This is a genomic window from Streptomyces sp. NPDC000983, assembly GCF_040299205.1.
Classification (GTDB): Bacteria; Actinomycetota; Actinomycetes; order Streptomycetales; family Streptomycetaceae; genus Streptomyces.
Genome location: NZ_JBEPBM010000015.1, coordinates 1 through 55,509, shown reverse-complemented (window position 1 = coordinate 55,509; position 55,509 = coordinate 1). Strand labels below are relative to the sequence as shown.

General features: G+C 74.0%; 52 protein-coding genes (1 of these 52 only partly in view). 20 read left to right on the top strand and 32 right to left on the bottom strand.

Features of this window, described 5'->3' with window-relative positions; all coding sequences use genetic code 11:
* Nucleotides 1-618, bottom strand: partial view of a hypothetical protein gene (locus ABT296_RS18960; protein ID WP_351928674.1) — the 5' portion only. 414 nt of this gene lie to the left of the window's left edge; the window shows 618 of its 1,032 coding nt (coding positions 1-618); it begins with the start codon at nt 616-618; the stop codon falls past the left edge of the window.
* A 167-nt stretch (nt 619-785) separates the two neighbouring features.
* Between ABT296_RS18960 and ABT296_RS18955 the strand changes: the two genes are divergently transcribed.
* The gene (locus ABT296_RS18955) at nt 786-2,171 is read left to right on the top strand and encodes a serine hydrolase domain-containing protein (RefSeq protein ID WP_351928672.1); all 1,386 of its coding nucleotides are present in this window, start codon (nt 786-788) and stop codon (nt 2,169-2,171) included.
* A gap of 6 nt (nt 2,172-2,177) precedes the next feature.
* Here the strand turns inward: ABT296_RS18955 and ABT296_RS18950 are convergent, their stop codons facing one another.
* The 10 genes from ABT296_RS18950 to ABT296_RS18905 form a co-directional block, all read right to left on the bottom strand.
* Nucleotides 2,178-3,695, bottom strand: a complete 1,518-nt coding sequence (locus tag ABT296_RS18950; protein ID WP_351928670.1) for a serine/threonine protein kinase — start codon at nt 3,693-3,695, stop codon at nt 2,178-2,180.
* Between the two features lie 130 nt (nt 3,696-3,825).
* Nucleotides 3,826-4,851, bottom strand: a complete 1,026-nt coding sequence (locus ABT296_RS18945; protein ID WP_351928668.1) for a polyprenyl synthetase family protein — start codon at nt 4,849-4,851, stop codon at nt 3,826-3,828.
* Nucleotides 4,848-5,882: a tetratricopeptide repeat protein gene (locus ABT296_RS18940; protein WP_351928666.1), complete on the bottom strand. Its 1,035-nt coding sequence runs from the start codon at nt 5,880-5,882 to the stop codon at nt 4,848-4,850. Before ABT296_RS18940 ends, ABT296_RS18945 begins: the two co-directional genes overlap by 4 nt.
* Before the next feature lie 183 nt (nt 5,883-6,065).
* Nucleotides 6,066-6,743: an AIM24 family protein gene (locus tag ABT296_RS18935; RefSeq protein ID WP_351928664.1), complete on the bottom strand. Its 678-nt coding sequence runs from the start codon at nt 6,741-6,743 to the stop codon at nt 6,066-6,068.
* Nucleotides 6,744-6,809: 66 nt separating this feature from the next.
* Complete coding sequence (locus ABT296_RS18930; protein WP_351928662.1) at nt 6,810-8,102, bottom strand: CAP domain-containing protein; 1,293 nt, start codon at nt 8,100-8,102, stop codon at nt 6,810-6,812.
* A 157-nt stretch (nt 8,103-8,259) separates the two neighbouring features.
* Nucleotides 8,260-9,450 (bottom strand): serine hydrolase domain-containing protein, encoded by a 1,191-nt coding sequence (locus ABT296_RS18925; RefSeq protein ID WP_351928660.1) that lies wholly within the window; start codon nt 9,448-9,450, stop codon nt 8,260-8,262.
* Between the two features lie 136 nt (nt 9,451-9,586).
* Nucleotides 9,587-12,514: a helix-turn-helix transcriptional regulator gene (locus ABT296_RS18920; RefSeq protein WP_351928658.1), complete on the bottom strand. Its 2,928-nt coding sequence runs from the start codon at nt 12,512-12,514 to the stop codon at nt 9,587-9,589.
* A gap of 78 nt (nt 12,515-12,592) precedes the next feature.
* A complete protein-coding gene (locus ABT296_RS18915) occupies nt 12,593-12,949 on the bottom strand; it encodes a UBP-type zinc finger domain-containing protein (protein WP_351928656.1) in 357 nt (118 codons plus the stop codon).
* Nucleotides 12,946-14,403, bottom strand: coding sequence for an ATP-binding protein (locus ABT296_RS18910; protein ID WP_351928654.1), 1,458 nt, complete (start codon nt 14,401-14,403; stop codon nt 12,946-12,948). The genes ABT296_RS18915 and ABT296_RS18910 overlap by 4 nt, the downstream gene beginning before the upstream one ends.
* Nucleotides 14,400-16,076: an NAD(P)/FAD-dependent oxidoreductase gene (locus ABT296_RS18905; RefSeq protein WP_351928652.1), complete on the bottom strand. Its 1,677-nt coding sequence runs from the start codon at nt 16,074-16,076 to the stop codon at nt 14,400-14,402. The genes ABT296_RS18910 and ABT296_RS18905 overlap by 4 nt, the downstream gene beginning before the upstream one ends.
* 276 nt (nt 16,077-16,352) lie before the next feature.
* Here ABT296_RS18905 and ABT296_RS18900 point away from each other — a divergent pair, with 276 nt between their 5' ends.
* Genes ABT296_RS18900 through ABT296_RS18890 form a run of 3 tightly spaced genes read left to right on the top strand, consistent with a single transcriptional unit; the run spans nt 16,353 to nt 18,858 of the window.
* Entirely contained in the window at nt 16,353-17,741 is a 1,389-nt protein-coding gene (locus ABT296_RS18900) for a rhodanese-like domain-containing protein (protein ID WP_351928650.1), read from the top strand.
* Nucleotides 17,738-18,115 carry a rhodanese-like domain-containing protein gene (locus tag ABT296_RS18895; protein ID WP_351928648.1) on the top strand — a complete coding sequence of 126 codons (378 nt, stop codon included), beginning with the start codon at nt 17,738-17,740 and terminating at the stop codon, nt 18,113-18,115. The genes ABT296_RS18900 and ABT296_RS18895 overlap by 4 nt, the downstream gene beginning before the upstream one ends.
* Nucleotides 18,112-18,858 (top strand): sulfite exporter TauE/SafE family protein, encoded by a 747-nt coding sequence (locus ABT296_RS18890; RefSeq protein WP_351928646.1) that lies wholly within the window; start codon nt 18,112-18,114, stop codon nt 18,856-18,858. Before ABT296_RS18895 ends, ABT296_RS18890 begins: the two co-directional genes overlap by 4 nt.
* A gap of 355 nt (nt 18,859-19,213) precedes the next feature.
* Here the strand turns inward: ABT296_RS18890 and ABT296_RS18885 are convergent, their stop codons facing one another.
* The gene (locus ABT296_RS18885) at nt 19,214-19,501 is read right to left on the bottom strand and encodes a metal-sensitive transcriptional regulator (protein WP_351928644.1); all 288 of its coding nucleotides are present in this window, start codon (nt 19,499-19,501) and stop codon (nt 19,214-19,216) included.
* Between the two features lie 80 nt (nt 19,502-19,581).
* Between ABT296_RS18885 and ABT296_RS18880 the strand changes: the two genes are divergently transcribed.
* Nucleotides 19,582-20,169, top strand: coding sequence for a rhodanese-like domain-containing protein (locus ABT296_RS18880; protein ID WP_351928642.1), 588 nt, complete (start codon nt 19,582-19,584; stop codon nt 20,167-20,169).
* Nucleotides 20,170-20,210: 41 nt separating this feature from the next.
* Here ABT296_RS18880 and ABT296_RS18875 read toward each other — a convergent pair whose 3' ends face one another.
* The 3 genes from ABT296_RS18875 to ABT296_RS18865 form a co-directional block, all read right to left on the bottom strand.
* Nucleotides 20,211-20,450, bottom strand: a complete 240-nt coding sequence (locus tag ABT296_RS18875) for a hypothetical protein (protein ID WP_351928640.1) — start codon at nt 20,448-20,450, stop codon at nt 20,211-20,213.
* Between the two features lie 67 nt (nt 20,451-20,517).
* Complete coding sequence (locus tag ABT296_RS18870; RefSeq protein ID WP_351928638.1) at nt 20,518-21,921, bottom strand: sensor histidine kinase; 1,404 nt, start codon at nt 21,919-21,921, stop codon at nt 20,518-20,520.
* A complete protein-coding gene (locus tag ABT296_RS18865; RefSeq protein WP_351928636.1) occupies nt 21,918-22,604 on the bottom strand; it encodes a response regulator transcription factor in 687 nt (228 codons plus the stop codon). Before ABT296_RS18865 ends, ABT296_RS18870 begins: the two co-directional genes overlap by 4 nt.
* A 174-nt stretch (nt 22,605-22,778) precedes the next feature.
* On the opposite strand from ABT296_RS18865, the gene ABT296_RS18860 reads away from it, so the two are divergent.
* From ABT296_RS18860 to ABT296_RS18850, 3 genes are all read left to right on the top strand, one after another.
* The gene (locus tag ABT296_RS18860) at nt 22,779-23,150 is read left to right on the top strand and encodes a hypothetical protein (RefSeq protein ID WP_351928634.1); all 372 of its coding nucleotides are present in this window, start codon (nt 22,779-22,781) and stop codon (nt 23,148-23,150) included.
* A 513-nt stretch (nt 23,151-23,663) separates the two neighbouring features.
* Nucleotides 23,664-24,365: an LmeA family phospholipid-binding protein gene (locus tag ABT296_RS18855; protein ID WP_351928632.1), complete on the top strand. Its 702-nt coding sequence runs from the start codon at nt 23,664-23,666 to the stop codon at nt 24,363-24,365.
* A gap of 49 nt (nt 24,366-24,414) precedes the next feature.
* Nucleotides 24,415-25,290, top strand: a complete 876-nt coding sequence (locus ABT296_RS18850) for a universal stress protein (RefSeq protein ID WP_351928630.1) — start codon at nt 24,415-24,417, stop codon at nt 25,288-25,290.
* Between the two features lie 51 nt (nt 25,291-25,341).
* Here ABT296_RS18850 and ABT296_RS18845 read toward each other — a convergent pair whose 3' ends face one another.
* The 3 genes from ABT296_RS18845 to ABT296_RS18835 all read right to left on the bottom strand — a co-directional run bounded on the left by ABT296_RS18845 (nt 25,342) and on the right by ABT296_RS18835 (nt 28,079).
* On the bottom strand, nt 25,342-26,583 hold the full coding sequence (locus ABT296_RS18845; RefSeq protein ID WP_351928628.1) for a DUF4032 domain-containing protein: 1,242 nt from the start codon (nt 26,581-26,583) through the stop codon (nt 25,342-25,344).
* Nucleotides 26,584-26,624: 41 nt separating this feature from the next.
* Nucleotides 26,625-27,371, bottom strand: coding sequence for an MBL fold metallo-hydrolase (locus ABT296_RS18840; protein WP_351928626.1), 747 nt, complete (start codon nt 27,369-27,371; stop codon nt 26,625-26,627).
* A gap of 81 nt (nt 27,372-27,452) precedes the next feature.
* Complete coding sequence (locus tag ABT296_RS18835; protein WP_351928624.1) at nt 27,453-28,079, bottom strand: alpha-ketoglutarate-dependent dioxygenase AlkB; 627 nt, start codon at nt 28,077-28,079, stop codon at nt 27,453-27,455.
* Nucleotides 28,080-28,205: 126 nt separating this feature from the next.
* Here ABT296_RS18835 and ABT296_RS18830 point away from each other — a divergent pair, with 126 nt between their 5' ends.
* Both ABT296_RS18830 and ABT296_RS18825 read left to right on the top strand, forming a co-directional pair.
* Nucleotides 28,206-28,832: a TetR/AcrR family transcriptional regulator gene (locus ABT296_RS18830; RefSeq protein ID WP_351928622.1), complete on the top strand. Its 627-nt coding sequence runs from the start codon at nt 28,206-28,208 to the stop codon at nt 28,830-28,832.
* Between the two features lie 16 nt (nt 28,833-28,848).
* Nucleotides 28,849-30,522 carry an FAD-binding dehydrogenase gene (locus ABT296_RS18825; RefSeq protein ID WP_351928621.1) on the top strand — a complete coding sequence of 558 codons (1,674 nt, stop codon included), beginning with the start codon at nt 28,849-28,851 and terminating at the stop codon, nt 30,520-30,522.
* 157 nt (nt 30,523-30,679) lie between these two features.
* On the opposite strand, the gene ABT296_RS18820 is transcribed toward ABT296_RS18825, so the two are convergent.
* A complete protein-coding gene (locus tag ABT296_RS18820; protein WP_351928619.1) occupies nt 30,680-31,030 on the bottom strand; it encodes a DUF488 domain-containing protein in 351 nt (116 codons plus the stop codon).
* Between the two features lie 60 nt (nt 31,031-31,090).
* On the opposite strand from ABT296_RS18820, the gene ABT296_RS18815 reads away from it, so the two are divergent.
* From ABT296_RS18815 to ABT296_RS18805, 3 genes are read left to right on the top strand one after another with little or no spacing between them, the layout of a single operon-like run.
* Complete coding sequence (locus ABT296_RS18815; protein WP_351928617.1) at nt 31,091-31,819, top strand: L,D-transpeptidase family protein; 729 nt, start codon at nt 31,091-31,093, stop codon at nt 31,817-31,819.
* Between the two features lie 17 nt (nt 31,820-31,836).
* Complete coding sequence (locus ABT296_RS18810; protein WP_351928615.1) at nt 31,837-32,532, top strand: response regulator; 696 nt, start codon at nt 31,837-31,839, stop codon at nt 32,530-32,532.
* Nucleotides 32,529-34,358: a sensor histidine kinase gene (locus ABT296_RS18805; protein ID WP_351928613.1), complete on the top strand. Its 1,830-nt coding sequence runs from the start codon at nt 32,529-32,531 to the stop codon at nt 34,356-34,358. The genes ABT296_RS18810 and ABT296_RS18805 overlap by 4 nt, the downstream gene beginning before the upstream one ends.
* Nucleotides 34,359-34,364: 6 nt before the next feature.
* On the opposite strand, the gene ABT296_RS18800 is transcribed toward ABT296_RS18805, so the two are convergent.
* Both ABT296_RS18800 and ABT296_RS18795 read right to left on the bottom strand, forming a co-directional pair.
* Entirely contained in the window at nt 34,365-34,616 is a 252-nt protein-coding gene (locus tag ABT296_RS18800; protein ID WP_351928611.1) for a WhiB family transcriptional regulator, read from the bottom strand.
* Nucleotides 34,617-34,724: 108 nt separating this feature from the next.
* Nucleotides 34,725-35,939, bottom strand: coding sequence for a saccharopine dehydrogenase family protein (locus ABT296_RS18795; RefSeq protein ID WP_351928609.1), 1,215 nt, complete (start codon nt 35,937-35,939; stop codon nt 34,725-34,727).
* 106 nt (nt 35,940-36,045) lie between these two features.
* On the opposite strand from ABT296_RS18795, the gene ABT296_RS18790 reads away from it, so the two are divergent.
* Entirely contained in the window at nt 36,046-36,753 is a 708-nt protein-coding gene (locus ABT296_RS18790) for a TetR/AcrR family transcriptional regulator (protein WP_351928607.1), read from the top strand.
* On the opposite strand, the gene ABT296_RS18785 is transcribed toward ABT296_RS18790, so the two are convergent.
* The gene (locus tag ABT296_RS18785; protein WP_351928911.1) at nt 36,750-37,670 is read right to left on the bottom strand and encodes a LysR family transcriptional regulator ArgP; all 921 of its coding nucleotides are present in this window, start codon (nt 37,668-37,670) and stop codon (nt 36,750-36,752) included. The two genes, ABT296_RS18790 and ABT296_RS18785, sit on opposite strands and share 4 nt — an antisense overlap.
* Nucleotides 37,671-37,740: 70 nt before the next feature.
* Between ABT296_RS18785 and ABT296_RS18780 the strand changes: the two genes are divergently transcribed.
* Together ABT296_RS18780 and ABT296_RS18775 are read left to right on the top strand one after the other, a co-directional pair.
* Nucleotides 37,741-38,355: a LysE/ArgO family amino acid transporter gene (locus ABT296_RS18780; protein WP_351928605.1), complete on the top strand. Its 615-nt coding sequence runs from the start codon at nt 37,741-37,743 to the stop codon at nt 38,353-38,355.
* Between the two features lie 72 nt (nt 38,356-38,427).
* The gene (locus ABT296_RS18775) at nt 38,428-39,738 is read left to right on the top strand and encodes an MFS transporter (protein WP_351928603.1); all 1,311 of its coding nucleotides are present in this window, start codon (nt 38,428-38,430) and stop codon (nt 39,736-39,738) included.
* A 34-nt stretch (nt 39,739-39,772) separates the two neighbouring features.
* Here ABT296_RS18775 and ABT296_RS18770 read toward each other — a convergent pair whose 3' ends face one another.
* Together ABT296_RS18770 and ABT296_RS18765 are read right to left on the bottom strand one after the other, a co-directional pair.
* A complete protein-coding gene (locus tag ABT296_RS18770; protein ID WP_351928601.1) occupies nt 39,773-40,228 on the bottom strand; it encodes a cyclic nucleotide-binding domain-containing protein in 456 nt (151 codons plus the stop codon).
* Between the two features lie 253 nt (nt 40,229-40,481).
* Nucleotides 40,482-40,733 (bottom strand): hypothetical protein, encoded by a 252-nt coding sequence (locus ABT296_RS18765; protein WP_351928599.1) that lies wholly within the window; start codon nt 40,731-40,733, stop codon nt 40,482-40,484.
* A gap of 149 nt (nt 40,734-40,882) precedes the next feature.
* On the opposite strand from ABT296_RS18765, the gene ABT296_RS18760 reads away from it, so the two are divergent.
* The 4 genes from ABT296_RS18760 (at nt 40,883) to ABT296_RS18745 (ending at nt 43,706) form a co-directional block, all read left to right on the top strand.
* Nucleotides 40,883-41,299: an ATP-binding protein gene (locus ABT296_RS18760; RefSeq protein WP_351928597.1), complete on the top strand. Its 417-nt coding sequence runs from the start codon at nt 40,883-40,885 to the stop codon at nt 41,297-41,299.
* A 211-nt stretch (nt 41,300-41,510) separates the two neighbouring features.
* Nucleotides 41,511-42,344: an ANTAR domain-containing protein gene (locus ABT296_RS18755; protein WP_351928595.1), complete on the top strand. Its 834-nt coding sequence runs from the start codon at nt 41,511-41,513 to the stop codon at nt 42,342-42,344.
* Nucleotides 42,345-42,400: 56 nt separating this feature from the next.
* Complete coding sequence (locus tag ABT296_RS18750; protein ID WP_351928593.1) at nt 42,401-43,249, top strand: DUF1206 domain-containing protein; 849 nt, start codon at nt 42,401-42,403, stop codon at nt 43,247-43,249.
* Nucleotides 43,250-43,277: 28 nt separating this feature from the next.
* On the top strand, nt 43,278-43,706 hold the full coding sequence (locus tag ABT296_RS18745; protein WP_351928591.1) for a hypothetical protein: 429 nt from the start codon (nt 43,278-43,280) through the stop codon (nt 43,704-43,706).
* 85 nt (nt 43,707-43,791) lie between these two features.
* On the opposite strand, the gene ABT296_RS18740 is transcribed toward ABT296_RS18745, so the two are convergent.
* The 8 genes from ABT296_RS18740 to ABT296_RS18705 form a co-directional block, all read right to left on the bottom strand.
* Complete coding sequence (locus ABT296_RS18740; RefSeq protein WP_502977286.1) at nt 43,792-46,011, bottom strand: FUSC family protein; 2,220 nt, start codon at nt 46,009-46,011, stop codon at nt 43,792-43,794.
* A 23-nt stretch (nt 46,012-46,034) separates the two neighbouring features.
* The gene (locus tag ABT296_RS18735) at nt 46,035-47,432 is read right to left on the bottom strand and encodes an NAD(P)/FAD-dependent oxidoreductase (protein ID WP_453173752.1); all 1,398 of its coding nucleotides are present in this window, start codon (nt 47,430-47,432) and stop codon (nt 46,035-46,037) included.
* 177 nt (nt 47,433-47,609) lie between these two features.
* On the bottom strand, nt 47,610-48,014 hold the full coding sequence (locus ABT296_RS18730; protein ID WP_351928588.1) for an ATP-binding protein: 405 nt from the start codon (nt 48,012-48,014) through the stop codon (nt 47,610-47,612).
* Between the two features lie 75 nt (nt 48,015-48,089).
* Nucleotides 48,090-50,009 (bottom strand): AMP-dependent synthetase/ligase, encoded by a 1,920-nt coding sequence (locus ABT296_RS18725; protein ID WP_351928586.1) that lies wholly within the window; start codon nt 50,007-50,009, stop codon nt 48,090-48,092.
* Nucleotides 50,010-50,150: 141 nt separating this feature from the next.
* Nucleotides 50,151-51,233 (bottom strand): glutamate--cysteine ligase 2, encoded by a 1,083-nt coding sequence (locus ABT296_RS18720; RefSeq protein WP_351928584.1) that lies wholly within the window; start codon nt 51,231-51,233, stop codon nt 50,151-50,153.
* Nucleotides 51,234-51,338: 105 nt separating this feature from the next.
* Complete coding sequence (gene glgB / locus ABT296_RS18715) at nt 51,339-53,546, bottom strand: 1,4-alpha-glucan branching enzyme (RefSeq protein WP_351928582.1); 2,208 nt, start codon at nt 53,544-53,546, stop codon at nt 51,339-51,341.
* Between the two features lie 4 nt (nt 53,547-53,550).
* Entirely contained in the window at nt 53,551-54,918 is a 1,368-nt protein-coding gene (locus tag ABT296_RS18710) for a maltokinase N-terminal cap-like domain-containing protein (RefSeq protein WP_351928580.1), read from the bottom strand.
* Nucleotides 54,919-54,960: 42 nt separating this feature from the next.
* Nucleotides 54,961-55,509, bottom strand: a 549-nt coding sequence (locus ABT296_RS18705; RefSeq protein ID WP_351928578.1) for an alpha-glucosidase C-terminal domain-containing protein, incomplete at its 5' end; no start/stop codon positions are given.

The window sequence follows — 55,509 nt, the reverse complement described above, 5'->3', positions numbered from 1 at the left end:
GTCGGCGGCGCGGCTCTCGCTGGCGACGGCCTTCTTCAGGTCGTCCGTGCGCACCACGTCGCGGGCCAGCTCCGCCTGGAGGTCCGGGTCCTCCTTGAGGCGGTCCAGGAGCGCGCTGCGGGCCGCGCGGGCGGTGGAGGGGTCGGCGAGGATGGCGGCGCGCAGCGCGGTGGGGTTCTCCGCGACCTCCAGCGCCTTCGTCGGCCGGATGCCCTCGGCCTCGGCGGCCTCGGCGATGGCGGTGCCGCGCTCGGAGGTCGCGCTGTTGCGGGAGACGTAGTAGCTCAACCACAGCTCGGCGTCCGGGAGTTCCACCTCGGCGCCGGGCTGGAGCGCCTCGAAGTGCGGGACGACACCGTCGTCGGCGGCCCGGTCCCAGGCCTTGTAGTAGCGCATCACCCGATCCGGGGAGCACCCGGCGAGCTCGGCGAACTCCTTCGCCGACACCTTCGGGGTCTCCTCGGCGCCCTGGCCGCCGGGCCGCACACTGCGCGCGACCATCAGGCCGAAGGCCCAGCCGCCGGTACGGGCGTACACACCGAACTCGCGCGCGTCACGGGCGACGAGGTCGGACAGCGGCGCGGGGGACGTCTCGGACGGGGCGAGCGCTAGGGTCACGGAGGACTCTCCTGAGAGGCTGGGCCGGGCTGGGGGACGCACGGGTGCAGACCGGAAGCCTATATGCGCCTGCATGCGACGGTTTGCCGAGCAGCCGGTGTGTCCGGCCCACGGCATCCGGCCGCACAGGGGTACGAGCCGTCGCCCCGCTGGGTAGGGAAGCCCCCATGACGACTCGCTCACTGCCCACGGCCACGCCCGCCTCCCAGGGCGTCGACGCCGCCGGACCGCTGGCCTTCCTCGACGCGCTGGAGGCCGATCCGGACATCGAGCCGCACAGCCTCATGATCATGCGGCACGGCCGGCTGGTGGCGTCCGGCTGGTGGGCGCCGTACACGGCCGAGCGCCTGCACCTGGTGTACTCGCTCAGCAAGAGCTTCACCTCCACCGCCGCCGGGTTCGCCGTCGACGAGGGGCTGCTGGACCTGGACGACCCGGTGCTCTCCTACTTCCCGGAGCTCGACGCCGAGGTCACCGACCCGCGCAGCCGCGCGATGCTCGTACGGCATGTGGCGTCGATGGCCAGCGGGCACGAGGCGGACACCGTCGACCGGGCGCACGCCCTGGACCCCGAGGACCTGGTGCGCGGGTTCCTGCTGCTGCCGCCCGAGCGGGACCCGGGGAGCGTGTTCGCCTACAACCAGTGCGCCACCTTCACGCTGGGGGCGATCGTCCAGCGGGTCACCGGGCAGTCCCTGACCGGCTATCTCCGGCCCCGGCTGTTCGACCCGATCGGCATCGGGGAGGCGGCGTGGCTGCGGGACCGGTCCGGCCGGGAGCTGGGCTTCAGCGGACTGCACGTCACCACCGACGCGATCGCCCGGCTGGGCCAGCTCTACCTGGACCGCGGGATGTGGCAGGGCCGGCGGGTGCTGCCGGAGTCGTGGGTGGCCCGGGCGAGCCGCCCGTGGGTCGCGACCGAGGGGGCGGCCGTGAACGCGGACTGGCGCCAGGGCTACGGCCTGCAGTTCTGGGCCTCCCGCCACGGCTACCGGGGCGACGGCGCGTACGGCCAGTTCTGCGTGGTGCTGCCCGAGCACGACGCCGTGATCGCCACGACCGCGGCGACCGTGGAGATGCAGCGGATGCTGGAGCTGGCGTGGACCCATCTGCTGCCCGCGTTCGGCCCGGAGCCGCTGTCCGGCCGGGAGGCGGCCGACGCTGCCCTGGCCGAGCGGCTGGCGGGGCTCGCGCTGCCCCCGGCCCCCGGCAAGACCACCACCGGGGACCGGCCCCCCGTGGTGCTCGGCTCCGGGGCGACCACCCTGGAGGTGGACGGCGACCGGATGACCCTCGTACGGGACGGCCACCGGCTGGAGCTGGCGGCGGCGCAGGGCGGCTGGAGCGTCGCCGAGGGGCCGGTCCCCACCGCGGTGAGCGGCGGCTGGACCGACGCCGACACCCTGGAGGTGGAGGTGCTCTTCCTGGAGACCCCCCACCGGCTCGCCCTGACCGGCTCCCTGCGCGCGGGCACCCTGGAGGCGCGCTGGCGCACCGAGCCGCTGCACGGACGGCCGCTGCACGCGATGGGCGCGCCCCGCCGGTCAGTCTGAGGCTTCTCAGTCCGAGGGTTCGTCGAAGGTGCGCAGCGCGGTGGCCAGCGCCGCGCCGTTGGCGGTGTCGTTCCAGTCGGCCGCGGGCGCCGTCCAGCGCAGCGAGAAGCCGCGGCCGCCGCCGAGCAGATAGCCCCGGCCGAAGGTGCGGACCTGGGTGCCGTCGGCGTCGGCGAGCCACTCCATCTCGGCGGCCTCCCGGCCCCGGTACGTCGTCGCCGTGATCTCGCCGATCCTGCGGTAGCCGCCGGACTGCTCCAGGGCGGGCTCCACATCACGCCAGACGGCCACCGGATCGGCGCCCACCCGCTCGCTGTAGGTGACGGTGAGCGTGCGCGGGTCGCCCTCGGCCCCGAGGACCACCCGGTACGCCAGGTCCGAGACCCGGTCGGTGCTCAGCGGCCGCCAGCCCGCGGGGACCGTGACGGCGAAGCCCTCCGGGGACTCGTAGCGGGTGAAGGGGGACTCGGTGGGGGAGGGGGCCGGTCTCGCGCCGGGTCCGGTGGTGGCGGAGGCGGACGGGGCGGGACGCGCCGCCGTCCCGTCGGCGGGGGAGTCGGAGCCGCCCGGCAGCCGGTCCGTCACCGCGAGGACGGCCACCGCGACCGTGACGACCGCCAGCGCCGTCCCGCCGATCAGGGTGCGGTTGCTCCAGCCCGGGTGGGGCAGACCCCGGCCGCGCAGCCGGGGCGGCGGCATCGTCGCTGCGGCCTCGTCGTCGAGGACGCGGGCGAGGGCCTCCCGGACGACCGTACGGGGCAGCCGCTCCACCGAGTCCTTGCGCAGCAGGCCGGTCACGGCCCGGGTGAGCGGACCGGTCCGTACCGGGGCGCGCAGCGGCAGCCGGTCCACGCCCTTCAGCGTGGCCTCCGGGCGTCCCCGGTCCCGGAACGGGGGGCGCCCCTCGATCATCGTGTAGAGCAGCGCGCCCAGCGCCCACAGGTCCGCGGCGGGGCCGAGGCGCTCGTCGCGCGCCTGCTCGGGGGCGGCGTAGGCGGGCGCGGCCAGCCGGGGCGCGAGGGTGGCGCCGGCCAGCCCGAAGCCGGTGACCACGACCGGCCCCCGCTCCGGTACGAAGACCTGGCCGGGGCTGAGTTCGCCGTGGGTGATGCCCTGCCCGTGCGCCGCCTCCAGCACGTCGAGCAGTTCGAGACCGATGCGCGCGGCCCGGGCGTAGTTCAACGTGCCCTGCTGGGCCAGGAGTTCGCCCAGCGGCCGGCCCTCGATCCACTCGGTGACCACCCACAGGGTGCCCGACTCCTCGACGGCGTCGAGGACTTCGGCGACCCGGTCGGGCAGCATCAGCCCCATCCGTTCCGACGTGCGGATCACGCGTTCGGTGACCCGGCGGCCCTCCTCGCCGTCGGTGCCTTCCGGCAGCCCGATCTGCGTGATCATGCAGGGCCGTTCCACGCCGATGTCCTCGCCGTACCAGCAGACGCGGTTGGTCTCCCGGTGGACGGCCTCGACCAGCCGGTACCGCCCGGCGACCGAAACGGGTGTGGAGACGTGCGCCTTGACCATGGTCATCCCTCGCTGAACCGCTGGCTCTCACCTTTCCCAGAGGTACGGCGGGTGTGACGGGGTGTGTTCAAGCAACAGCCCGCAGAGATGCGCGGATCTTCGATTGTTCATCCGGCACGTCGAACACCGTTCACAGATCCCGCCCGACCAGGAAGTCCAGCAGGGCCTTCAACTCCCCGGCCGGGCCCGCCCGCAGGGGCAGGGCGCCCAGGGCGGCCTCGGCGCGGGCGATCCGGCGCCGGGCCTCGTCGAGCGCGCCCGAGCGGCCGCCCGCGGCCTCGATCCAGGCGGCCGCCGCGTCGGGCCGCCGCCCCGATTCCAGCAGCGCGGCGAGGTGGTGGGCGCCGGGTGCTTCGAGGGCGACCAGCACGGGGAGGGTCTTCTTGCGCTCGCGCAGGTCCCCGTGGACGGGCTTGCCGGTGACCGCCGGGTCGCCCCAGACGCCGAGCACGTCGTCGACGATCTGGAAGGCGATGCCCAGGTCCCGTCCGGCCCGGTCGAGGGCGGCGACCGTCGCGGGCGGCGCCCCGCCGAGCCGGGCGCCGAGCGCGGCCGCGCAGCCGAGCAGCGCCCCCGTCTTGCGCTCGGCCATCGCCCGGTACTCGGCGGGCCGCACCCGCTCCGGCCCCGTCCAGGGCCGCCCGGCGAACAGCAGGTCGTCCGCCTGGCCGCGCACCAGGTCCCCGAGCGCCGCGGACAGCAGCCGTACGGCGCCGCCGCCGTCCGGGACGGCGGCGAGGGTCTCGACGGCCAGGGCGAACAGGGCGTCGCCCGCGAGGACCGCCGGGCCGGTGCCGTACGCGGCCCACACCGTGGGGCGGCCGCGCCGGGACGCGTCGCCGTCCATGATGTCGTCGTGCAACAGGGAGAAGACGTGCACCAGTTCCACCGCGACCGCCGCCGTGCTCCCCGCGCGGGCGTGGCCGCCCACCGCCTCGGCGCCGAGCACGGCCAGCGCCTGCCGCACCCCCTTGCCTCCGGACCCGGCGGCCGGGCCGCCGCCCACCTCGCACCAGCCGAAGGCGTACCCGGCCATCTCGCCCAGCCGCGGGTGCAGCCGCCCCACCGCCTCGGCGAGGGCGGGCCGCACCAGCGCACGGCAGCGGTCCAGTACGTCGACGCCGGTCCGCGGCGCCGTCGAGTGCAGGGCCGTCACCGGGCCACCGCCAGGCCGAGCTCTTCCTCGGCCCGGGCCACCATCTCCCGGGCGTGCCGCAGGCCGATCCGCTCCAACGTCCGTGCGAGATCGGCTAGTTCGGCGGCGGTCTCGGTGCGGTCCCGGCCGAGCCGGGCCCTCGCCTTGGCCAGGCCGAGGCGGGACAGCGCCTCCCCGCGGGGCTCGCGCATGGCGCGGAACTCGGCGAGGGCCTCCCGGTACAGCTCCTCCGCCTCGGTGTAACGCCCCGCGCGGTACAGGACGTTGCCGCGCATCTTGTGGTTGTAGGCGAGCGCGCTGGACAGCTTCATCGCACGGCAGGACGACTCCGCCTCGACGAGCAGGGCGAGGGCCCGCTCGGTGTCGCCGTCGCGCACCGAGACGATGTCGGCCAGCCCGCGCAGCGCCCAGGCGTGCCCGCGCCGGTCCTCGGCGCCCGCGGCGATCTCGGCCGCCTCCTCGAACAGGGCGAACGCGGTGTCGTAGGAGCCGGTGTTGCGGTGGATCTGCGCGATGCCCTCCAGCGCCCACACCGTGTGCCGGGCCTCGCCGCGCCGCCGGGCCTCGGCCAGCAGCTGCTCGTGCAGCCGGGTGACGGCCGCGTAGTCGCCCTGGATCCGCCCGGTCTCGGCGAGCCCGGCGAGCGAGTAGCCGCGCACGACGACGTCCCCGCCCTGCTCGCCGAGGTCGGCGGCGAGCTGGAGCAGCCGCCTGGCCAGCGGGAACTCGCCGCGCTGGCGGGCCAGGGTGCCGCCGCTCCACAGCGCCCAGGCCATCGCCCCGAGGTCCCCGGCGGCCCGGGCCGCGCGGTAGCTGGCCTTCCAGGCCCGGTCCGCCTCGCCGATCTGCCCGAGCCTGCGGTGCGCCTCGGCGACCGCGAGCCCGGAGCGGGCCGCCTCGCCGTGCCGTCCGGTCCGTTCGGCGGCCCGCAACTCCTCGGTACCGGCGGCCAGTACGTCCGTCAGGGACGAGTTCACGGAGAGGGTGGTCAGTGCGCCCTGGTACTCCGGGGCGAATGCCTTGCCGTACATGGATACCTCTCGATCGGTATACACGCCATCTATACATTGAGCGTATACATGGCGTGTATAGAGCCTCGGAAACCGGCCCCGGCCCCCGAGGGGCCGAGGCGGTGTCAGCTGTTGCCGATCAAGACGTGCCCGGAGCCGGCCGGGTTGCCCGTGAGGCGCAGATCACCCTCGCGGAACCGGCGGTCAGTGCTGCTGGGCCTTCTGCGGGGTCGCCTCGCTCGGGCGGACCACGACCTGGCCCTCCCCGCTGAGCATCAGCTGCACGGCCTCGCCGGAACCGCCGCGCAGCATCGAGCCTATGGACTGCGAGCGGTGCAGCGAGGTGGCGAGTCCCGCGCTCCACCCGACGACCGCGTCGGTGTCGACGTACACCGGGTACTGGGCCGAGACCGGGATCACCAGCGGACTGCCCTCGCAGACCAGCCCCAGCCGGCCCTGCCCGGTGAACACGCTGTTGAACAGGCCGCCGCCGGACATCCCCGCGCCCTTCACGGTCGCGATCCGGTACGACAGCGAGGCGTCGAAGCACAGCACGTTGCGGCCGTTGACGGTGAACTCGTCCCCGGGGTCGAGGTCGACGACGAAGCAGTTCTGCGCCTCGTGCGCGAACCACGCCTCGCCCTGCCCGCGCACCGCCATCAGCGGCAGCCCCTCCCCGGTGACCGCGCGCTTGAGCATGCCGCCCACACCCTGGCCCTTGCGCTCGAACTGCAGACTGCCCCGGTAGGCGATCATCGCGCCCTGCCGGGCCAGCATCTCGCCGTTCACCGCGTATCTGATGCACTTGGCGTTCTCTACCGTCATGCCCGGCACCGCGGCCGGGCGGACCATGTGCTCGCTGGAAAACAGGTCACCCTTCATGGGGGCATGGTGTCGCGGACCGCTCCCGCCGCCCAGACCGCGCGCCGAACCACCGCGCAAGTGGCTTCAGGCGCCGAAGAGTTGGGTCCAGTAGGTGCCCGCCTCGCCGCCGCCCGCGAAGCCGACGCCGATGTGCGTGAAGTCGCCCTTGAGGATGTTGGCGCGATGGCCCGGGCTGTCCATCCACCCCCGCACCACCTCGGCGGGGGAGCGCTGGCCGCAGGCGATGTTCTCGCCGATCGAGCGGCGCCGGGCGCCCGCCGCGGCCGCCCGGTCCCAGGGCTGTCCGCCCTCGGGAGAGGTGTGGGAGTAGAACGCCCGGGCGACCATGTCGGCGCTGTGCGCCTGCGCGGCCGCGGTCAGCGCCGGGTCGACCGAGAGCGGGCGCAGACGGGCGCCGGCGCGCTCACGGTTGGTCAGGTCCACCACCTCGGCCGTGAACCGGGCCAGCTCCGCCGGGGCGAACGGGCGCGCCCACAGTGCCGTCCAGTAGACGTCGCCGGTCCGGGCGGACGGGACGTGCGCCACTCCGGCCTGGGTGAACGCCGGGTCGCGCAGGGTGCGCCCCGCCCGGTCGGTGCGCAGGCAGTACGCGACGAACTCGGCGGTGGAGCGCGGGCCGGACACCAGGTGCTCGCCGATGGTCACATAGGCGTACCCGGTGGCCGTGACGCGCTGGTGGACCGAGAGGCCGTCCCCGCCCGTCGTGTCCAGCCGGCCCGCCGCCGCCATCGCGCCGGCGTGCTCGCGGGCGGCCGCGCACAGCCGGGCGTCCAGCGTGACCGGCGGTGAACCGGCCGCCGCCCGCGCCGCGTTGACCAGCCCCGCGAACCCGTCGGGGTCGGCGGGAAGGGGGACCGCCGCCCGGGAGCCGGCCGGCTCCTCGGTGACCTCCACCCCGAAGTCCCGGGCGAGGCCCGCCAGCCCGTCGGCGTACCCCTGGCCCAGGGCGCGCAGCTTCCAGCCGCCGCCGCGCCGGTACAGCTCGGCGAGGAGCAGCACGGTCTCCTGCCGGGGGCGCGGCGGGGTGAAGCGGGCCAGGGTGCGGCCGCCCGGCCCGGTGACCTGGAGCGCCGGTGAGGGCAGGCCGCCCAGGGCGCCCCCGGGATCGGCGGGACTGACGACGACCGTCACCCGGGTCGCCCCCGCGCGCAGCCGCGCCGGATCGACGGTGAGGGAGTCCCCGCTCAGCCGCGCGCCGGGGACGGACGGCTGGTTGTAGAAGACGAAGTCCGCGTCGCCGCGGACCCTGCCGCCGTCGTCCGTGATCAGCGCGGACACGTCGAAGGGGCCGGGCACCCGGACGGTCACGGCGCCGTCCGGCAGGGGCACGTTGCCCCCGGGGACCAACTCGCTCATGAGGCCGTCCAGATGTCGTCGTACACGGAGTGCCGCGGTGCGCCGCGCGGTGTCAGGTCAACGGGCGGCGCACCACGACGGTTCCCGGGCCCCGGCGCGCCTACGGCGTCGGCCCCGGTCCGGTGTGCGGACACCGGTGCCGGGATCGGTCCCCGGCTCAGCGCCCGGTCAGGGCTTCCGTCTCCGGCCGCTCGCCCGCCGTGAACCCGCGCCGCACCTTCGCGGACTTGCCGCAGAACGCCGACTCCAGCGCCCCCAGCATCGTGCCGTGCACCTTGCCGTTGTTGGAGGTGTTCACGAACGCCGCCAGGCTCCGTCCGCCGTCCTCGGAGGTGAACGCGTAGGTGTAGAAGCCCTGCACGGCCCCCGTGTGCCCGAACACCGACGCTCCGCACGACAGGTCCCGGCGCCGCAGCCCGAGCCCGTACGCCTGACCGGAGCCCGCGGCCACCCACCGCCGCATCTGCGTCAGCTGCGCGGCCGAGGTCAGCTCACCGCGCAGCAGCGCCGACAGGAAGGTGTTCAGATCCCGCGCGGTGGAGATCACCGCGCCCGCGCTCTGCGCCCAGGACGCCGTCTGCTCGGTGGCGTCGACCAGCGCCGCCCCCGCGGTGTCCGGGGTGAGATAGCCGCGCGCGTGCCGGCCCGGGATCTTCGTGCCGGGGTGGACGTAGAAGGTGTCGCCCAGCTCCAGCGGCGCGATGATCCGGTTCTGGTACTCGGTGCCCACCGGGTTCCCGGTCAGCTTCTCGATGAGCAGGCCCGCGATCACGAAGTTGGTGTTGGAGTACGCGTACGGGCCGCCCGGCGCGGTCGTGCGCGGCTTGCGCAGGGAGCGGTCCACCAGCTGGCGGTAGGTGAACACCTTGGTGCGCACCGCCTCGAAGCCGGGAACCGTCCGGGCGAACATGTCGTTGGTGTAGTCGTACAGCCCACTGCGGTGGCTCAGCACATGGCGCACGGTGATCCGGTCGTCGGGGAGCAGCCCGGGCAGATAGCGGTTGACCGGGGTGTCGAGCTTCAGCTTCTTCTCGTCGGCCAGTTGCAGCAGCACCACCGCGGAGAAGGTCTTGGTGACACTGCCGATGCGGAACCGGTCCGTGGTCGCCAGGGTCCGCCGGGTCGACCGGTCGGCGATGCCGGTGACCGCCTTGGAGACGGTGCCGTGGTCGTCGATACGGGCCGCCGCGCCCGGGGCGCCCTGCTGGACCGCCGTGCGCAGCACCCCGCGCAGGCCCGCCAGATCGGGCGCGGGGTCCTGGGGCGCCGCGTGCGCCGGGACCGCCAGAAGGGCGAGGAGGACCGCCGTCCCCAACGCCGTAGCCCTGCCCACCGTTGCCGAGTCCATGGGAGCCCTCTCGCCTTGCTGACACACCGTCACGGCGACGCACAGTAGTGCCAGGGAGAGAGGGAAAGCGGGTCATTCGGGGCACGGCCGGCGCCGGGTCGCCCGCACGGGGGACCCGGCCGGGGCGCGGAAACGATCAGCCGGACGCGGTCGGCTCCGCGGTGATCAGCCCTTCGCGGTAGGCGATGGCGACCGCCTCGCCGCGGCTCGCGGCACCCAGCTTGGCGAGGATGTTGGAGACATGGACGCTCGCCGTCTTGCCGCTGATGAACAGCTCCTCACCGATCTGCCGGTTGCTGCGGCCCCGGGCCAGCAGCCCCAGCACGTCCTGCTCCCGGGCGGTGAGCGGCGAGGTGCGCTCCGCGCCCGGCGACCGGTCGGCGAGCCGACCCCGCCGGATCAGCGCGTCCACCCGCTCCAGCAGGGGCGATGTGCCGAGCAGGACGGCCGTCTCCCGGACCGCCGCCGCCTCGACCGCGGCCTCCGCGCGCCGCTCGGCCGTCAGCAGGGCCTCCGCGAGCCGGAACCGGCAGCGCGCCAGCTCGTAGCGGTCGCCGTAGTCGAACGCGGCCACCGCCCTGCGCCAGGCCTCCGGGTCGGGCCCCGTCGTGGCCCGCAGCCACTCCGCCTCGGCCCGCGCCAGCCACGCCCTGCCCTCCGGCCCCTGCGGCGTACGGTCCGTGCCGCGCGCCGCCGAGTCCCGTGCCGCGCCGACCAGTTCCGCCGCCACCTCGGCCCAGGCGCGCGCGCCGTCCTCGTCGCCGCCCACTCTCAGCGCTGCGGCCCGGTCCGCGACGGCGGACAGGGCGAGCGCGGCCAGCCGCACCGTCACGTCCGGACGCTCACCCGTGTCGTCGGTGAGCGCCTCCACCGTGGCCCGCATCCGTTCGACCGCCGTCTCGGGATCGCCGGCCAGTGCGGCCGCGTCGGTCCGGACGATGCCCGCCACCAGCGTGCGCATCCAGTCGAAGGGCCCCTCCGGCAGCGCGCCCGGGCCCTGGTCGTCGGCGAGTTCGCCGCGGGCCAGCGACACGTACCAGGCGGGCGCCGACGTGTAGAGGCCCGCCGCGGGAAGGACGTCGGCGTCCGCCGTCGAGACCCGCAGGCACTCGTCCCAGCGGCCCAGGGTGTACAGCACCAGCAGCCGCAGGTAGCGCATCTCCAGCGGATACACCGAGGACAGCAGCCCGGCGCGGCAGGCCCGGTCCAGGCCCTCGGTGAGCAGCGGCAGGCACTCCTCCAGTCCGCCCGCCTCGTAGACGCCGACCGCCAGGCTGTACAGGGCGCGCAGTTCCACCGGCGCGTTGCCCGAACTGCGGGCCAGGTCCCGGGCCTGCCGCAGCCGCGCCCGGCCCTCGGGGCTGCTGCGGCCGCCGCCCTCCAGGATCGACAGGGAGATCAGCAGGTCGGCCCGGGCGTCGGTGACCCCGAGACGCTCGGCCACGGCCAGCGCCTCCCGGGCCACCCGCAACGCAGTGTCCCGCTCACCGACCTGACGTGCCGCCAGGACGTGGGTCGCCGCCGCCCACACCCAGGTGGTCGTCGCGGGCTCGGCGGGGATCAGGGCGAGCGCCTCGCTGCTGTGGGCGTAGGCCGCGGTGAGGTTGTCGACGGTGATCAGATTGCCCGCGAGGGTGTAGCGGACCCGGGCGGCGAGCTCGGAGTCGGCCTCCTGGTCGACCCCGGCCAGCGCGGCTCTGGTCAGCGCGACCGCGCGGTGCGCGGCGCCGGCGTGCGCCGCGGCCGAGGAGGCGCGCAGGGTGAGCGACACCCGGTCGCCGCCCTCGCCGGTGGGCCGCGCGGACGGATCGACCGTCGGCCACAGGTCCAGGACGGCCTCCAGGTGCCGCAGCTCCTCCGCGGGGGCGCCCACCCGGCGGGCATGGTCGGCGGCCTCCAGGGACGCGGTGAGCGCCCGGGCCGGGTCATGGCTCTCGCGGTAGTGGTGGGCGCGCTCGGCGGCCGTCCCGTCGCGCCGGTGCCCCTCGGCGAGCAGCCGGGCGAACGCGCCGTGCAGCCGGGCCCGTTCGCCGGGCAGCAGATCGGCGTAGACCGCCTCGCGCGCGAGGGCGTGCCGGAAGGAGTACGTGTCGTCCCGCCCGGGGACCAGCAGTTGGCGGCCCAGGGCCTCGCGCAGCGCCGACTCCAGTGACACCTCGGGCAGACCGACGGCCTCGCGCAGCAGCTCGTGCTCGACGCGCCGGCCGGCCACCGCCGCCGTGCGCAGCACCTGCTGGGCGGTGTCGGAGAGCTGCTCGACGCGGATCAGCAGGACGTCCGCGAGCCCGCTCGGCACGCCGCCGGCCTCGGTGTCCGTCGCCGCGAGGAGTTCCTCGGCGTAGAAGGCGTTGCCCTCGGCCCGCTCCACGATCCGGCGGACCGTCGCCTCCGGCAGCGGGCGCTCCTCCAGGGACCGCACCAGCCGGGTCACCTCGGCGTCGGCCAGCGGCCGCAGTTCCAGGCGCTCCACCGCGGGCAGCCGCACCAGCTCCGCGAGCAGGGGGCGCAGCGGATGGCGCCGGTGCAGATCGTCCGCGCGGTAGGAGGCCAGCACCGCCGGCCCGCCCGCCTGGCGGTGCAGCACGCCCCGGCTGAGCAGGAACCGCAGCAGGTCGCGGGAGGACTGGTCGGCCCAGTGCAGGTCCTCCAGGACCAGCAGCAGCGGCGCCGTGGCGGCCAGCTCGGCGAGGAGCCCGGCCACCCCCTCGAAGAGCTGGAGCCGGGAGTCGCGGGCGGCCTCCGCGCCGCCGCCCAGCATCCGGTCGACCACCGGATGCCGCTCCAGCACCGGGGCGAACCGCGGATCGCCCGCGAGCCCCCCGAGCACCTCGGTGAACGGCAGGTACGGCAGTCCGACGTCGCCGAGGTCGACGCAGTGCCCCGTCAGGACGGTCATGCCCTCCCGCGCGGCGCGCGCCGTCACCTCGTCCAGCACCCGGGTCTTGCCGACTCCGGCGTCCCCGGCGAGGAGCACGGCCCGGGCTTCACCGGCGCGGGCCCGCTCCAGCACACCGAGGAGCCGGGCGAGCTCCTGGTCTCGGCCGACAAGGGGAGGGGGCGTCATGATCTCCGGCACCTCCCCATCCTGGCACGCGGCACCGACAGCCAGGGGGCGGCTGTGTCCGGGACCGGGCGGCCGGGGTCAGGCGCCCCGCAGCACCTGGGCCCAGTCGTCCGGCACCCGGCCCGCCGGCCCCGGCGACGGCTGGTCCGCCGGATGACTGGCCGGGGGCGCCAACTCGGGCCCCGACTCGTACAGTTCGGAGGTCTCGTAGTCCCAGAACCACTGCTCGCCGGGCTCGTAGCTCTGGACCAGGGGGTGTCCGGTCTCCTTGAAGTGGGCGGTGGCGTGCTTGGCGGGCGAGGAGTCGCAGCACCCGATGTGCCCGCACCGCGCGCACCGGCGCAGGTGGAACCACCAGCCGCCGGCCGTGTCGCACTCGACGCATCCCGCGCCGCTCGGTGCGACGCGGGGGTCGATTCCGTCGTTGCCGGTCATGCGCTCTCCTCGGTGGTGTCGTCCTCGGCGGCGGTGAGCGGGAGCAGCACCTGGAACCGCGTGTCGCCCGGTTCGGACTCGACCTGGAGCGTGCCGTGGTGCTTGTTGACCACGATCCGCCAGGAGATGTCCAGACCGAGCCCGGTGCCCTCGCCCACCGGCTTGGTGGTGAAGAAGGGGTCGAAGATCCGCTCCCGGATGTCCGGCGGGACGCCCACGCCGGTGTCGCGGAACTCCACCAGCAGCCGGTCGTGATCGCGTGCCGTCCGCACGGTCAGCGTGCCTTCGCCGCCGGCCGCGTCGACCGCGGCGACCGCGTTGTCGATGAGGTTCGTCCACACCTGGTTGAGCTCCGCCGGGTAGGCGGGGATCTGCGGGAGGGTGCGGTCGTAGTCCTTGACCACCTTGATCCGCGGGCCGATCTTCCCGGCCAGCATCAGCAGGGTGCTGTCGAGGAGTTCGTGCACATCGGCGTCGCGGAAGGGCGCGCGGTCGAGCTGGGAGTACTGCTTGGCCGCGTCGACCAGGTGCGAGATCCGGGTGGTGGAGTCCGCGATCTCGTCCATCAACAGCTCGGTCTCGACCGTGTAGTTGAGCCAGCCGATCGCACCGGGCAGGACGTCCGGCTCCACGGCCGCCGCGACCTGGTCCAGCCAGTCCACGTCCAGCCCGGCCTGCACGAAGGTCGGCGCGAGCCGCCAGCCGTCCGGGATGTCGTGGTCGTCGAACCAGTCGGTGAGCGCGTCCTCCCGGTCGGCGGCCTCCAGCGGGCTGAGCGAGGGTGCCTTGCCGACGCGTTCGGCGGTCCGCTCCTGGATCTCGATGAGCCCGGCGAGGCTCTCGCGCGGATACGGACCGGCGGCGATCACGGCCAGCTTGTGCCGCATCTTCGCCACCCGTTCGCGCAGCGTGGCGGTGGCCCGTACGGCCGCCGCCGCGGGGTTGTTCAGCTCGTGGGTCAGTCCGGCGGACAACGAGCCCAGCGCCAGCAGCCGTTCACGCTGGCCGATGACCCGCTGGGTGTTCTTGGACCCGAAGAACAGCCCCTCCAGCAGATGCACCGCCATCGGGAACCACTCCTGCATGATCGCCGCGAAGGTGTCGGCGGGCAGCACGAAGAAGCGCGTCGGTTCCGTCACGCGCATGGAGTTGTTGTAGACCTGCCGCGCCCGGTCGCCGAGGTAGGCCTGCATGGACCCCGAGTAGACCCCGCGCTGCGAGGTCCGGGTCACCTCCACGTCGTCGCCGCCGACCCGGCGGGACAGCACCACCGTGCCCTCGACCATGACGTAGAAGCAGGTGGCCGGGTCGCCCTCGACGTACACCGGTCCCGGCTCGTAGCGCTCCACCCGCCCCTCGGCGCACAGCCTGCCGAGCTGCTCGGGGGAGAGCTTCTCGAACAGGAACAGCGAACCGATCTCGGCGGGGCTGCACGGTACGGGGCGGCCGCTCACGACTGCTCCAGATAGCGGTGGACGAGCATCACGGCCATGGCTCCCTCTCCGACGGCGGACGCGACGCGCTTGGCGGACTCCGAGCGCGCGTCGCCGGCCACGAACACGCCGGGCACGTTGGTCTCCAGGTGGTACGGCGGCCGGTCCAGCTCCCAGTCCGCGGGCGGCCGTCCGTCGGGGGTGAGGTCGGGCCCGGCGAGAATGAAGCCGTTCTCGTCGCGCAGCACCGTGTCGGACAGCCAGTCGGTCAGCGGGGCCGCGCCGATGAACACGAACAGCCACTGGGCGTCGACGAGTTCGCTCTCGCCGGTCTCGGTGTCGCGCAGGGTGAGCTGTTCCAGATGGCCGTCGCCGTGCGCCGACTCCACGACCGTGCGGGGGCGGACGGAGATGTTGGGCGCCTCGTTGATCTGCTGGATGAGGTAGTGCGACATCGACGCCGACAGATCCGGGCCGCGCACCAGCAGGGTCACCGACTTGGCGCCCTTGGACAGGTACATCGCCGCCTGCCCCGCGGAGTTGGCGCCGCCCACGATGTAGACGTCCTGGCCCTGGCAGGAGGGTGCCTCGGTCAGTGCGGAGCCGTAGAAGACCCCGCAGCTGGTCAGTTCGGCGCAGCCGGGTGCCTGGAGCTGGCGGTAGGACACCCCGGTCGCCAGGATGACGCTGTGCGCGGCGATGGCCGAGCCGTCGGAGAACCGGACGACGCGCGCGGCGCCGCCGACCTCCAGGCCGGTGACCTCGCGGGCGGTGAGGACCTCGGCGCCGAACTTGGCGGCCTGGCGGCGGGCCCGGTCGGTGAGTTGGGCGCCGGAGACGCCGTCGGGGAAGCCGAGGTAGTTCTCGATGCGTGAGCTCTGCCCGGCCTGGCCGCCGGTCGCCGACCGTTCGACCAGCACCGTCCGCAGCCCCTCGGAGGCCCCGTACACCGCCGCCCCGAGCCCGGCCGGGCCGCCGCCGATGACGACCAGGTCGTAGAAGTCGGCGGTCGGGGTGGTGGCGAGGCCGACGTGCGAGGCGAGTTCGGGCACGTCCGGCTCGACCAGGGGCGTGCCCTCGGAGGTGACGACCAGCGGCAGCCGCCGCCCGTCCTGCCCGGCCGCGGCGAGCAGCCGCTGCCCCTCGGGTTCGTCGGCGGAGTACCAGCGGTAGGGCACCTGGTTGCGGGCGAGGAACTCCCGTACGTCCGAAGACCGCGCCGACCAGCGGTGGCCGACCACCTTGGTGGCGGGCACCGGCCGGTAGTCACTGCACCGCCACGCCTCCAGCAGGTCGTCCAGGACCGGGTAGAGCTTCTCCTCCGGCGGGTCCCACGGCTTGAGCAGGTAGTGGTCGAGGTCGACGACGTTGATGGCGTCGATGGCCGCGCTGGTGTCGGCGTACGCGGTGAGCAGGATGCGGCGGGCGCCGGGATGGATGTCCATCGCGCGTTCGAGGAACTCGATGCCGTTCATCTGCGGCATCCGGTAGTCGGCGAGGATCACGGCCACCAGGTCGCCGCGCAGCTTCAGCTCGCGCAGCGCCTCCAGGGCGGACTCGCCGGACTCGGCGCGCACGACGCGGTACGACTCGCCGTAGCGCCGCCGCAGGTCCCGGGCCACGGCCCGGGAGACCCCCGGGTCGTCGTCCACGGTCAGGATGACGGTCCGCGCGGATTCGGCGGCCTGTGCCATACGTCTCCCACCCCGAGAGGTTCCGGTGTTCCGGCACGGGACGACTGCCGCCGCGCCGACTGTGGCCATCGTATGTTCGATCGTTCCGCCTCGCCCGGGTTCGGCCGCCGCCCGCCCGGTCCGGCCGTTGCTCGCCCGGTAGCCGGACTCCGTCCCGTCCCCGCCACGGGAGGCCCGCACCTCCAGAAATACCCCCGGGGGTACTTGTGCTACGGTCGAAAACATACCCCCGGGGGTACTTCACCGGGTGGATCACCGATGGGAAGGGAGCGCGGCGTGTTCTTCGTCGACACGATCGAGGTGTCAGGGCTCGGCAACCGGAGCTATCTCGCGGGCGGCGGCCGCACGGCCGTCGTGGTGGACCCGCCCCGGGACTTCGACCAGGTCATCGAGGCGGCGGTCCGGCGCGGGGTGCGGATATCCCACGTGGTGGAGACCCACCTGCACAACGACTACGTGACCGGCGGCCCGGAGCTGGCCCGGGTCGTCGGCGCCGCCTACCTGGTGCCCGCCGCGGCCCGGGTCTCCTTCGCGCGGACACCGGTGCACGACGGCGACCGCACCCCGGTCGACACCGGGGCCGGGCTCTCCCTGCGCGCCATGGCCACCCCCGGCCACACCCCGCACCACACCTCCTACGTCCTGGAGGAGCACGGCATCGCGGTCGCGGTCTTCACCGGGGGCTCGCTGCTCATCGGCACCGTCGGCCGCCCCGACCTCGTCGAGCCCCGGCTGACCGAGCGCCTCGCGCGCGCCCAGCACGCCTCCGCCCACCGGCTCGCCGCCGAGCTGCCCGACGCGACGGCGGTGCTCCCCACCCACGGCTTCGGCAGCTTCTGCTCGGCCCGCCCGGCCGAGGGCGCCGACACCACCATCGGCGCCGAGAAGGCATCCAACGAGGCCCTCACCCGGGACGTGGACACCTTCGTCGCCGACCTGCTGGCCGGCCTGGACGACATCCCCGCCTACTACGCCCACATGGGCCCCGCCAACGCCGAGGGCCCCGCCCCCGTCGACCTCACCCCGCCGGCCGTCGCCGACGCCGACGAGATCGCCGCCCGGCTCGCCGCGGGGGAGTGGGTGGTCGACCTGCGGCAGCGGATGGCCTTCGCCGAGGGACACGTCGCCGGCTCCTTCAACTTCGAGGCCGAGGGGCAGCTCGCCACCCATCTGGCCTGGCTGATCCCGTGGGGCAGGCCGGTGACCCTGCTCGCCGAGTCCCCGGAGCAGCTCGCCGCCGCCCAGCGCGAACTGGTCCGCGTCGGCATCGACCGCCCGGCCGCCGCGGCGACCGGCGGCCCCGCCGACTGGGTCCGCGAGGGTGAGGAGCCGGCCTCCTTCCGCCGCGCCGACTTCGCCGGCCTCGCGGCCCGCGCCGACGCCGGGGGTGTCGTCGTCCTCGACGTCCGACGGGACTCGGAACGGGCCGGCGGACATGTCGAGGGCTCACTGCACATCCCCCTCCACGAACTGCATCGGCGCCTCGGCGAGGTACCCGAGGGCGAGGTGTGGGTGCACTGCGGGGGCGGGCTGCGCGCCGCGATCGCCGCGTCCCTGCTGGACGCCGCCGGCCGCGGGGTCGTCGCCGTGGACGACTCCTTCGACGCCGCCGGCCGCGCCGGACTCGTCGTCCGTGCGCCGGGACACGAGGAGGCGGCGGCATGAGCCTCCCGCGACGGCACCGCGGCGGCGGCCCCGGCCGGGTCACCGTGCGGGAAGCGGCCGAGCGCACCGGCGGCGCGGGTGCGCACGCCGTCCTCCTGGACGTCCGTGAACAGCTCGAACACTCCGCCGGGCACGTCCCGTGGGCCGTGCACCTGCCGCTCTCCGCGCTGTTGTTCGGCGCCGCGCTGCCCGAGTCGGCCCAGGCCCGCCCGGTGATCGTGATCTGCCGCTCCGGGCGCCGCTCACGGCAGGCGGCCGAGCTGTTGGCCGCCCGGGGCACGGACGCCGTGGACGTCGTCGGCGGGATGCGCGACTGGGCGGCCGCCGGACTGCCGGTGGTGGCCTCGCGCGGCGGGAACGGCACCGTGGCGTGAGCGTTCTCGTCCTCGCCCTGGCCGCCGGGGCCGCCGTCGGCCTCGCCCTGGGCGCCCTCGGGGGCGGCGGCAGCGTCCTCGCCGTCCCCGCCCTGATCTACCTGCTCGGCCTCGCACCGGTCGCGGCCACCACCGCGAGCCTGGTCATCGTGACCCTCACCTCGGTGGCCGCCCTGTTCGCGCACGCCCGCGACGGCCACGTCCACTGGCGTACGGGGCTGCTGTTCGCGGCGGCCGGGATCGGCCCGGCGATGCTGGGCGGCACACTCGCCGGACGGCTCCCGCAGGCCCTGCTCACGGCCGGGTTCGCCCTGGTGGCCGCCGGTGCGGCGGCGCGGATGCTGTGGCCCGCGCCGCCCGTGGGGACCGGGGCCGAGGTACGTCAGGGGCGCGCGGCGGCAGCGGGCTCCGGGCTCGGCGCCGTCACCGGCGTCCTCGGGGTCGGCGGAGGCTTCCTCGCCGTACCGGCCCTGGTGGGGGCCCTGGGGCTGCGGATGCGGGCGGCGGTGGGCACCAGCCTGCTGGTCATCACCGTCAACTCGCTGGCCGCGCTGGTCACCCGGGGCGGCGCGCTCGCCGCTCTGGACTGGGCGGTCGTCGCGCCCTTCGCCGGGGCCGCGATCCTCGGCGCCTGGGACGGGAAGCGACTGTCCGCGAAGGTGTCCGGCCACACGCTCCGGCGGATCTTCGCGGTGACACTGCTGGGCGTGGCGGCGCTGATGCTGACGGACGCGGTCCTGTGACGGGGGGACGGCCACGGTTCCCGGCACGTACCGCGGCCCCGGCTCGCGCTGCGGCCCACGTCAGGCCCCAGCGCCGGCGCCCCGCACCGGTTCGCGGCTCGCACCCGGGCGTGGTGCGTCGCCTCGCGCCGGGCCGCGGGGCACGCGTGGGCGCGGATCCGTGTCTCGTATCCGGCTTCGGTCCGGGCCGTTGCGAGGGCGCGGTGTTTCGCCTCGTGCCGGGCCGCAGGGCGTGCCCGGTGCGGACCCGTGCCTCGTATCCGGTTCCTGCCCAGGCCGGACGTCCCGCACCCGGCCCGGGCTTACGCCTGGGCGGAGCCCCGGGGCCCGTGCTCGGGCCCCGGCCCGCTCCGGCTTACGCCAGGGACAGGAACAGGCGTTCCATGCGGGTGCGCATCTGCTCGGCGTCCTCGCCGTTCCTGCGGCCGGACTCGATGTCCGCGACGCACTTCTGCAGACCCGAGGCGATGATCGCGAAGCCCGCCCGGTCCAGGGCCCGGGAGGCGGCGGCGAGCTGCGTCACGACGTCCTCGCAGTCACGCCCCTCCTCGATCATCCGGATCACCCCGGAGATCTGCCCCTGCGCCCGGCGCAGCCGGTTGAGCACGGCCTTGAGATCCCCGTCCGCGAGCTCCAGCTCCACGATCACACCTCCATGAATACCCCTAGGGGTACTGTACGTCCCGGCCGGGACCCAGTCGAACAGCAAGGATCACCATCGCCATGACCCACACCCCCGCCCCCGTCGCCCTCGGCACCGGCCAGGCCCGCGCCCGGCTGGACGAGCTCACCGTCATCGACGTGCGCACACCCGGTGAGTTCCGGTCGGGTCACGTGCCCGGCGCCGTGAACATCCCGCTGGACCACGTCGGCCGCGCCCTGCCCGAGATCAGGCACGCCGCCGGGCGCGGGGAGATCCTGGTGGTGTGCGCGTCGGGCGCCCGCTCCGAGAACGCCTGCAGGCTGCTCGCCGGGCACGGCATCCCGACGGCCACCCTCGTCGGCGGCACCGGCGCCTGGGCGGCGGACGGCCACGACCTGCACACCCCCGCCGCGGGCCCGGCCCGTTCCGGCTGGAGCATGGAACGCCAGGTGCGCCTGACCGCCGGCACCGTGGTCCTCCTCGGACTGGTGCTCGGCCTGCTGGTGCACCCGGCGTTCCAGCTGCTGTCGGCGGGCATCGCTGCCGGACTCGTCTTCTCGGCGCTCACCAACACCTGCGGCATGGCGGCCGTCCTCGCCAGGCTGCCGCACAACCGCCCCCGCCCGGCTGACCTCACCGCAGCACTCGCGGCACTGCGCGCCCGCTGACCTCACCCCGGGTCGGCCGCCCGCCGTCGGAAGCGCCGGCCTCACCCGGGGTCGGCCGCCCGCCGTCGGAAGCCGGGTCCGTACGCACCGGCCGTGATGCCCCGTACGACACGGTCCACCGCCGTCCGGCGGGCGGCGCCGTCGGGCAACGCCAGGGCGCGGTCCAGGTCCTGGCGCAGCCGCCGCGGCATCAGGTGCTCCTCACCACGACGCCTACGCGTCGGCGTGCCGCCGCCGCGCAGTGACCGCAGCACCGAGATCGCCCCGTACAGGGTGGACATCGCAGCCCCGCCTCTCCTCTTCGTCGAGTGCTGGACAGCAGCCTGGCCGGACAGGGCGAGGACGCTGTCAGCGCAGTGTTCGGGGCGGGTAAGGAAGGGCGGCGGCCGGACGCCGCGGCAGCCGCACCGTGAAACGGGCGCCGCCCTCGGGCGCGTCGCCCGCCGCGGTGACGGTGCCGCCGAGCCGCGTGGTCAGCCGATCGGCGATCGCCAGCCCGAGACCGCTGCCGACGGCGCGCACCCCGCGGTAGCGGTCCGCGAGGGCGCCGCGCTCGAAGGCGACCGCCACGTCCCGCGCGGAGAGTCCGGGACCGGCGTCCCGGATCTCGATCCGGGCGCCGGAGCCGTCCGCGTACAGGGCGAGCACGAGCGGCTTCCCTGCCGGAGTGACCCGCAGGGCGTTCTCCGTGAGACCGTCGACGAGCTGCCGGACCCGGAACCCGTCCGTGGCCACGGTCAGCGGACGGGCCGGGCGTTCGACGCGGAAGTCCACGCCGTGCCCGGCGCACCGCGCCGACCAGGCCGTGGCCGCCTCCGCGACCAGCGCGTCCAGGTCGACCTCGTCGATGTCCAGGCGGAAGTCGTCGGCCTCCAGCCGGGCCAGGGCCAGCAGGTCGCCCACGAACCGTTCGAGCCGTTCGATCTCGGTCCGCAGGATGCGCCCGGCCTCCGGCACCTCCTCGCCGGTGACGACCTCGTCGGCGAGTGCCTCGGCGTAGCCGCGCACCGTGGTGAGCGGGGTGCGGATCTCGTGGGACACCGAGAGCAGGAACTCCCGCTGCCGGTTCTCGCTGCGGGCCAGCGCCGCGTCCAGGCTGTTCAGCGCCCCGGCCAGCTCCACCAGCTCGGCCGGCCCCTCCGCCGGCACCGTCAGTCCGCGCTCGCCCTCGGACAGCCGGTGCGCCGTGCGCGCCGCCGAGACCAGCGGCCGGGCCAGTCTCCGGCCCAGCAGCGCCCCCGCCAGTGCCGCGCCCGCGAGGCCCAGGACCAGCGGTACGACGAGCGCCCCGCGTGTGCGGTCGCTGGCCTCGTCGACGGCGCTCATCGGCTGGGCCAGCACCAGGCCGCCGCCCGCCGCCGTCGGCACCCCCTCCACCAGGACGGTCCGCCCGTCGAGCCGGGCGGTGGCCGACACCGACTCACCGGCCAGCAGCGCCGCACGCCGGGTGCCGTCGACGACGGCCGCGGCGGGCCCGTCGACCCGGCCGGAGGGGTCGACCAGCGCGAGCCGGATGTGCTCGGGACCCGCGATGCGCTCCTGCCGTCGTAGCATCCACCCGGCCAGCGGCGGCGTGCGGGCCATGACCTCCGCCTGGCGGGACAGTTGGTCGCGCTCCTGTGCCTCCGCGCTGCCGCGGATCATCCGCCAGGCGAACACCCAGGTCAGCAGTACGGCCACCAGGGCCACGGCGGTCGTCAGCAGCACGATGCCGTGCGCCAGGGACCCGCGACGACGCGGTACGGCGGTCATCGGCCCGGGTCGGAGACGCCGTAGCCGACTCCGCGCACCGTGCGCAGGGGGCTCGCTTCGCCGAGTTTGGCGCGCAGTTGGGAGACGTAGACGTCCATCACGCGGGTGTCCCGGTAGCCGGCGTACCCCCACACCTGGGCGAGGAGCTGCTCGCGGGCGAAGACCCGGCCGGGGTGGTGCATCAGGAAGGCGAGCAGGTTGAACTCGGTGGTCGTCAGTTCCACCGGCTCCCCGTCGACGTGCAGGGTGCGACGGCCGGTGTCCAGCGCGAGGCGTCCGACCCGGCGCACCGGGTCGCCCCCGGGGCCGGCGGCGCGCCGCAGCAGGCTCTTGACCCGGGCGACGAGTTCCTGGGGGGAGAACGGCTTGGTGAGGTAGTCGTCGGCGCCGATCTCCAGACCGAGGACCCGGTCGGTGACCTCGTCCCGGGCGGTCACGAACAGCACCGGCGTCCAGTCGCCCTCCGCGCGCAGCCGCCGACAGACCTCCATGCCGTCCGTGCCGGGCAGCGCGATGTCCAGCACGATCGCGGCCGGGCGCATCCTGCGGGCGGCGGCCAGCGCCGCGTCGCCGTCGGACTCGACGTGGACCCCGAACCCCTCCCGGCCCAGATAGCGGCGCTGGAGTTCGGCGATGTTGTGCTCGTCCTCGACGACCAGGACGAGCCCCTTGTTCTCCGCCATGCGCCTCTCTCTTCCCCGCCCGGGCTGCCGATGCTAACCGCCGCCCACCGTGTACGGGGCCGCGGGCCGCGGGCCCTTACACGCCCCGAACATTCGCCGAACCTTCCTCTCGCACACCACGGCCAGGCTGGAACCGAGGCCGACCAAGCAGAGGCCGATCACGGGGAGGACCCCATGCACCGCAACGGCACCACCTTGTCCCGCCGTACCCGGACCACCGCGTCGGCCGCTGTCACCGCCGCCGCCGTGACCGCGCTCGTGTGGTCCTCGCCTTGGGCGGACGGCACCGCCTCCGCCGAGGCGGCGACCTCGGCGACGGCACTCTCGGCGGAGGCGGAGGCGACACCACGCCTCGCGGAGGCCCGGCACCGCTTCCAAGCCCTGCCGAAGGAACTCCGGGACGACATCAGGGAGTTGCGCGGCCTCTCCGCGACCGAGCGCCGCGAACGCGCCACGGAGATCCGGGACAAGGCCCTCTCCGGCGCCTACGGCGAAGGCGTGCGACGGTGGGCCGAGCGGCGCAGCGACTTCTGGCGCGCGGACTGACCGGGCCGCGAGCCGCCGCAGATCCCGGCGGGCCGGTACGGCAAGCGTTCCGACTGCGACTGCGACTGCGACTGCGACTGCGACCGCGGTCTCGGCGGGCCGGCTAGGCAAGCGTTCCGGCTGCCACGCGGCCCCGACCGGTCGGCACGGCAACCGCTCCGACTGCCACCGCAAACCCGACCGGCCGCCACGGCAAGCTGCCCGACTGCGACAGCAGACCCAGCCGCCGCGCGATCCGACCGGCTGTCACCGCAGGACCCCGCCCCAGCCACCGCACGCCCCGGCCCGACAGCGCCCGGGCGAGCAACGAACCCGCCCCCGAGGAGGTCCGACCGGGGAAGGAACCCGATCCCGCCCCCTCCCGGCCCGACCTGCAACCACCCGATCCCGCCCGCTCACGGGCCCGACCCGGAACCACCCATGACCCCGAACCCCGCACCACCCCGCACCGACGGCCGGCGCCCCCACCACGGCCCCAGGCCCCGCACGGGCACCGCTCCCCGTGAAGCACCCATGACCCGGCCCCCGTTCCGGCGCCACCGAACCACGATCTTCGCCGTCGTCACGCTCGCCCTCGTCCTGCTCGCCACCGCCGCCGCCGAGTTCGCCGCCCGCGCCCTCCTGCACAGCCGCATGTCCGCCGCCGCGACCCGGTCCCTCGGCGAGGACGCCGACGTCGCCGTGGAAGGCGGACCGGCCCTGCTCGACCTGTTCGACCGGAGCCTCGACGCCGTGACCGTCACCGGCGAACACGCCACGCTCGGCCGGATCCCCGACGTCTCGGTACGGGCCCGCATGTCCGGCCTGCGGCTCACCGGCGAACGCTCCGGCACCGTCGCCCGCACCCACGCCGACGTGGAGATCCCCGCCGCCTCACTGCGGGCGGCGGCCGACGGCATCCCGGTCACCGACGTGGTCCTCGACGACGCCGCGGGCACCGTCACCCTCGCCCTCCGGGGCGGGCTCGGCAGCGCCGTGCTGCGCCCCGGACTGCGGGACGGGAAGCTGACGACGGAGCTGGAGAGCGCCCGGTTCCTGGGCCGCCCCGCACCCGACGCGCTCACCGCGCGGATCGAGCGGACGCTCGCCGAACGCACCCCGCGCGACTACCCGTTGGGGCTGACCGCGACCGCCGTGGACGTCACCGGCGAGGGACTGGCCATCACCCTGGACGGCGGCCCGGCCCGCCTGGAGCCGGACCGCGCGCGGACGTAGTGAAGACTGGGTGCGACGGACAGGACCGCCAAGCAGGGAGGCACCCGTAATGACGCGCCCGATCACGGCAGGATTCGACGGAACCGAGGAGAGTGTCGCCGCCCTCGGCTGGGCGGCCCGCGAGGCGGTCCGGCGCGGACTGGCGCTGCGCGTGGTGCACGCCTGGCGGTTCCAGTCGATCGAGGCGATCGCCGAGGCCGGTCCGGGCGAGCAGGCCGAGTGGGCCCGTGAGGCGGTGGAGCAGGCCGCCCGGGAGATCGGTGAGCGCCACCGGGGTCTGGAGGTGTCGGTCGACGTGGCGGAGGGCGGTCCGGTCGACACGCTGGTCGCGGCCGCGGTGGACGCCGAGACGCTCGTGCTCGGCTCCCGCGGGCACGGCGCCGTGGTCGGTTTCCTGCTCGGCTCCGTCGGTCAGCAGGTGATCGTCGAGGCCGAACGGCCCGTCGTGCTGGTGCGCGCCGGCGACAAGCCGTCGACCGAGGTCGCCGGGCACGAGATCGTCGTCGGTCAGCAGGGCGAGCCGGAGGACAGCGAGGCGGTGCTGCGGTTCGCCTTCGAGACGGCGGCCGCGCGCGGCGCCACCGTCCGGGCCGTCCGCGCCTGGACGCTGCCCCCGCTGTTCGCCTACAGCCCGACCTCCCTGAAGCTGCTGGACGACGCGGGCGGTCTTGAACCGTACGAGAGGAAGGCCCTCGCGACGGCCTTGCAGCCGTGGCGGGAGAGGTTCCCCGACGTACCGGTCGTGGAGCACGTGGAGATGGGCAGCGCCGGACAGGTCCTGCTGTCGGTCGCCCGGCGCGCCCAGCTCATGGTCGTCGGCCGCCGTGCCCGCCGTACGGCCGTGGGCGCCCGGATCGGCTCCGTCGCGCACGGCGTGCTGCACCACTCCGAGTGCCCGGTGGCCGTGGTGCCGCCCGCCTCCTGACCGGGCCGCGACCTGACCCGGCCCGCCTCCTGCCCCGGGCCGCGACCTGGCTCAGCCCGCCTCCTCGGACACGGGCTGGAGCGTCTCGCGCGCCTTGGGGAGGATGCGGGTGACGTAGTCGGCGACGGCCGTGTCCAGCCCGATGTCGTGCTGCGCGCGCTCGGACAGGTACCAGCGGTGCTCCAGCAGTTCGTGGTAGATCTCCGCCGGGTCCATCGAGCCGCGCAGTTCGAGCGGGACCTCGCGCACCGTGGGCCGGAAGACGTCCCGCACCCACCGGTGCGCGAGGACCTCGGGGCGGGCGGCGAGGGGGTCGCCCGGGGCGTAGTCGTCCTGGGTGGCCATCCAGCTCTCCAGATCGCTCAGCAGCCGCCGGGCCTGGTTCTCCTCGGTGTCCAGGCCGGTCAGCCGCAGCAGTTGCCGCTGATGGTGACCGGCGTCGACGACCTTGGGCACGAAGGTGACGGTGTGACCGTTCGACGAGTGCTCGATCTGCATCTCGGCGACGTCGAAACCGAGGTCGTTGAGGCGGCGTATGCGCCGCTCGATGTAGTGGTACTTGCCGGCCGGGTAGACCGAGGTGCGGGTCAGCTCCTGCCACAGGCCCTGGTAGCGGGCGCAGATCTCGGTGCCGAACTCGATCGGGTCCACCGAGGGGTGCAGCGCGCCGGACGCCTCCAGGTCCAGCAGCTCGCCGCTGATGTTGACCCGGGCCAGGTCCAGGTCGTAGTCGCGCTGGCCGTCGCTCAGCCGGGGGTGCAGGTCGCCGGTCTCGGCGTCGACCAGATAGGCGGCGTAGGCGCCCGCGTCGCGCCGGAAGAGGGTGTTGGAGAGCGAGCAGTCGCCCCAGGCGAACCCGGCCAGGTGCAGCCGCACCAGCAGCACCGCGAGGGCGTCCATCAGCCGGTGCATGGTCGCCGGACGCATCGTCGTCTCGAACATCGAGCGGTACGGCAGCGAACCACCCAGGTGCCGGGTGACCAGCACCGACTCCAGGGGCGCCCCGTCGGCGTCGAGGCGCCCGGTGAGCACGGCGAGCGGGTCCACCGCGGGGATGGCGAGCCGGTGCAGGTCGCGCAGGAGTTCGTACTCGCGCAGCGCGGGGCGTTCGGCGAGCTCCTTGACCGCGATGACCTCGGCGCCGGCCCGGGCGTAGCGGACGACGTGCCGGGAGATGCCGCGCGGCAGCGGCACGAGGTACTCCTCGGGCCAGTCCACCAGCGGCAGGTGCCAGGGCAGTTCCAGCAGGAGCGCGGGGTGCTCCGGGTTGGTCGCGCTGATCTGCAGGGCCATGGGCTGGGTGTCCTCGTCTCGCCGGTGATCGTCACCTCAGCCTAAGCGGCGCGTTCGCGCGCCTGAAGAGCCGATTCACCCAGTGGACCGCGGTGGGCGGGCCCGTGGCCGGGCAGGAGCAGGTCGCCGTCGAGGGCGGCGAGCACGTCGAGGGAGGCGAGCGCCTCGGCCCGCCGGTGGTGGTACCTGTCCGCGAGCAGCTGCGGCCCCCGGACCCGGGACGTCGGATGGCCGCTGACCAGGGCGTCCCCCGAGATCAGCACCCCGGCCGACGGGAGGTGGAAGGCGCAGTGGCCGTCGGTGTGCCCGGGGGTGTGGACGGGGACCGGGCGGCCCGGCAGGTCCAGCGGGGCTCCCGTCGTGAAGGCCCGCGGCTCGGTGACGGGGAGGTGGGCGGTGCCGCCGGAGCGGAGCGCGCGCAGCGCCCACGGCAGGACGCCCGGGCGCAGACTGTCGCGCAGCACCTGTCCGACCGACACCTGGTGCAGGAACTCCCGTCGGGCGTGCGGGACTTCCGCCTCGTGCAGCAGCACCGGCGTGCCGTACGTCGCCCGCAGGAACTCGGCCGATCCCACATGGTCGTTGTGGGCGTGCGTGATCAGCACGGCCGTCACCGCCTCCGGTGAACCGCCCACCTGGGCCAGGGAGTCGAGCAGGCCCGCCCGGTCGCCCCGGTACCCGGTGTCCACCAGGGTCAGCGCGTCCCCGTCGGCGAGGAGGACCCAGTTGGTGTCGGAGCCGTGCACCAGATAGGTGCCGTCGGCGACTTGCCGTACCCGTGCCCGCATGATGGTCCCGCCGTCCGAAGGAAGTGCCCGACCGGGACAGCCAACCAGAGGGCCGCCCGGAGCCGGCAGGCCCCCGGGGGCTCAGTGCACGTCGTGCGGCCGGAACTGGACGCTGATGCGCGGACCCGTCGCGCGGGCCGACTTGGGGATCGCGTGCTCGAAGGTCCGCTGGCAGGAGCCGCCCATCACGATCAGGTCGCCGTGGCCCAGCGGGCGGCGCACGGTGTCCCCGCCGCCCACCGGCCGCAGCAGCAGGTCCCTGGGCGCGCCCACCGAGAGGATCGCGACCATCGTGTCCTCGCGGGCGCCCCGCCCGATCCGGTCGCCGTGCCAGGCGACGCTGTCCCGGCCGTCGCGGTAGTGGCAGAGCCCGGCCGTGGTGAACGGCTCGCCCAGCTCCCCGGCGTAGTGCGCGCCCAGCGCGGTGCGCGCCTGATCCAGCACCGGATGCGGCAGCGGGTCGTCCGCGCCGTAGAACGCGAGCAGCCGGGGTACGTCGACGACCTGGTCGTACATCGTGCGGCGCTCGGCGCGCCACGGGACCTCCGCGGCGAGCTGTTCGAACAGGGCGTCGGAGCCGCTCAGCCAGCCGGGCAGCACGTCGATCCAGGCTCCGTGCCCGAGCTCGGTCCGGCTGAGGCCGCCGAGGTCGCCGAGCGCCATCCGGTCCGCCTGGTCGAAGAGGGAGCCCTGGAGGTGCGTGGTCATACGGCCAGCGTACTCCTTAATCGAAAATCTGTTCCCATGAATCCCGGTGGCCGAAAGTCTGCGCCCGGGCGTCTTTCGATGCACTCGCGTATCGGATACATTCCCGTATCGAACGAAGGGGCGGCCATGGTGGCGGAGCGGACGGCAGGCCGGGTGACCAGGCGTCGCGTGCGGACGCGGGCCAACCTGCTCGACGCCGCGTTCGAGGTGTTCGCCGCCAAGGGATTCGGCCGGGTGTCGATCGAGGAGGTCTGCGAGGCGGCCGGATACAGCCGGGGCGCCTTCTACTCCAACTTCGACAGCCTGGACGAGCTGTTCTTCGCCCTCTACCGGCAGCGCGCCGACCTGATCGCCGACCAGGTCGCGGGCGCCCTGGCGCTGGACGGCCCCGACCTCGACGTACCGGCCTCCGTGGACCGGGTCACCGAGGTGCTGCTGCTCGACGTGGACTGGCTGCTGGTCAAGACGGACTTCCTGGTGCACGCCGCCCGGGACCCGGCCGTCGCCCGGAGCCTGCTGGAACACCGCGAGCGGCTGCGCACCGCCATCGCCGACCGCCTCGCCCGGGCCACCGGGCACACCGCGCTGCCCGCCGTGTTCGGCGGCAGCGACGGCGCGGCCCACGCGGTCGTCGCCGCGTACGACGGAGTCACCACCCAACTGCTGCTGGACAAGGACGTCGACAGCGCCCGCGCCTGGCTCAAGCAACTGCTCACCGCCCTGCTGACCGACGGCAGCGGCACCCACGGATGAGGAAGGGAACGGTCGCATGGATGCCGACGTCATCGTCGTAGGAGCGGGCCTCGCGGGCCTGGTCGCCGCACATGAACTCACCAGCCGGGGACGCCGGGTCGCCCTGCTGGACCAGGAGAACGCGGGCAACCTCGGCGGACAGGCGTTCTGGTCGTTCGGCGGGCTGTTCCTCGTCGACTCGCCCGAGCAACGGCGCCTGAAGATCAAGGACTCCTTCGAACTGGCCTGGAACGACTGGCAGGGCAGCGCCGGCTTCGACCGCGAGGACGACGAGGACTCCTGGGCGGTGCGCTGGGCGCGCGCCTACGTCGAGTTCGCGGCGGGGGAGAAGCGGTCCTGGCTCCAGGGGCACGGCATCAAGTTCCTGCCCACCGTCGGCTGGGCCGAGCGCGGTGACCTCCGGGCCCACGGCCACGGCAACTCCGTGCCGCGCTTCCACATCGCCTGGGGCACCGGCACCGGCGTGGTCGAGCCGTTCGTCGAGTACGCCAAGCAGGCCGCGCGCGACGGACTGCTCACCTTCCACCACCGCCACCGCGTCGACGAACTCGTCGTCGAGGAGGGCCGGGCGAGCGGAGTGCGCGGCACGCTCCTCGCCGAGGACAACGCGGCCCGCGGCGTGAAGTCCAGCCGCGAGAGCGTCGGCGAGTTCGAACTGACCGCGCAGGCCGTCGTCGTCACCACCGGCGGCATCGGCGCCGACCACGACATCGTCCGCCGCTACTGGCCCGAGCGCCTCGGCACCCCGCCCGCGCGGATGGTCACCGGCGTCCCCGCCTACGTCGACGGCCGCATGCTCGACATCAGCGCCGCGGCGGGCGTACGCCTGGTCAACCGCGACCGCATGTGGCACTACACCGAGGGCATCCAGAACTGGGACCCGATCTGGCCCGGGCACGGCATCCGCATCCTGCCCGGCCCGTCCTCCATGTGGTTCGACGCGCTGGGCCGCCGGCTGCCCGACCCCTGCCTGCCCGGCTACGACACCCTCGGCACCCTCAAGCACCTGCGCACCACCGAGGACATCGCCGGCCACGACCACTCCTGGTTCATCCTCACCCAGAAGATCATCGAGAAGGAGTTCGCGCTCTCCGGCTCCGAGCAGAACCCCGACATCACCGCCAAGGACCGGCAGGCGTTCCTGAAGGAGCGCATCCTCGGCAAGGGCGCGCCGGGACCGGTCGACGCGTTCCTGCGCCAGGGGGCCGACTTCGTCACCGCCCCCAATCTGGAGCAGCTCGTCGAGAAGATGAACGGGCTCACCGACAAGCCGCTGCTCGACGCGGCCGAGGTGCGCCACCAGATCGAGGCCCGCGACCTCCAGCTCGCCAACGCCTACAGCAAGGACGCCCAGATCCAGGGCATCCGCAACGCCCGCCGCTACATCGGCGACCGCCTCGGCCGGGTCGCCACCCCGCACCGCATCCTCGACCCGGCCGCGGGCCCGCTGATCGGCGTCAAGCTGCACATCCTCACCCGCAAGACCCTCGGCGGCATCCAGACCGACCTCGACTCCCGTGCGCTCGGCGCCGACGGCCGGCCGGTGGAGGGCCTGTACGCGGCCGGCGAGGTGGCCGGCTTCGGCGGCGGCGGTGTCCACGGCTACAACGCCCTGGAGGGAACCTTCCTCGGCGGCTGCCTCTTCTCCGGCCGAGCCGCGGGCCGGGCGGCCGCCCAGCAGACCGGCTGAGCCCGAGCCGGCGGGCGAGCCCGGCAGGCCGGCTGAGCCCGCGCCGCCGAGCGAGCCCGGCAGGCCGGCTGAGCCCGCACCCCCGAGCGGCTGTCCAGGGAGCCGCCTGAGCCGAGCCGACGGCCCGGTCCGGGGCACACCGCCCCGGACCGGCCCGTCAGGCGCCCAGCAGCCGGGCGAGGACGGCCGTGTGACTCCGCTCCGGCTCCTTCGTGGCCGTCAGCAGGGTCACCGGGCCCTCGGCCGCCAACTCCCTTACATGATCGAGGAGTTCGGCGGCCTCGGGGGCGGCCGGCTCCGCCTCGTACCGGCGGGCGAACTCCTCGTGGGAACCCTCGCCCGCGTGGTACCAGCGACGCAGCTCGGTCGAGGGGGTGATCTCCTTGGGCCACTCGTCCACCCGGGCCGCCGCCTTCGACACCCCGCGCGGCCACAGCCGGTCGACCAGGACCCGCGTCCCGTCCTCCGGCTCGGGCGGATCGTGGACCCGGCGGACACGCACGCTCACGGTCGGGCCTCTCCACGCGGGGCTGACGGCTTCCTCACAAGTGTGCGCCAAGGTCGACGCATGATCACCCCGAGCCCCCGGGCCGCCCTGCTGGCCGCCTCCCTGCTGCTCACCGGCTGCGGCGGCGCCGCCGCGGTCACGACCGGCGACGCCCCCGTGCCGCCCCGGACGCCCCGGCCCCCGGTCACCCTGGACGTGGCCCCGCAGCAACTGCCCGGACTGGGGCCCAGGACCTGGGCGAAGGTGCCCGCCGACACCCGTCAGGCCCTCGTCGTCACCGGACGCGGCAAGGACTCCTCCCGCTCCACGGCGGTCCTGTACGAGCGCACCGACGCCGGCTGGGAGGCGGGCGAGTCCTGGCCCGCGCACAACGCGCTGAAGGGCTGGACCGACCGCCACCGCCTCGGCGACCTGCGCAGCCCCATCGGCGTGTTCACCCTCGGCGACGCCGGCGGCCTGCTGCGCGACCCCGGCACCCGGCTGCCCTACGACCGCTCCCCGGCCTTCTCCATCGGCGGCACCGGCTTCGAGGGCGAACCCCTCGCGGGCTCCTTCGACTACGTGATCGCCGTCGACTACAACCGCGAGCCCGGCACCTCGCCCCTGGACTGGACCCGCCCGCTCGGCGAGGACCGCGGCGGCGGCATATGGCTGCACGTCGACCACGGCGGCCCCACTCACGGCTGCGTCGGCCTCGCCCGGCCGCACATGAAGGCCCTGCTGCTGGCCCTGGACCCGGAGCTGCAACCCGTCGTCGTCATGGGCGACCGCGCCTCCCTCAACCGCTGAATCGTAGGATCCGCCCCGTGTGCGCACATGTACTGGTAGCCGAGGACGACGCGATGCAGGCCGAACTGATACGGCGCTCCCTGCTGGCCGAGGGGCACACCGCCACCGTGGTCCACGACGGCCCGGCCGCCCTGGACGCGGCCCGGCGCCTGGGCCCCGACCTCGTCGTACTGGACCTGATGCTCCCCGTGATCGACGGCTACGGCGTGTGCCGGGTGCTGCGCCGCGACAGCGACGTACCGGTGCTGATGCTCACCGCCCGCTCCGCCGAGGACGACGTCCTGCTCGGCCTCGAACTCGGCGCCGACGACTACATGACCAAGCCGTACAGCCCGCGCGAGCTGATGGCCCGGATCCGCACCGTGCTGCGGCGCGGCGGGCGGGGCCCGGACCGGCGCGAGGACCCGGTGGTACGGGCCGCGGGGCTCGCCGTGGACCCCGTACGGCACGAGGTGCGCCTCGACGGGGAGCCGGTGGACTGCACACCCGCCGAGTTCCAGATCCTGCTCGCGATGACCGCCGAGCCCGAACGGGTCTTCTCCCGACGGCAGTTGCTGGAGTGCACCCGGGGCGCGGACCGGGCCTCGACCGAACGGGCCGTCGACGTCCACATCATGAACCTGCGCCGCAAGATCGAGCCCGACCCGCGGCGGCCGGTCCGGCTGCTGACGGTGTTCGGGGTCGGCTACAAGCTGAGCGGCGGCCGGGGATGAGGCCGCGCACACCGCTGCGCAAGCGCCTGCTGGTCCGCCTGCTGATCGCCTCGGCCCTGATCGCCGTGTGCTCGGTCACGGCGACGGCATGGCTGGCGGTCGAGACCACCACCCGCGCCCTGCGGGAGGAACAGGGCCAGGTCCTCGCCGACGACATGGAGGTCCTCACCCGGCTCAGCGGCTACGCCGCCGCCCATCCCGACTGGCGCGGGGTCGACGCCACCCTGCGCGAACTGTCCGACCGCATCGGCCGCCGCATCGCCCTCACCACGCCCACCGACCGCCGGGTGATCGCCGACTCCGCGGCCCCGGGCACCCCGCTGCCGCCGCGCCCGGCGGCCACCGTCGACCCGCTGAGCACCGACACCCACAGCGACCGCGGCGCCCAGCGCCCCGGCGTCGACCCGCGCGTGGTCGGCCCGTACCGGCTGCCCGCTGCCGAGCGCGCCCGGCTCGACGAACTCGCCGGCGAGCGCCGCGAGTGCTACGAGCGCAACGGCGTCACCGCCACCGTCGTGCGCACCCCGAGCGGCCGCCCGGTCCTCACCGATCAGGACGGCAGCGCCGTCGACTACGTCCCCCTGGAGTGCGCCGACGGAAAGCTGAACACCCCCACCGCCACCGAGGCCGAGGCACTCGCCGGCCTCACCGAGCGCGCCCGCCGGTGCCTGGACGGGCACGGCCTCGAATTCCTCGAGCCGCTCTTCGTCACCGTCGACGTCACCGAACGGCGGATGGAGACCCGGTACCCGATCGGCAAGCTCAGGGCCCACCCCTACGAACGGGCCCAACGGCAGGCGCGGGCCTGCGTCGACGAGGCCCGCCGCACCCAGCTCGGCCCCTATGTCGCCCCGCCCGCCGACCTGTTCCTCGGCGTCGGGGACCGGCCCGCGGTCCGCTTCGACCTGTCCCCGGGGAACCGGACCAAGGTCGTGGGCGCCGCGGCCCTGGTGCTCGCCGTCACCGTCGCCGTGACCGCCGCCGTCGCCACCCGGCTGGTACGGCCGCTGCGGGCGCTGACCGAGGCCGCGCGACAGCCCCTGGACCGGCATGCGCGGGTCCCGGTCACCACCCGGGACGAGACCGGCATCCTGGCGGCGGCGTTCAACGAACTCACCGAGCGCCGGGCCCGGTCGGAGGCCCAGCGCAAGGCGATGGTCAGCGACATCGCCCATGAGCTGCGCAGCCCGCTGACCAACATCCGCGGCTGGCTGGAGGTCACCCGGGACGGCGTCGTCGACCCCGACCCCGCCCTGCTCGCCGCCCTGCACGAGGAGGCGCTGGTCCTGCAACGCGTCATCGACGACCTCCAGGACCTCGCCGACGCCGACGCCGGCACCCTGCGGCTGCACCGCGAGCCCCTGCGCGCCGACGAACTCCTCGACCAGGTCGCCGCCGCCCACCGCGTCACCGCGGACACGGCCGGTGTCACCCTGCGCACCGCGGCGCGGGGCACGCCCTGGCTGGACGCCGACCCGGTCCGGATGCGCCAGGCGCTCGGCAACCTGGTCTCCAACGCGCTGCGGCACACCCCGGCGGGCGGCACCGTCACCCTGGCGGCCCGCCGCGACGGCGACGACGTCGTCCTGGACGTCACCGACACGGGCACCGGTATCGCCGCCGCGGAACTGCCCCATGTCTTCGACCGGTTCTGGCGGGCGGAGAAGTCCCGCAGCCGCCGCACCGGCGGCAGCGGCCTCGGCCTGCCCATCGTCCGTCAGCTCCTCGCCGCCCACGGCGGTACGGCCGAGGCGGCGAGCGAGCCGGGCGCGGGCTCGGTGTTCACCCTCCGGCTGCCGGGCGCCGAGGCGCCCGGCGACCTCTGAGGGGCCTCACCCGCCGCTTCTGCGGGCGGCCGTCCGGCGCAGCAGCGCGAGCCGCTCGCCCTCACTGGTGCCGCCCCACACACCGACCGTCTGCCGGGTCTCCAACGCCCAGTCCAGACATTGTTCCCGCACCGGACAGCGCCCGCAGACGGCCTTGGCCGCCACCGTCTGCACCAGGGCCGGACCGGAGTTCCCGATCGGGAAGAAGAGATCCGGATCCTCGTCACGGCATACGGCGAGGTCGCGCCAGTTGTCCATCGAAGTCACCTGCACTCGAAGTAGTACGTGCCCTTTCGGATGCTTTACTCCCGTTCGGGTGACCTGTCGACGCGGGAGTGAAACCGCGCAATCGCGAGCCGTACGGGGTCACTGCTCGCGCATGCCCCACGGGGAGCCGTAGGCGGTCAGCAGATCCAGGAACGGGCGGGCCGGGAACGCCTCGGGGCCCAGTACCCCCGATCCCGACCAGGAACCGTCCGCGAGGAGTTCGAGCGCCACGACCGGGTTGACGGCCGTCTGCCAGACCACGGCCTGGCTGCCGTACTCCGCCATGGACCACTCGTTGTCGACGACGTGGTAGAGGTACACCTCCCGCGGTGCGCCGTCCTTCACGCCCCGCACCCAGGTGCCCGCGCAGGTCTTGCCGCGCATCCGGTCGCCCAGCGTGGCCGGGTCGGGCAGACAGGCGGCGACCACGTCCCGGGGCGAGACCCGGACCGGCCCGTCGGCGCCGGGCACGGTCACCGGCTCGGTGCGGTCCAGGCCCAGCAGGTGCAGCGTCTTCAGCGTGCCGATGAACTCCTCGCCCAGGCCGTACTTGAAGGTGACGCGGCGCGCGTCGACCCAGCGCGGCACGAGCAGCACCTCCTCGTGCTCCACGTTCACGCACTCCACCGGGCCGATGCCCTCGGGGAAGTCGAACACCTCGGGTTCGCTGAAGGGTTCGGTGGTGAACCAGCCCCGGTCGGCCTCGTAGACGACGGGCGGGTTCAGGCACTCCTCGATCGTGGTCCAGATGCTGAACGAGGGCGCGAAGTCGTAGCCGTCGACGGTGAGGTTGGCGCCGTCGCGGACTCCGATCTCCTCGATGTCGTCGAAGAGTTCGTCGGCCGCGTGCCGGGCGAAGACGTCCGACAGGCCGGGCTCCACGCCCATGCCGACCAGGGCGAGCCCGCCCTCCTTCGCCCACTCCTCGGCCTCGGCGAACTGCTCGTCGCCGAGCTTGACCCCGCACTCGGCGTACGGGCGCTCGGCATGCGGCCGGGACAGGGACATCGCCATGTCGACATAGGTGGCGCCGGCCGACCGGGCCGCCCGGAACAGCGGCATCACGAAGCGCGGGTCGGTGGCGTTGAGCAGCACGTCGCAGGAGTGCCGGCGCAGGAGCCCGGCCACCGCCTTCTCGTCACCGGCGTCGACGCGCTCGGCGAGGAACCGGGGCTCGTCCACGAAGGCGACGGCCGCCTCGGACCGCGCCGGGTCGTAGTCGGCGACCACCATCGCCTCGAAGAACGGACGCCGGGCGGCGATCCGGGTGACGGCGGTGCCCACACCGCCGGCTCCCACGAGCAGAACACGCATGACGAGAACTCCCTGTCGGAGGTGGGATGTACGCGGGGCCCCGGAACAGATACAACGCCCGCCGGAGGAGTAAGGTCAATGGCGTTGGCATAAGACGGGAGTGCGTGTGCCGAAGCCGGTGGTTCCCGAGGAGAAGCGGCGCCGACGGCGTCCGACGAAGAGCGGCACGGTGCTGTCGGAGGCGCTGATCGTCGACACCGCGCTGCGGCTGCTGCGCGAACACGGCAGCTCCGGGCTGACCGCGCGCCGCCTGGGACTGGCCCTGGACGCCGATCCGAGCACCGTCTACCGCTATTTCCGCAGCATGGACGACCTTACCCTCGCCATCGGGGACGCGCTCATCGGTCAGGCCCTGCACGGCTGGCGGCCCACGGGACAGTGGCGGCAGGACCTCACCTCGGTCGGGCTGCGGATCCACGCCGCCTACCTCGCCCATCCGCAGGCGGCCCTGCTCACCACCAGCCGGGTCACCGGCCGGGCCAACGAACTCGCCGTCGACGAGGCCGTACTGGACGTCCTGCGCACCGCGGGGTTCCCCCTGCCCGAGACCGTGCGCGTCTACCACGCCTTCATCGACCAGACCCTGGCCTTCGCCGCCCTCGACGCGGCCTCGCTGGCGCTGCCCAGCGACTCGCTCCACGCCGACGAGGCGATGTGGCGCTCCACCTACGCCCGCCTGCCCCGCACCACCCACCCCAGGATCGCCGAGGCCGCCCCGCTGCTCGCCACCCGCATGGTGACCAGCGCCTACCCCACGGCCCTGGAGATGCTGCTGGACAGCGCCCAGACCCGCCTGGAGTCACAGGCGCGTTAGGGCCGCCCGGCGTCCTGGCGCAGCGCCCGTTCCGCCGCGGCGCCCACCGCCCGGGCCGCGGACGCCAGCGCGGGGGAGTCCAGCTTCCACTGCTGCCAGTACAGCGGGACGTCAAGGGCCCGCTCAGGGGCGAGGGAGACCAGTCGGCCGGAGCCGAGCAGGGCCCCGGCCTGGATCTCCGGCACCATGCCCCAGCCCAGACCGGCCACGACCGACGCCAGGAACCCCTCCGAGGTGGGAATCCGGTGCCGGACCCGGGCCGCGCCACCCGGGCCGCGCCGCAGCCGCCGCACGAAGGCGTCCTGGAGTTCGTCGCTGCGGTCGAAGGTCACCACCGGCGCCCGCGGGAGCGCCTCCCGCAGGGGCGCCCCGTCGAGATGCCGTTCGGCGAACGCGGGGCTCGCCGCCGCGAGGTACCGCATCCTGCCCAGCGGCCGCACCGAGCACCCGGCCACCGGCTCGGACGCCGAGGTCACCGCCGCCATCACCAGGCCCTCCCGCAACAGCGCGGCCGTCCGGGCCTCGTCCTCGCGGCACAGGTCGAAACAGACGTGCGGCTCGGCCGGCACCCGGGCCAGCGCGTCCAGGAACCAGGTCGCCAGCGAGTCGGCGTTCACCGCGATCGACAGCCGGGTCGGCTCGTCCCGCGCGCCGCCCATGCCCAGCTCCGCGCGGGCGTCGAGCTCCAGCCGGGCCAGCTGCCGGGCGAACCGGACGACCACCGCCCCCGACTCGGTCGCCCGCACCGGTTTCGACCGGACCAGCAGCACCCGCCCGGTGCGCTGCTCCAGCGCCTTGACCCGCTGGCTCACCGCCGACGGCGTCACATGCAGCGCGGCCGCCGCCGCGTCGAACGTCCCCTCGTCCACCACGGCGAGCAGGGTCCGCACCTGCTCCGGCGGCAGTTCCGTCACCATCACGAGCGCTAAGGGTACGTAAGAATCTTTAGCTGTACACATGGATGGAGCCGTCCCTAGCGTCTATGCCATGTCCACCGCTCTCGCCACCGCCGCCGCCGGATTCGGCACCGGCCTCTCCCTCATCGTCGCCATCGGCGCCCAGAACGCCTTCGTGCTCCGCCAGGGCGCCCGCCGGGAGGCGGTCCTCGCCGTCGTCGGCATCTGCGCCCTGTCCGACGCGGTCCTCATCGCCCTCGGCGTCGGAGGTGTGGGAGCGGTGGTGGTGGCCTGGCCGGGCGCGCTGACCGCGGTCGGCTGGATCGGCGGCGCCTTCCTCGTCGGATACGGCGCCCTCGCCGCCCGGCGCGTGTTCCGGCCCGCCGGCGCGCTGCGGACGGAGGGGGAGGGCGTGCCGTCACGCAGGCGCGCGGTGCTGACCTGTCTGGCGATGACCTGGCTCAACCCGCACGTCTACCTCGACACCGTCTTCCTGCTCGGCTCGGTGGCCGCCGACCGGGGCGCGCTGCGCTGGACCTTCGGGCTCGGGGCCGTGCTGGCCAGCCTGTGCTGGTTCGCCGCGCTCGGCTTCGGCGCCCGGCTGCTGGGCCCGCTGCTGTCCCGGCCCGCGGCCTGGCGGATCCTGGACGGCCTGGTCGCCGCCGTCATGATCGCCCTCGGCGTCTCGCTGATGCTCGGAAGCTGATGCTCGGAAGCTGGGATCACGCGTCCCGGACTCCCGCCGGGCGGTGCGATAGTGAACCCTGGTCCGAGAAAGATGTATCGAGCAACCAGGAACTCCGTGGACAGCAGCGACAGCACCACCGAACAGCCGCCGGCGGCCGACGAACCCGCGCGCGGCCGGCGCCGCTGGGCCATGGACACCCGCCCGCTGCGCCGCCCGGCCTACCGCAGACTGTGGTCCTCGACCATCGTCACCGCGGTCGGCAGCCAGCTCACCGCGGTCGCCGTCCCCAAGCAGATCTACGACATCACCGGCTCCTCGGCCTGGGTGGGCTACGCCGGCCTCGCCGGTCTGCTGCCACTGGTGGTCTTCGCGCTGTGGGGCGGGGCGATCGCCGACGCCATGGACCGGCGCAGACTGCTGCTGATCACCAACACCGGCATCGCCGTCACCTCGGTGCTGTTCTGGCTCCAGGCCGTCACCGGCCTCGAATCGGTACCCGCCCTGATGGTGCTGCTCGCCGTCCAGCAGGCGTTCTTCGGCCTCAACTCCCCGGCCCGCAACGCCTCCATCGCCCGGCTGGTCCCGGCCGGCGAACTGGCCGCGGCCAACGCCCTGGGATCCACCGTCATGCAGACCGGCCTGATCGCCGGCCCGCTGCTGGCCGGCGCCCTCATCCCGGTCATCGGGCTGGCCGAGCTGTATCTGCTGGACGCGCTGGCACTGTGCGTGACCGTGTGGGCGGTCCACCGGCTGCCCCCGCTGCCGCCGCTCGCGGGCACCGCGGCCCGCCGGGCCGGAGTGCGCGAGATCGCGGCCGGCTTCCGCTACATCGCCCTGCACAAGGTGCTGCTGCTGTCCTTCCTCGCCGACGTGATCGCCATGGTCCTCGGCATGCCCCGCGCCCTGTTCCCGCAGCTCGCCGCCGAGACCTACGCCCCGTGGGGCGAGGGCCTCGCCCTCGGCGTGCTGTTCGCCGCGATCCCGGTCGGGGCGGTGCTGGGCGGCCTGTTCTCCGGCACCTTCTCCCGGGCCCGCCGGCACGGCCTGATGGTGATCGGCGCGGTCGTCGCCTGGGGCGCGGCCATCACCGGTTTCGGGCTGAGCGACAGCCTGTGGATCGCGGTGGCGTTCCTGGTCGCCGCGGGCGTCGCCGACATGGTGTCCATGGTCTTCCGCGGGGCGATCCTCCTCTCCGCCGCGACCGACGAGATGCGCGGCCGGATGCAGGGCGTCTTCACGGTCGTCGTCGCCGGCGGCCCCCGCCTGGCCGACGTCCTGCACGGCACCGCGGGATCGGCCTTCGGCGCGCGCCAGGCGATCGCGGGCGGGGGCCTGCTGGTGATCGTGGCGATGCTCGCCCTCGCCCTCGCCGTCCCGGCACTGCGCCGCTACCGCGTCTGAGGCGGTGGCGGCGCGGTGCCGGGAACCGGGAGCCCTACAGCGCGCTGCGCCGGCGCATCCCGTACTGCTCCATCAGCTTGCCCCGGGTGATCTCCAGCCGGTGCGCGAGGATCTCGGCGACCTGGCGCAGCAGGATCAGCCCGAGCTGCTGGTCCTCGTCGCACAGCGCCCGTACCCGGTCCGCGTCGAACTCGTAGGCCCGCACCGGGCTGAAGGCCTCCGCGCCGAAGTCCCACACGTACGGCGGGAACAGCCAGGACCAGCCGAGCAGGTCCCCTGAGCCCAGGCTCGCGACGGTCACCCGCTGGAGGGAGGTGACCCGCTGGTCGAGCGAGACGGCGCCCGAGCGGATCACCCAGAAGCGGTCCGCGGTGCCGCCGGCCTCGAAGATCCGGGCGTCCTCGGGGAAGGAGACCTCCTTGGCCAGGGCCATCAGCCGCTCGCGCTGCGGCGGGGGCAGGGCGGTCAGCAGTTTCGTTGCTTTGGTCATGACACGGGGCTCCTCGCCGGCGTCGGGTTCCGGGGCTTTCCCTACGCCCATTTCAGCCGGTGCCGACGCGTAGGGCACCTCGACGGACTGGAGAACCGGTGGAGACCCGTCCGGGCATGAAGAAGCCCTGGCTGGACGGGGGAGGCCAGCCAGGGCCGTATGCGGGGTGCGAGGGACGGGAAGCCGTCGACCTCGGACCACGTATGGATGAACCGTAAATCATGTGCGGGGGGTGTGCGAAACCAGGATCAGGTCAAGTGACCTGACTCACTTCGGTACCCGCTCCCCGTACGCCCGGACGCCTGCCCGGGGTGAGGATCTCGTCCAGCACCTGGAGCACCGTCTCGAAGGCGATCGTCCGCGCGGCGGCGTCCCGCGCGCCCTCCGGGTCGCTCGCCCGCAGATCGACACTCCTGGCCCGCCAGGCCTGTTCCTCCCGCCGGGCGCCGTCCCTGGCCCGCTGGATCCGCCGGAGCAGTTCGCCCGAGTCCACAACGTCAGTCATGCCCTCCACCTACCCCGAAGGCCCGGATTCGTGCGCCGGACCCGGCCCCGGGATGTTTGGGCGGCCCCACAGCGGCGACCAGATAGGAAGAGACCCGATGCGCCCGGGGGGATCGCACCCCCGAATCGAGCGATTTCACGGAGTCAGAGATGCGCGGGGAGTACACGGCACACCATGTGAACGAACCGGCCGAGGCCCGCAGGGCCGTCGAACGCGCGGTCACCGAGCACTGCCGTGCCCACGGCACGCGGTGCGACCGGACCGCGTTCCACGACGCCCTGCTCGTCGCCTCGGAACTCACCACCAACGCGATCCTGCACGGCGGAGGTGTCACCGACTTCCGCGTCGACCTGGTCGACCTCGTCGAACCGGGGCTGCGGCTGTCGGTCAGCGACCGCAGCGAGCGGCTGCCGGTGCTCACCGAGCCCGGTGAACGCCGCGACCACCGCCGCTTCGGCGGACACGGCTGGCCGATCGTCTGCCGCCTGGCCCGCGACGTCGAGGTGTCGGTCCTGCCCGCCGGCGGCAAACGCATCAGCGCGGTGGTGCCGCTCACCGACGCGTAGGCCGACCGCACGCCGGTCACCCATGCGTGACGCCACGCCTACCCACGCCCCCGCAGGCCACCCACGCGCAAGCCGAGCACACGTCCGTCACTGCGCCCATGCCGACCGCGCAAGGGCCCCACGCACCCGCCCGCCGCACACCGGCCACCCACGCGTACGCCGTGATCCGCGGGGCACACGCGCACGCGTACCCACCCGGCTGAGGAGTGTCATGACCGAGACCGAGGACGGGCGCGGGCGCGAGGAGGCGGAGCTGCTCCGTGCCGAGATCCGCGATCTGCGCGCCCGGGCCCTGGCCCACCCCCTGATAGCCCTGGCCCAGGGCATCCTCCAGGAGCGCTACGCCCTGCCCGGCGCGGACAGCGCCTTCACCCTGATGCGCCGGGCCTCGCAGCGCCACAACGTCAAGCTGCGCACGGTCGCCGAGGCCGTGGTGAGCGTCCCGCGCCCGGACCCCGGCGCGGGACCGTGGTTCCCGCGGCGCATCCGCACCCCCGAGCCCGCCCTGACCTTCCCCGCCGCCCGGGACACCGGCTCCGCGACCCGGGGCGCCGTCCTGACGGCCGTACTGAGCCAGGCGCTCGCCGTGGCGGACACCTCCATGGGCAACGTCCAGGCCGCCGACCGGACGCGGGGCGGGCTGCGCATCGAACGGCACACCGGCCACGGCGCGGAGTTCGTGGACTTCTTCGCCCACGTCGGGGACGACGGCACCGCGTGCGCGCGGGCCGCCCGGGACGGCGCCCGGTTCACCGTGCGGGACGTGGAGACCGACCCGGTGTTCACCGAGCCGGCCCGGCTGGTGATCCTCGCCGACGGCAGCCGGGCCTGCCACAGCGTGCCGCTGACCACGGCGGGCGGTCTGTGCGTGGGCATGGTCTCGGCCCACTTCGACCGGCCGATCGAGGACCTGGGCGAGGCCCGCCTCAAGGCCCTCGACGTACTGGGCGCGGAGGCCGGCCGCTGGCTCGCCTGGCACGAGCGCACGGTCGTCCTGGACGCCCTGGAGCACCTGCACGCGCTCGGCCGCCGCGGCGGCCGCTGACCGGTTCGTACGTGAGTTCCGGCCGAACCGGGGCATGTGGATCCCGGGAGGTCGAGATGAATCAGAGTGCTGTGGCAGGGGCCGGCCGTGACCGGGCCGCGCGGAAGGCGACCGGATCGGTCACCGAGGGCGCCGCGAGGGCGGGGCTGGCCGCACGGGGCGTGATCTACCTGCTGGTCGGGGTGCTGGCCCTGCAGATCGCCTTCGGCGACGGCGGCGAGCAGGCGGACCGCCAGGGCGCGCTGGCGGAGATATCCGGGCAGCCCTTCGGCTCGGTCCTGCTGTGGGCGCTCGGCATCGGCCTGGTCGGCATGGCCGTGTGGCGGCTGTCGGAGGCCGCGTTCGGCTCCGCCGACCCGGACGGGCGCAAGGCCCACAAGCGTGCCCTCGCCCTGGTCAGGTGCGTCTTCTACGGCTTCGTCGCCTTCTCCGTGCTGCGCTTCGCCGCGGGCGGCGGCAGTGGCTCGGGCTCCGGTTCCGGCTCCGGCGACCAGGAGTCCCGCGACATCACCGCCACCGCGCTGGAGCTGCCCGCGGGCCAGTGGCTCGTCGGCGTCGGCGGGGCCGTGATCATCGGCGCGGGCGTGTGGATCGGCGTGCAGGCGGTGCGCCGCGAGTACCGCGAGACGCTGAAGCTCGGCGAGATGTCCCGGGCCGGGCGGCGGCTGACGGACGTGACGGGGGTCGGCGGCGGAGTGGCGCGCGGCGCGGTCTTCGCGGCCCTCGGCGTCTTCGCCGTACAGGCCGCCGTCGACTACGAACCGGACAAGGCCAAGGGCATGGACGACACGCTGCGCACCTTCGCCGACACCGCGTTCGGCCCGTCGCTGCTGGCCTGCGTCGCCTTCGGGCTGCTGCTGTTCGGGATCTTCTCCTTCGTACTGGCTCGCAGGCGGCGTGTCTGAGATGCCGAGTTCGGGGAACGCGGCACCCATGAACGACTACGAGCTTCCGCCCGACGGCCGGCCCGTGGACCGCTACCTCGGCCAGCTGCGTTCACGTATGGACACGGAGGACTTCCTCCGCCTCCTCGATGTGGTCGAACCCGTCCTCAAGGCGATCGACGAACGAAGGTTCCCACCCGCCGAACTGGCCCTCGACGACGACGCGGCGCCCCTGCCGCAGGAGATGCGCGACCAGGCCGCCCTGGTCATCGCCACCGCCGTCACCGGCCGCCTGGACAACGAGATCGTCGAGCTCGACCTCGGCGAGAGCGGACCCGTCCGGGTCGTCACGGACGCGGACACCGCCGCCGATCCCGAACGCCTGGACGAGATCGCCGGCTACCTCCGAAGTCGCCGCCACGACGACGAGGAGCTACGAGGCATCGCCGAGGCCAGCGGCCTGCCGACCGACTTCTGACCCCGGCCGGGTCGGCCCGGCGGACGTCCCCACGGACGCCCGCCGGGCCGACGACGTCCGGCCGAGCACCGGGAAGCTACTTCCGTCAGACGCGGCCGAGGCGGCGCTTCGCGTTCGTCGGGGTGTCCAGGGGCGTCTCCAGCGGGCGCGCCAGGCCCACCACCGACTCGTCCAGGCGTTGCAGGTGCCGCAGCACGCGGTCGGTGACCCTGCCGTAGCGGATGCTGTCCGGGGCGTGGGACTCCAGCAGCGCGGCCACGCTGGGGCCGCTGGACACCCGTTCCGTCGCCTTCTCGTCGGCCACATGCGCGGCGATGGCCTCGATGTTCCGCACGATGCGCCCGCCCGCCCCGCGCAGCCGGGGGTCCGCCGCGATCGACGGACTGCTGGGCAGCAGCTCGGCCGTGGCCGCCAGCGAGCGCGCGTGGTAGGCGGCGGTCTCCAGCAGCGCCACCACGTAGCGGGCGGTGTCGCGCCGTGCCCTGAGCGGGGTGACCGGATGGGTGAGCGGCTTCGTCGCGGCCCGCAGGTCGGCCAGCGCCTGGTCCAGCTCGCGCGCCTGGTCCAGCAGCTCCACCTCGGCTCCGCCGCTCAGCTGCTCCACGGCCGCCCCGGTCACCTCGCGCAAGCGGTCCAGCACCGTGACCAGCAGCTCGTTGGTGCGCCGGTCGGTCGCCACGGGCAGCACCACCGCCGCCGCGAACACCCCGCACGCCGCCCCCAGCGCCGTCTCCGCGATCCGCAGCAGCAGCACCGACGTGCTGTAGGTGTGCAGCAGCGTGTAGAGCAGCCCCAGCGCGGCCGTCACGAAGAACGACATCAGCGTGTACGACAGGGGCGCGGTGTAGAACATCGCGAACACACAGACCAGCACCAGCGCGAACGCCGTCCAGGTGTGCCCGCCGAACGCCGCCGCCAGCACGATGCCGGCCACCACCCCGAACACCGTCCCGATCACCCTGCGATAGCCCTTGACCAGGATCTCGCCGGTGGAGGCGGTGTTGAGGAAGACGATCCAGCAGGCCAGCACGGCCCAGTACCAGCGGTCGCTGGACAGCAGCTCGCCGCCGACCATGGCCAGCGACGAGCCCACCACGACCTGCACGGCGGCCCGGGTGGTGGGCCGCCGCAGCCCCGTCTCCTCGTCCTCCTCGACGTCCTCGGCCGCGTCGATGGCGACGTCCTCGGCGTCCAGCTCCTCGCGGGAGCGGGTCGTGGACGGGGTGTCGTCCGACTCGTCCTGCGGACCCTCCAGAGCGGTCCGCAGACCGAGCACGGCCCGGGCGGCCTCGCCGATCCCGCGGAAGACGTCCTGCACGGGCGGCGAGGCGTCGGGCAGGTTCTCCTCGTCCCGGTACGACAGCAGCCGGTTGCGGACCGGGGCCAGGGCGGAGCCGCCCGGGTGCCGGACCAGCAGCCGCAGCCCTCTGAGGTCCCGGCGCAGGGTGCCGGCCGCCTCGTCCCGGACCGGCAGCCGCCCCGCCGACGGCACGGGCACCCCGGACAGATGCAGGGTGAGGGTGTCGGTGCGTTCCTCGCTGCGCGCGGTGAGCAGCAGCAGCCCGAGCCGCTCGGCGGCGATCTCGGCGTCCGCGACCCGCCGCTGCACCACCTGCGCCGTCCCCTCGTCGGTACCGGCCTCCAGCCGGCCCTGGATCATCAGCGCCGTCTCGTGCAGCCGCGCGTTGCGCTCCCGCACGTTCTCCAGCGCCCGGTCCACCTCCATCGGCCCCGCGGCCAGCAGGCCGAGCTGCGCCGACACCAGCTGCGCGAACCGGGCCCGGAACGCCCCCCGCAGCCGAACCAGCGTCCCCGCCGAACTCTGCGGGACCAGCGCGAACCGTACGACGGCGCTGCACACCATGCCCGTCGCGACGACGGCGTACAGGCCGGGCAGGTCCGCGACGGTGGCGCCGACGAACAGCGCCACGAAGTACAGCTGGAAGCCGATCAGCCCGAGCGCCGTGCCGCGGTCACCGAACCGGCGCCCGTACACGGCACCGAAGATCAGCACGAGGAAGAAGAGGTCGCCGACGACGACGTACCGGCGCAGCACCGCGGCCAGGGTGACCGAGGCGAGCGCGACCGGCACGCCCAGCGCGAGCGTGACGGCCTGCGGACCGCGCCGCTTCTCGCGCAGCGCGACGGTGGAGACCATCGCCGTCATGGCACCGGCGACCAGATGCGGGACGTCCGCCCCGAACAGGGCGAGCACGACCAGCGTCAGCGCGATCGCGCCCACCGCCCGCAGCCCCGCGGCAAGCCGCAGCAGCCCCGGATCGGACGCGTCGAGCCGGTCCCGCAGTCGTGCCCACCCCCGTGCGGCGTCTATCCCCGTCCCTCCGCCTTCGCGTCCGCCAGGTGCTCGCGCAGTTGCTCCGGCGTCAGATACGCGTCGGTGTACTCGAAGTCCTTCAGCTTGGCGGGCTTGCGGGCCTGGAAGCCGGTACGGACGAAATCGTCGCCCGCGAGGGCGTTGAGCACCCAGTTGGTCATCACCCGCGTCTTGGCGACGTGGGTGCGCAGCGCCGACCAGTGGTAGCCGCGGGCCACGGCCTGGGCGGGCAGCCCGTGCAGTTCGACGCCGAGCGGCTTGGAGACCGCGTCCGTGCCGCCGAGGTCGACGACCAGCCCGAGATCCTTGTGCTCGTACGGGCGCAAGGGCTCACCGCGCAGGGTCGCGATGACGTTGTCGGCGACGGCCCTGCCCTGGCGCATGGCGTGCTGCGCGGTCGGCGGGCAGATGGCGCCCTCGTCGTCCTTGGCCCGGTCCGGCACCGCCGCCGCGTCGCCCAGCGCGAACACCCCGTCGTGTCCGGGCAGGTTCATCTCGGCGTTCACCGCCAGCCGCCCCCGCACGGTTTCCGCGCCGAGGGTGCCGATCAGCGGGCTGGCGACGACTCCGGCCGTCCAGATCAGGGTGCGGGTGGGCACCACGCGCCCGTCGGTGAAGGTGACCTCCTGCGGTCCCGCCTTGGCGATGGACACCCCCAGCGAGATCTCGATGCCCCGCCTGCGCAGGATGTCCTGGGCCGCGTGGCCGAGCTTGTCGCCCAGCTCGGGCATCAGCTTCGGCGCGATGTCGATCAGATGCCACCGGATCAGGTGCGGGTCGAGCCGTGGATAGCGCTTGACGGCGGCGCGGGTGAGGCGGTTGAGGCAGGCCGCGGTCTCGGTCCCGGCGTAGCCGCCGCCGACCACCACGAACTGCAGCCGCGAGGCGCGCTCCTCGGGGTCGTGGCTGGCGTCGGCCAGGTCCAGCTGGGAGATGACGTGGTCGCGGATGTAGGCGGCCTCGGCGAGGGTCTTCATGCCGAACGCGTGGTCGGTGAGCCCCGGGATGTCGAAGGTCCGGGTGATGCTCCCGGGGGCCAGCACGATGTAGTCGTAACGCTGGTCGACGGTCTCGCCGGTGATGGTGCGGATGACGCACACCTTGGCCTTGAGGTCCACGCCGATGGCGCCGCCCGGGATGATCCGGGTGCGGTACCTGCGGCTGCGTCGCAGGGACAGGGCGATCGACTGGGGCGTCAGCACGCCGGAGGCGACCTGCGGCAGCAGGGGCAGATAGAGCTGGTAGGAGAACGGGGTCACCAGGGTGACGTCGGCCTCGTCGGCGGCGAGCCTGCGCTCCAGCCGGCGCACGCACCCCACTCCCGCGAAGCCGGCGCCCACCACCAGGATCCTGGGTCGTGTCACGGTGTTTCTTCCCTTCTGCGGCTCCAGGCGGTCTGTCACGACGGTGTTCGTCCGCCCCTGGTCCGCTGCCTCGCACCACGTCGATCCCACCGCGCTCCCGCCCGCTCCGCCAGTCGGGTGCGGCAGGCAGATGAACATCCTGTTCGAGCCCGCCTGCCCCGCCCGGCCGGGGGCCACACGCGGGCCGGCGGCATCGCCGCCGGATCACCAGGGCAGGAAGGCATGGACGTCCTTGCCCTGGTCGTGGGTGATGACCCCCGCCTGATGGCTCAGGCTCTGCACCAGGTACCAGCCGATTCCGCGCCCCCCGCGACCGGGGTCGAAGGGGCGGGGCAGCGGGGGTGTGGTGCTGGTGTCGCGCAGCACCACGTGCACACCGTCGAAGGAGCGGCTCATCCGCAGCTCGAACGGCCCCGGGGCGTACTCCACGGTGTTCGCCGCCAGCTCGCTCACCACCAGCAGGATGTCGTCCCGGTGCTCCGGCGCGGAGGGGGGCAGGACCCGGGTCAGGTCGTCGAGATACTCCTGTGCCGCCAGCCGCGCCGCGGTCACATCATGGAGTGCGCCGTCGAAGCGGACCGAGCGGTGCGCTGTCTCCCGTGCCACCAAGGTGTCCTCGTCCGTTTCTCCCCCGGTGTCCCCTCACGCCGTCCGGTTTCCCCACTGACGGCGATCTACGCACGCTCAGCGGAAGACGTTGTCGTTCTCGTCCCACACCGCGGACTCGTCGGGCGCGCCCTGTCGGGCGGGCTTGGCGCGCGCCTGGTACATGGCGTCGATCTCCAGCGCGTAGTGCCGCACGATGGCGTCCCGGCGCAGCTTCATCGACGGCGTCAGCATCCCGTTGGCCTGGTCGAACGGCTCGGCCAGCACCCGGAAGACCCGGATCGACTCCGAGCGCGACACCGTGCTGTTGGCCGCCGCCACGGCCCGGGCCACCTCCTCCCGCAGCGCGTTCTCCTCCCGGGCGTCCCGCGCGGGCCGCACGGCCGGGCCGCGCTGCTCGGAGCGCGGTTCCAGGGTGCCGCGCCAGTACGCCAGGAACTCCGGGTCCAGGGTGAGCAGCGCGCCGACGCAGGGCCGGTTGTCGCCGACGACGACCGCCTGGTGGATCAGCGGGTGCATCCGCAGCCGCTGCTCCAGGGCGGCCGGGGCGACGCTCTTGCCGCTGCTGGTGATGATCACGTCCTTCTTCCGGCCGGTGATCGTCAGATAGCCGTCGGAGTCGAGCAGCCCGAGGTCGCCGGTGGCCAGCCAGCCGCCGCGCAGGGCGGCCCGGGTGGCCGCGTCGTCGTTGACGTACCCCTGGAACACGGACGGACCGCGCACCAGGATCTCCCCGTCGTCCGCCACCCGCAGATCCATGCCGGGGAGCACCTTGCCGACCGTGCCCGACCGCTCCAGGCCCGGCGGCTGCGCGGTGACCCCGCCGGCGGTCTCGGTGAGCCCGTACCCGTCGTTGAGATAGATGCCGATGCCCTCGTAGAACAGGGACATCTCCCGGTTCAGCGGCGAGCCGCCGGAGGTCGCCGTGCGCACCCGGCCACCGAGGGCGGCTCTCAGGCCGCGGTAGACGGTCCGCTCGTACAGGGCGTGCTGGAGCCTCAGGTCGAAGCCCGGCCCCGGCCCCTCGCCGAGCCGGTGTCGTTCCGTCGCCAGCGCGAAGTCGCGCGCCGTGTCGGCCGCCCGCTCGAACAGGGCGCCGCGGCCCGACTCCCGGGCGGCGCGCAGGAAGTTCTTGTAGATCTTCTCGAAGACCGACGGCACGGCGCAGAAGTACGTCGGCCGGAACGAGCGCAGCGCCTCGCCGAGGGACTTCCCGCCCGGGTCGGCCTCGTGGCCCATCAGCAGGCCGCCGCGCAGGCACAGGGCCTGCACCATGAGCCCGTACACATGGGAGAAGGGCAGGAAGGCGAGCACCGACCCCTGACCGCCCGGCGGCACCACCAGATGCCCCCAGCCCTTGAGCAGGGTGTCGCACGGGCTGGCCAGCGCGCGGTGGCTCAGCGCGCAGCCCAGCGGCCGTCCGGTGGAGCCCGAGGTGTACGCGATGACCGCGGTGGAGTCCGGCAGCACGATCCGGCGCAGCGAGTCGACGGTGGCGATCGGCACGTGCTCGCCCCGATGGACCAGCTGCTCCAGCGCCCCCGCGTCCAGCTGCCACACATGGCGCAGCATCGGCAGCGAGGCGCACACCGAGCCGACCGTCATCACCGACTGCTCGTCCTCGACGACCACGCCCACGCAGCCGGCGTCCCGGAGGATCCACTCGACCTGCTCGCGCGAGGACGTCGGATACACCGGCACGACCTCGGCGCCCACCGCCCACAGCGCGTGGCTCAGCACCGTCCACTCGTAGCGGGTGCGCGCCATGATGGCCACGCGGTGACCCGGCGATATCCCGGAGGCGATCAGGCCCTTGGCGAGGTCCACGACCGTGTCCCGCAGCTCCACCGCCGTGACCTCGCTCCAGTCCGAGGAGCTGCCTTGCCGTCGGGCCAGCACCGGCAGGGTGGGTTCCTGGGCGGCCCGCTCGAAAACGGTGTCGGCGAGGCCGCCCGCCGGCGGTGCGTAGGCGGAGGGAGCCAGGGCGAAGTCGCGCATGCGCAGCTCCTGTTGTACGCGGTGTGACGTCACCGACGGGCAGAGTTATCGGCGGTGCCCGAATCTATCCGAGGTACGAGCGAACGGTGCCGGAATCCGACAAGTCGAAGGCGGGCTCGGAGGGTGGCTCGGACGGCGGGCTCAGCCCTGGGTGCGCCGCACGCACTCCGCGACCACGTCCCCCAGGCTGCCCGTACGGTCGTGCAGGTCCCGCTGCACGACGGCCCCGTTGCCCCGCCGGAGCAGTTCGGCCACGGCCGAGCGGGCGCGGTCGAGGTCGCCGCAGTCCGCGAGGGCCTCCGCGACATGGTCCACGAAGGCCTGTACGACGACCGCCGCCGGCACCGGCCGCATGCTCACCGGGTGCAGCAGGTTCTCGGTGATCCCGGCCCGGGCGGCCTGCCAGGAGGCCAGCCGCAGCACGCTGACGGAGTGCACGACCGGCGGCCGGCCCTCCCGCCACTCCCGCGCCGAGGTCTCCACCAGGCCGCGGACCAGGGTGGCGAGGAGTACGGCGGTCTCCGCGTGCAGGCACACGTCCGCCACGCGGATCTCCACCGTCGGGAAGTTCCGGCTGAGCCGGGCGTCGAAGTAGGCCATGGCCTCGTCGAGGATCACCCCGGTGCCGACCATGTCCTCGACCTGCCGCCGATAGCCCTCGGCCGAGCCGAAGAGCTCCGTCGGCCCCGCCGACGGCCACCGCAGCCACACCCGGCTGCGATAGCTGTTGTACCCGGTGTCCTGGCCCTGCCAGAACGGCGAGTTGGCGCTCAGCGCGCTCAGCACCGACAGCCACGGACGGATCCGGTCGAGGACGGCGACGCCCTCGTCGTCGGAGTTCACCGACACATGGACATGGCAGCCGAGGACGAGTTGCTCGCTGGTGGCCACGCCGTACTGGTCCGCCATCCACTGGTAGCGCCGGTGCTCGCCGACGCACGGGGTGACCGGCAGCGGCGAGGTGGCCAGCGCCGCCACCGCGCACCCCAGCTCGCCCGCGCGCCGGGCCGCCTCCTTGCGGCACCGGACGACGTCATGGGCCAGTTCGTCCATGTCGGAGTGCGGCTGGGAGGCGTACTCCAGCATCTGCTCGTGCAGTTCCTTCTCGAACACGTCCTTCCCGTCCGCGCTGTCCCGCGCGAGGATCGCGGGCGACTGGGCCCGCGGCTCACCCGTGTCCGGGTCGACCAGGAGGAGTTCCTCCTCCACTCCGACGGTGCGCACCTTCAGGCACCCCTTCTGCGGCCGATGCGAGGACGGCGAGGATTTCGCCGTACGCCCCGACTGCCCCTTCCAGGGCAAACGGACACCTCGCACCGGCTCGGGAATTCATCGGGGCTGGGGTGTCAGCCACACCGTGGCCAGCGGAGGCAGCGTGATCCGGATGCCGTCCTCCTCCGGCTTGATCGGTCCGGGGTTGGTGACATCCCCGCCGCCGTACCGCGCGGCGTCGGTGTTGAGGGCCTCCTCCCACACGGGGCCGTCACCGGGTACCCAGATCCGGTAGTCGTGACGCACCACCGGGGAGAAGTTCGACACCGCGAGCAGGGGGGTGCCGTCGGCCGCGTACCGCAGGAAGGCGAAGACGTTGTCCTCGGCCGCGTCCCCGAGCGCCCACTGGAAGCCGCCCGGGTCGGTGTCCCGCTGCCACAGCGCCGGGGTGGCCCGGTAGACGGTGTTGAGGTCCCGCACGAGATCGCGCACGCCCCGGTGATCCGCCTCGGCGCCGTAGGCGGGGTCCAGCAGGTGCCAGTCCGGGCCGTGCGGCTCCGACCACTCCGCGCCCTGGGCGAACTCCTGCCCCATGAAGAGCAGTTGCTTGCCCGGATGGGCCCACATGAAGCCGAGATAGGCGCGGTGGTTGGCGCGCTGCTGCCACCAGTCGCCGGGCATCTTCGACACCAGCGCCTGCTTGCCGTGGACGACCTCGTCGTGGGAGATCGGCAGGACGTAGTTCTCGCTGTAGGCGTACACCATCGAGAAGGTCATCTCGTTGTGGTGGTACTTGCGGTGCACCGGCTCGTGGCTGACGTAGCCGAGCGAGTCGTGCATCCAGCCCATGTTCCACTTCAGGCCGAAGCCGAGCCCGCCGCTGTCGGTGGGCCGGGTCACCCCGTCCCACGCGGTCGACTCCTCCGCGATGGTGACCACGCCCGGCGCCCGCCGGTACACGGTGGCGTTCATCTCGCGCAGGAACTCCACCGCGTCCAGGTCCTCCCGCCCGCCGAACACATTGGGCGTCCACTGGCCGGAGTCGCGCGAGTAGTCGAGGTAGAGCATCGAGGCGACCGCGTCCACCCGCAGCCCGTCGATGTGGAACTCCTCGCACCAGTACACCGCGTTGGCGACCAGGAAGTTGCGCACCTCGACCCGGCCGAAGTCGAACTCGTAGGTACCCCAGTCCGGATGCTCGGCCCGCCGCTCGTCCCCGGGCTCGTACAGCGGTTCCCCGTCGAAGCGGGCCAGCGCCCAGTCGTCCTTCGGGAAGTGCGCCGGCACCCAGTCCATGATCACGCCGAGACCGGCCCGGTGGAGCGCGTCCACCAGGAACTTGAAGTCGTCGGGCGAGCCGAGCCGCGCCGCCGTCGCGTAGAACCCGGTCACCTGGTAGCCCCAGGAACCGGAGAACGGATGGTGGGCGACCGGCATGAACTCCACATGGGTGAAGCCGAGTTCGTTGACGTAGTCCGGCAGCACCTCCGCCAGCTCACGGTAGGTCAGCCCGGGCCGCCAGGACGGCAGGTGCACCTCGTAGACGGAGAACGGTGCCACATGCACGGGGACGTCGCCCCGGTGCTCCATCCACCGCGCGTCGCCCCACTCGTAGCGCGAGGTGTGCACGATCGACGCGGTGTCCGGCGGGATCTCCGCCATCCGCGCCATCGGGTCGGCCTTGAGGAAGCGGTGTCCGTGGCGGGAATGGATCTCGAACTTGTAGCGGGTGCCCTCGCCGACACCGGGCAGGAACAGCTCCCACACCCCGGCCGCGCCGAGCGAACGCATCGGGAAGGCGGTGCCGTCCCAGTGGGTGAAGTCCGTGGCGACCCGCACGCCCTGGGCGTTCGGCGCCCACACCGTGAACCGGGTGCCGGTCACCCCCTGGTGGGTCATCGGCTCGGCGCCGAGCGCCTTCCACAGCTGCTCGTGCCGGCCCTCCCGGATCAGATGGAGGTCCAGGTCGCCGAGGGCGGGCAGGAACCGGTACGGGTCCTCGACCTCCTGCTCCTGGTGCGGGTAGGCCACCAGCAGCTTGTAGGCGGGGATCGCGGTCAGCGGCAGCACGCCGGAGAAGAGGCCCTCGCCCTCCGAGGCCAGTTCGTGCCGCTCACCGTCGATCAGCACGCTCACCGCGTCGGCGAACGGGCGCAGCGCCCGGAACACCAGCCCGTCGCCGACCGGGTGGACCCCGAGCAGCGCGTGCGGATCGTGATGGGCGCCGGCCAGCAGCCGGCCCCGGTCGGTGGCGTCCAGCGGGGGAGCCGCCCCGCAGTGCACCGGCCCGGACGACTCGGGCAGCGAGGTGTCACGCAGCGCCATGGGGTCAGCCTCCTCGTACGGCGAGACGTTCGATCGCCGCCATCGGTACGGGAAGCCAGTCCGGTCGGTGTCTGGCTTCGTAGAGCACTTCGTAAACGGCCCGGTCGGTCTCGTAGGCGCGCAACAGGCCGTGCTTCTTGCGCGGATCCCATCCGGCTGCGGACGCGTAGCCCGCGCAGAACGACTCCCGGCAGCGGCGCGCCCACTCCGGCCGCCAGGGGCGGCGCTGGCGTGCCGCGTAGTCGAACGAGCGGAGCATTCCGGCGATGTCCCGCACGGGGGAGTGGGGGCTGCGCCGCTCGGCGAGCGGCCGGGACGGCTCACCCTCGAAGTCGATCACGAACCAGTCCCGCCCGGCCCGCAGGACCTGCCCCAGGTGCAGATCGCCGTGGATGCGCTGGGCGGCCGGTCCGGGATCGCAGCCGGTGAGGGCCCCGAAGGCGGTTCTCAGGCCCGGTACGAACGGCTGGAGCGCCGGCACGCAGTGCGCCGCCGCGTCGAGCCGCTCGCTCATCGAGGCCGCCGTACGGTCGTTCTCGCGGTGCTCCTCGCGAGGGAAGGCCGAGGCCAGCGCGAGGTGCACCTCCGCGGTGGCCCGGCCCAACTCGCCGGCCTCCACCGTGAAGTCGTCCCCCGAGGCCAGCGCCCGCAGCGCCAGTGTCCAGCCGTCGGCCGCGTCGGGCAGGAACGGCTGGAGCACGCCGAGGGTGGCGTTCCAGGGACTGGTGGTGCGGAACCAGGCGACCGGTGCGGGAACCCGGGCGCACCCCTGCCGGGCCAGCGCGCCCGGCACCTCCAGGTCCGGGTTGACGCCGGGCTGGATCCGCCGGAACACCTTCAGCACGAAGGCGTCGCCGTACACCAGCGAGGAGTTGGACTGCTCGACGTCCATCAGCCGTGGTGCCAGACCCTCCGGGACCGGCACGGGCGAGCAGGACTCGAAGCGCAGCGGGCCGGCCGCGCCCGGGTGGCGCAGCCGGTCCAGGAGCAGCTGGGCCGATCTGAGGTCCTGCAGCGCGTCGTACACCGTCAGTCCGGCCAGCGGGCCCTCGGTGGCCCGTCCGACGAGGCTGCGCCCCAGGCGGGGGGAGGGGTGCTCGCGGACCCCGAGCAGCAACTGGTAGCAGTCGCCGGCCGGGGCCGCCGCGGTGCCGCCGGGCGGCGGCACCGGCACGTGTCCGGCGTGGACCAGCAGATGCAGACAGCCCGGGAACAGCTCGGTCATGGACAGCAGGGCCAGGTCGGTGACCGGCCGGTCCTTGCCCGCGAACCAGCGCTGCCGCGGCAGCCACTGACGCAGCAGGCCGCCCAGCGAGACCATGATGTCGGCGACGTCCGGAGGGCTCGGCCTCAGGAATGCGGTCTTCGGCATGGTGACGCGTCCTTTCGTCGGCACACGCTCAGGGGCACACGCTCAGGAGGCGGACGTCCGGTGTCGGCGGCCGATGCGGGAGGCGGCCCGGGGCAGCCGGAACCAGTAGAAGCCGTGCCCCGCCAGGGTCAGCAGGTACGGCAGTTCGCCGATGGCCGGGAACCGCACACCGCCGAACAGCTCCACCGGATGACGCCCGTCGAACTCGCGCAGATCGAGCTCGGTCGGCTGGGCAAAACGGGAGAAATTGTTCACGCACAGGACGAGATCGTCCTCGTACTCCCGCAGAAAGGCCAGCACCGCAGGGTTGGACGACTGGAGTTCGGTGAACGTGCCCAGTCCGAAGGCGGGATTCTGCTTGCGGATCTCGATCATCCGGCGCGTCCAGTGCAGCAGCGAGGAGGGCGACGCCATCGACGCCTCGACGTTGGTGACCTGGTGGCCGTAGACCGGGTCCATGATGGTCGGCAGGTAGAGCCGCCCGGGGTCGGCCGCGGAGAAGCCGGCGTTGCGGTCGGGTGTCCACTGCATGGGGGTGCGGACGGCGTCGCGGTCGCCGAGCCAGATGTTGTCGCCCATGCCGATCTCGTC

What these genes read in the sequence shown, in the direction of transcription:
- ABT296_RS18800 (WP_351928611.1), bottom strand. Translation starts at nt 34,616, where the DNA reads ATGGACAACTGGCGCGACCTCGCCGTATGCCGTGACGAGGATCCGGAT.
- ABT296_RS18840 (WP_351928626.1), bottom strand. Translation starts at nt 27,371, where the DNA reads ATGCGGGCACGGGTACGGCAAGTCGCCGACGGCACCTATCTGGTGCAC.
- ABT296_RS18950 (WP_351928670.1), bottom strand. Translation starts at nt 3,695, where the DNA reads ATGGTCAAGGCGCACGTCTCCACACCCGTTTCGGTCGCCGGGCGGTAC.
- ABT296_RS18825 (WP_351928621.1), top strand. Translation starts at nt 28,849, where the DNA reads ATGGATGCCGACGTCATCGTCGTAGGAGCGGGCCTCGCGGGCCTGGTC.
- ABT296_RS18710 (WP_351928580.1), bottom strand. Translation starts at nt 54,918, where the DNA reads ATGCCGAAGACCGCATTCCTGAGGCCGAGCCCTCCGGACGTCGCCGAC.
- ABT296_RS18750 (WP_351928593.1), top strand. Translation starts at nt 42,401, where the DNA reads ATGAATCAGAGTGCTGTGGCAGGGGCCGGCCGTGACCGGGCCGCGCGG.
- ABT296_RS18935 (WP_351928664.1), bottom strand. Translation starts at nt 6,743, where the DNA reads ATGAAGGGTGACCTGTTTTCCAGCGAGCACATGGTCCGCCCGGCCGCG.
- ABT296_RS18805 (WP_351928613.1), top strand. Translation starts at nt 32,529, where the DNA reads ATGAGGCCGCGCACACCGCTGCGCAAGCGCCTGCTGGTCCGCCTGCTG.
- ABT296_RS18930 (WP_351928662.1), bottom strand. Translation starts at nt 8,102, where the DNA reads ATGAGCGAGTTGGTCCCCGGGGGCAACGTGCCCCTGCCGGACGGCGCC.
- ABT296_RS18755 (WP_351928595.1), top strand. Translation starts at nt 41,511, where the DNA reads ATGACCGAGACCGAGGACGGGCGCGGGCGCGAGGAGGCGGAGCTGCTC.
- ABT296_RS18955 (WP_351928672.1), top strand. Translation starts at nt 786, where the DNA reads ATGACGACTCGCTCACTGCCCACGGCCACGCCCGCCTCCCAGGGCGTC.
- ABT296_RS18830 (WP_351928622.1), top strand. Translation starts at nt 28,206, where the DNA reads ATGGTGGCGGAGCGGACGGCAGGCCGGGTGACCAGGCGTCGCGTGCGG.
- ABT296_RS18870 (WP_351928638.1), bottom strand. Translation starts at nt 21,921, where the DNA reads ATGACCGCCGTACCGCGTCGTCGCGGGTCCCTGGCGCACGGCATCGTG.
- ABT296_RS18875 (WP_351928640.1), bottom strand. Translation starts at nt 20,450, where the DNA reads ATGTCCACCCTGTACGGGGCGATCTCGGTGCTGCGGTCACTGCGCGGC.
- ABT296_RS18855 (WP_351928632.1), top strand. Translation starts at nt 23,664, where the DNA reads ATGACCCGGCCCCCGTTCCGGCGCCACCGAACCACGATCTTCGCCGTC.
- glgB (WP_351928582.1), bottom strand. Translation starts at nt 53,546, where the DNA reads ATGGCGCTGCGTGACACCTCGCTGCCCGAGTCGTCCGGGCCGGTGCAC.
- ABT296_RS18815 (WP_351928617.1), top strand. Translation starts at nt 31,091, where the DNA reads ATGATCACCCCGAGCCCCCGGGCCGCCCTGCTGGCCGCCTCCCTGCTG.
- ABT296_RS18835 (WP_351928624.1), bottom strand. Translation starts at nt 28,079, where the DNA reads ATGACCACGCACCTCCAGGGCTCCCTCTTCGACCAGGCGGACCGGATG.
- ABT296_RS18865 (WP_351928636.1), bottom strand. Translation starts at nt 22,604, where the DNA reads ATGGCGGAGAACAAGGGGCTCGTCCTGGTCGTCGAGGACGAGCACAAC.
- ABT296_RS18785 (WP_351928911.1), bottom strand. Translation starts at nt 37,670, where the DNA reads ATGGTGACGGAACTGCCGCCGGAGCAGGTGCGGACCCTGCTCGCCGTG.
- ABT296_RS18905 (WP_351928652.1), bottom strand. Translation starts at nt 16,076, where the DNA reads ATGGCACAGGCCGCCGAATCCGCGCGGACCGTCATCCTGACCGTGGAC.
- ABT296_RS18880 (WP_351928642.1), top strand. Translation starts at nt 19,582, where the DNA reads ATGACCCACACCCCCGCCCCCGTCGCCCTCGGCACCGGCCAGGCCCGC.
- ABT296_RS18920 (WP_351928658.1), bottom strand. Translation starts at nt 12,514, where the DNA reads ATGACGCCCCCTCCCCTTGTCGGCCGAGACCAGGAGCTCGCCCGGCTC.
- ABT296_RS18940 (WP_351928666.1), bottom strand. Translation starts at nt 5,882, where the DNA reads ATGTACGGCAAGGCATTCGCCCCGGAGTACCAGGGCGCACTGACCACC.
- ABT296_RS18745 (WP_351928591.1), top strand. Translation starts at nt 43,278, where the DNA reads ATGAACGACTACGAGCTTCCGCCCGACGGCCGGCCCGTGGACCGCTAC.
- ABT296_RS18725 (WP_351928586.1), bottom strand. Translation starts at nt 50,009, where the DNA reads ATGCGCGACTTCGCCCTGGCTCCCTCCGCCTACGCACCGCCGGCGGGC.
- ABT296_RS18925 (WP_351928660.1), bottom strand. Translation starts at nt 9,450, where the DNA reads ATGGACTCGGCAACGGTGGGCAGGGCTACGGCGTTGGGGACGGCGGTC.
- ABT296_RS18845 (WP_351928628.1), bottom strand. Translation starts at nt 26,583, where the DNA reads ATGGCCCTGCAGATCAGCGCGACCAACCCGGAGCACCCCGCGCTCCTG.
- ABT296_RS18760 (WP_351928597.1), top strand. Translation starts at nt 40,883, where the DNA reads ATGCGCGGGGAGTACACGGCACACCATGTGAACGAACCGGCCGAGGCC.
- ABT296_RS18850 (WP_351928630.1), top strand. Translation starts at nt 24,415, where the DNA reads ATGACGCGCCCGATCACGGCAGGATTCGACGGAACCGAGGAGAGTGTC.
- ABT296_RS18915 (WP_351928656.1), bottom strand. Translation starts at nt 12,949, where the DNA reads ATGACCGGCAACGACGGAATCGACCCCCGCGTCGCACCGAGCGGCGCG.
- ABT296_RS18780 (WP_351928605.1), top strand. Translation starts at nt 37,741, where the DNA reads ATGTCCACCGCTCTCGCCACCGCCGCCGCCGGATTCGGCACCGGCCTC.
- ABT296_RS18765 (WP_351928599.1), bottom strand. Translation starts at nt 40,733, where the DNA reads ATGACTGACGTTGTGGACTCGGGCGAACTGCTCCGGCGGATCCAGCGG.
- ABT296_RS18795 (WP_351928609.1), bottom strand. Translation starts at nt 35,939, where the DNA reads ATGCGTGTTCTGCTCGTGGGAGCCGGCGGTGTGGGCACCGCCGTCACC.
- ABT296_RS18860 (WP_351928634.1), top strand. Translation starts at nt 22,779, where the DNA reads ATGCACCGCAACGGCACCACCTTGTCCCGCCGTACCCGGACCACCGCG.
- ABT296_RS18895 (WP_351928648.1), top strand. Translation starts at nt 17,738, where the DNA reads ATGAGCCTCCCGCGACGGCACCGCGGCGGCGGCCCCGGCCGGGTCACC.
- ABT296_RS18770 (WP_351928601.1), bottom strand. Translation starts at nt 40,228, where the DNA reads ATGACCAAAGCAACGAAACTGCTGACCGCCCTGCCCCCGCCGCAGCGC.
- ABT296_RS18775 (WP_351928603.1), top strand. Translation starts at nt 38,428, where the DNA reads ATGTATCGAGCAACCAGGAACTCCGTGGACAGCAGCGACAGCACCACC.